This window comes from Selenobaculum gibii (assembly GCF_030273445.1).
In the GTDB taxonomy this organism is placed as follows: Bacteria; Bacillota; Negativicutes; order ICN-92133; family ICN-92133; genus Selenobaculum; species Selenobaculum gibii.
Genome location: NZ_CP120678.1, coordinates 2,616,000 through 2,673,670 on the forward strand (window position 1 = coordinate 2,616,000; position 57,671 = coordinate 2,673,670).

The window sequence follows — 57,671 nt, forward strand, 5'->3', positions numbered from 1 at the left end:
ACGCTTTTCTACAGATTCTAAATCGGCTAGGCATAATTCGGTATTGATAATTTCAATATCACGAATTGGATCAATCCCGCCCTCTACGTGTGTAATATTTTCATCTTTAAAACAACGAACCACTTGTGCCACTGCATCTACTTGGCGAATGTGCGACAGGAATTTATTTCCTAAGCCTTCTCCTTGTGCAGCACCTTTTACTAGACCTGCAATATCAACGAAACGAATAGATGCCGGTACAATTTTTCTCGCTTGATTCATATCACTTAACACTTGTAGACGAGGATCCGGTACATCGACAACGCCCACATTCGGCTCAATCGTACAGAACGGATAATTTGCCGCTTCTGCGCCTGCTTTTGTAATTGCATTAAATAATGTACTTTTACCAACGTTCGGCAATCCAACAATGCCGACTTCTAAGTTACTCATAAATCTTTATTCCACCTTACTTTATCTATTTCCCATTTTTGTTATTTCCAAAAAAACAAATCATTTCTATTGTAGATTATCCACCAATGAAAAGCAATACCTCGATTAACCAATCCTCTTGATCATCCAGCCAGGCAATACTTTTAGTAAATAGGCAATAAACCGCCATCTCGAACTCACATAAACTTGCTTTTCTTTATTTTTTATTGCCCTGTAAATCTGCTTTGCCGCAGCTTGTGGAGAAATTCGCCAAAATTCACTCGCCTGTCCCATATTGGTATCGACAAATCCAGGCTGTATATTCGTTATGATGATTTTCGCCTGACGACGAAAAACAATTGCCCGAAGTGATTCAAGATAATTTATAATAAATGCTTTTGATGCCGAATAAGCTGGTGCTCCCCCCAGCCCTCGTATCCCTGCAATAGAAGAAACGCCTGCCAAATGACCTTTGCCTTGCGACAAAAAATACTGCATAGCTACATTGCACATCGTCGTAAATCCCATAACATTCGTTTTTAACGTATTTAACTCAAGGTCTAAGTCAAGGCTCCAATTTACCTTGCCTACACCCGCATTGAGAATAATAATATCCACCTCTTGCATTTCCCCGATTAACTCTTCTAGCCCTTTACTGGCTAACTCTGTATTACGAATATCCATTGCCTTTACATAAACCTTCGTTGGCAATTCATTTTTTAGCTCGTCTAAGATTTCTTCTCTACGTCCTGTAATTCCGACTTCAAATCCTTGATTCGCATAAACCTCTGCTAACGCTTTGCCAATGCCGGAAGTCGCTCCGATAATAATCACCTTTGCCAAAACGCAAGCCTCCTTTAACTAAAACTACGATTCGCTTTTTTTACTTACGATATTTTTCACTGCCTTTTCAAACTTTATTCGCGGAATCATCACCCATCGTCCACAACCTTGACACTTGATTCCAAAGTCCATACCCGTGCGGGTAATTTCCCACAAATCACTACCACATGGATGTGTTTTTTTCATCTTTACGATATCGCCCATTTCATATTTCACTCTTTCCATTTTGTCCTCCTTAAAGTTTATAAATAAAGTCACGTTTATATAGAAGATCACATACTATACTGTAGCAATTACAGTTGGGGTGATTTTATATGGCAACGCCTATTCTCGATGTCATTATTGCCGACGTAAATGCGCTTGTACCAAATTTAGCGTCTCTAGCGAGTACATATAGACTGCTCGTTGGCTCAGCCGAAGAAATTGGCCGTATTCCTGGCGTACCAATTGAAGTATACGAACGCGCCATTATTCGCTTTGACCAAGCTGGTACACTGATTGACATCATTCAAGCATTATTATGTTGCAAGATTAAATTCTTGGCTGAATTCCTCAGCACGACATGTGCACCAATTGATGTCTTTAGCTTAGCGCAAAACCCTATTGAAGACAACACTATTGAACAAATTGTTGAAGTCGAAGTATTACGTCGTGTTTTAAAATGCTTCTGTAAGGAAAATTCTTGTTTCGACACTACGGAACCTTTAAATCCAGATTGCGCATTTGCATGTCCAAATCCTATTGAAAATCCATCCGACTTAACAGATGTCGAATAACAAAAAGTACTGCAAATGAGCAACAGCTAAAATGCCTGTTGCTCATTTGCAGTTATTTTCTTTCTTGGAGAATTCCTGCATCATATAAGGATTGAATACATGCAAATGTTATTTCCGGCTTAATTTCTTGATCAATAAGTAACGTTGCTATCTCACGACTTGTATACATCGCTTCATCAATCAACTCACCAACCAATTGATATACTGGCTGATTTAATTCAATATCATCTAAAAATGTCCATTTATATTTTGCCATACTTTCTAAACAAAAACCGCTTTTTTGCTTAGAATAACGATAATAAGGCTTAAAAGTAATAATTTTCGTCCGATCAACTTCTACTGGCATATAGATTTTAATCATTTGCCGGATTTTTTCTTCAAAATCTACAGCATCGCTAAATTCAGTTTCAGCTAAAACAATATTTCCTTCTGGATGTTGATAGTCTATATTACAAGGAGTCGTTAATCGTATTCTCTTTTCTGGCATATTAACGACAAATCCAGAACACTCAATCGCAGATTTCACCATCAATGAATCCATTTTTACATATTCAGCTTTTTTCGTCTGATCATCATAGATTACAATATCCTTTAATTTTTTTGCTTGAGGAAAATCTAAGACTAAATCAACATATAATAACTCCTCTGGACTAAAAGCATCCATTAAGCGATGAAAATCTGCTAAACTGTGTACAAAAAATTGATGCATCGTCGGCAACATCGCTGCATTTTTCAGAAATAGTTTTGTTTGTTCAACGTCTTGCAATGCTAAAGAAGTCGCAACTTGTGGAATATATTGATAAATCTTCTGATAGATATCTGCAAACGCTTTATACTCTATATTATCCAAAGGATCAGTTGCAAAATAACAATGATTTACCGTTTTCCCGAATAAATTATATGTACTATGTAAAATACTTTGCCATAGAGCAATATTTTCTTGATTTAGTTGAAAAATACGCGTTAGAGGCTTATTTTCTGAACGAAAACGAAAAGAATCGGTCACCGTTCGTCCTGTCGTCAATTCAAAAGCAATTGGGTGATGAATAATTGAACGGCTTCGATTCCCAAATTCACCTTTGCAGCGATTTATTTGCCGATTTCGCCACGCTTCAAATGCCTTATTTTTTACCCTACCTAATTCATTTTGCACAATCATACGCAAATTGCGACGTTCGATTAAATAAGCTCTATACCTCCGCATTATCATTGGCAAGCTCATATCATCCAACAAATAAAACTCCGGAGTAAATAGATATTGCAATTCATCCGCATTAAACGGTACACGATATTGATTTAGTAAAGCCTGTGGTTTTTCACCGTATGTATTACGAAATTTTTCATCTGCCAAATACCGCTCTAAAAACCTTTTAACATATGCAACCTGGTGGATATGCACAGCATCGTGAAGCCTAGCCGATATCAATTCGGCGATCGCATTTGATTTTACCTTTCCCTTTCTATCCATAAGTTAAATTTCACCTCCATTTACAAAATCCTAAATTTCACTTAATCTATAAGCAGATATATAATCACGATTTACAAATTGCGTCATTTCAGCTAAAAAAACAGAAATGATGCTCTCCCGCGTGCATCAAATAAACAATAGTTTAGCCGAATAATCTTGCTGTACTTTTCTCTTTTATCTTGACAAAATCCTGCATAATAAATGAGATAATTATAAAGTAGACTGATTCAGATGGAGTTTTTACTTCATCTGAATCCTAACCGCCCTTATACAGAGGCTAATCTGCTCGCTTGTCCCCCTGTGGAGTTGGAGTCCTAGCACAGATTAGCCTTCGGATAAACTCTTCAAATGTATCTATAAAAACAAAGAGGGTGAGGATGAATAATGAAAGTATCGCTCCTACAAATGCAAATAAAGCTCGGTGATTTCACCTCAAATCAGGCCACTATACATCGCTTAATAGAAAAGAGTATGGAAAATAAGCCTGATATCATCGCATTACCGGAAATGTGGAATGTAGGTTTTTTCCCCCGTCCTTTAAATGAATATGCTGACCCAAACGGAGAGAAATGTCAATCTTTTTTAAGCAATTTAGCCAAACAATATAATGTAAATATCGTCGGTGGATCAATTGCTAGAATTACTGACAAGCAATTGTACAATACGAATTATACCTTTGACCGTTCTGGTAACTTAGTGGCTTCTTATGATAAAATCCATCTTTTTTCTCCCGCAAAGGAAGATAAACTTTTTACCGCTGGAAATAAATACGTTGTCTTTGAACTAGATGGTATAAGATGCGCCGTTATCATTTGTTACGATCTTCGCTTTTGTGAATTAGTCCGCTCACTTACAGTGCAAAATGTAGATTTACTTTTCATTCCCGCAGCTTGGCCTATCGAGCGAAAAATGCATTGGGAAATTTTAAGTCAAGCGCGCGCTATTGAAAATCAATGCTTTGTTGCTGCAATTAACGGCTCAGGAAGATTTCATAAATTTCATCTCTGCGGCAATTCTATGCTCATTAATCCGTGGGGAAAAATCCTTGAAAAAGCAACGGAGGCAGAGTCAATAATTGTCGCCGAGTTAAATTTGCAATTATTACAAGAAATCCGTTCTAGCATTAATGTTTTTCATGACCGTCGTCCTGACCTTTATTTTAAATAAAAATGCATTCCCATATTTTATATAGAAGGTGATTTAAATGATTACAGGCATTAGTCATATTACTTTTATCGTAAAAAATCTCGACCGGACTGCTAATCTTTTTAAAAAAGTTTTTGATGCAAAAGAAATCTATACCAGCGAAGAAAAAAAACATTCGCTATATAAAGAAAAATTTTTTCTTATCGGGAATCAATGGATTGCAATTATGGAAAGTGAGGCGATTGTTCACCGGACCTATCACCATATTGCTTTCAAAATAGAGGAACAAGACATAGATATCTACCTCAAAAAAATTAAAAATCTTAACTTGGAGTTAAAACCGCCTAGACAACGTATTTCAGGCGAAGGATATTCAATTTATTTTTATGATTATGACAATAATCTGTTTGAACTGCATACAGGAACATTGTCCCAAAGGTTAACATCATATGAACAGGCAGATAATGAAGTATAACTTCATTATCTGCCTGTTTACTCTATGTAATAATCCGCCCTAGACTCTCATCTTTCAGTGAGAGCTGAGATCAGGGTAGTCAAAATAACTGCGAATAGTAGTTAGATGGATCTAAAGCTCTGCCTGAAACAAAGCTTACAAGTTCTCCAAAGTTTTGATAAAAATAGGTAACTGCTAAACCGATATAACCGCCACCAATAATACCTACCGCTCTAGGTAATTCTTTTAAAGCAAACATTGTATTACTAAAATAAACAAATTTGCTTTCTTTTATCTTTGACCAATCTGCAGACTTCGTTGGGTATCCCCACTTCCCTTCTTTTGTTATTACTAAATACGCTTTTTTAAGCTTAGCCAACACTTTTCTAATGCGTACAAGATGTGTGCAGACATTCTCAGCAAACGATTCACTGGATTGACTCGTTTGCTTATGATTTAAAAAACCAATGCATGAACAGCAACTGTAAATTCACTCGTCATCTTCTTCAATTATTTCCCATTCTTTTATTTTTCTTGGTATGCATCAGACTCCGTTTCATATTGCCATGTATCGATGCCCCCAAAATCATATACATGCTTATACCCCATAGCAATTAGTTTTTCCGATGCTTCTCGACTACGATTTCCACTACGGCAATAAACTAAAACTGTATCCGATTTTTTTATCCCTTCAATTTCTTTATTTGTAATTGTTTCATTTGAAATAAGGATCGCGCCTGGAATATGCTTTATCTTATATTCTGCAGGGGTCCGCACATCCAAAATTATCACACTTCTATTTTCATCTATGATTTTTTTTGCTTCATCACCTGAAATTCGCACACAAGTCCCTCCCTCTTCATTATTTACGTTATTTTGCGTATTTGCATTAGCACAGCCTGCCAATATAAGCGCTAAGAATACAATCATTGAAATTAATAACAATATTTTATTCATCATCATTCTCCTTTATTTTCATACCGTAATTATATTTATTACAGTATGAAGTATCAAGAAAAAATTTGCTACAAAACCAAATTTTTTGACAGTCTTTTTCTACCTGTAGTATGATGTAATTAGGTAACAAAATTACATAACATCTAGGAGGCAAAAATGGACTTAGTTTATACAGGGAAAACAAAAAACGTTTACAAACTCGAAGATGGTAACTACTTATTAAAATTTAAAGACGACGTAACTGGTACAGATGGTGTATTTGATCCAGGTGCAAATACTGTAGGTTTATCTATCGAAGGCGCTGGTCGTGCAGGTTTAAGTTTAACAAAGTACTTTTTTGAAATTATAAATGCCAAAGGGATTCCAACACATTACCTCTCTGCGGATATTGAAAATGCAACGATGACAGTAAAACCAGCAACCGTCTTTGGTCAAGGATTAGAAGTTATCTGCCGTTATCGCGCAGTCGGTAGTTTTTTACGCCGTTATGGAAAGTACGCTCAAGATGGACAAGAATTAGATGCTTTTGTTGAAGTTACATTAAAAGACGACGATCGCGAAGATCCACCAATTACTAAAGATGCATTAGCTATGCTTAACATCTTAAGCGAATCCGAATATGAAATATTAAAAGATTTAACAAAGAAAATTGGCAATATTGTAAAAGAAACGCTTGCCGAAAAAGGCATCGAACTTTATGATATCAAATTTGAATTCGGGCGTGTTGGCGCAGACAATCATATCGCTTTAATTGATGAAATTTCCGGCGGGAATATGCGTGCATTTAAGAATGGCGAATATATCGAACCATTAGTATTAGAAAAATTAATCTTAGCTTAATATATCCGGCAAAAAAAGAGCTATTCATTGAAAATCACTTTCAATGAATAGCTCTTTTTCCATTTACTTTAACGATCTATTTGGCACATCTCCATAAGGTTCCGCATGAATAGTCACATCACACATCGTACCTAGAGATTGTTTAATTTTATTCTCCAATTGATCACAGATCTCATGTACCTCATGCAAGGGCATCTCGCGGTCAAGCAGAATATGCACATCTAAAATTCTATATGCACCTGACCTACGCGTTCTCAATTGATGAAATCCTCGAATCTCAGGCTGGGCTTGAAAAATATCAGATAATATCCTCTCATCCTCTGACGGCAGGCTCATATCAGTAAGTTCCTTTGCACTTGCAACCGTCATGTCATAACCAGCTTTAAAAATAATCGTTGCCACAATAATTGCGATAACAGGGTCAATCCATAACCAGCCCGTAACTTTTATCGCTACTAATCCAAAAAGAACTCCAATCGAAGTCCAAATATCCGCTTGCAAATGCAATCCATCTGCTTCTAAAGCTTGAGAATGTGTAAGTCTCGCTACATGCATCAATCGTTTAGAAACAAAATAGTTTACAACAATCGAGATTCCCATAATGATAATCCCATATTCGAGATATTCTGGCTCTGTTAAATGTTTCATTTTCTGTGCAGCCTCATAAACAATCCAAATTGCTGCAAAAACAATTAACAGCGCTTCTATTGCACTGGATAAATTTTCATATTTACCATGCCCATATGCATGCTCCTTATCTGGTGGCTCAACCGCCTTTTTGACCGCATAAAATGCTATGATAGCTGCAACTAAATCAATCCCCGAATGTGCTGCTTCTGAGATAAGGCTGACTGCACCAGTATATAAACCTACAATTAATTTCAAAATGACAAGCGTTGTATTTGAAATAATAGACAACCATGCCGTACGTCTTTTCAATGCATTGCTGCTTTCCTCTGTCATCGATAAACTCGCCTCCCAAATCCCTCTTCATGTATATAATGAACCCGTCAACGTAAAAGTGTCAAAACTTCGCTATACCAAAAAACCTGTGGAACTATAAAAGCCCCACAGGTTATTATTCCTGCTGCATAATGCCCAGTATACAATGTATACCTGATTATTTTTATATTAACATATGTATTTCAAATTATCTAGTCTATTAGGCGGAAATCATTCGAAAATTCTAGTTCCTTCTGCTGTAAGTTTCGTAATTTTTTCATCTATACGCTGTAAAAGTCCAAGCATAGATTGAGACAAGGTATCTGCCCGTGCATACAACGATTTCGCCTCATTAAGATTTTTTTCTTTAATTGCATCAATTAGTCGATCACCGAGAGAGTGGAATTGATCGTGTATTTCATCAATCTGCTTCCATTCGTCCGCCAATATTGGGATCTCAATTTCAATCGCATGATAAAAATGCCCAAATGCACATTTATGTGAATCCGTTTGTATTGGTGCCAGTTTCATTTCATCAACCATCGTTTTCACTTTAGCTAACCATCCAATATGTGCTTGCCGCGCTTTTTTAATAACCTCTTGCAATTCTTGATTTGTAATCGCATGACGACCTTCGCGTAATCCTTTAAACAGGTTTTCTGTTATCCCAGATAATTGAGCATCAATCTGTCTAATATTTTCTGCATAATCCGCACTTTCCACTGCATCATTATGGAACAAACGCGTCATTTCGCTAAAGCGTTCCGCATCCACACTTGAAGTTTCCATTGCTTTATTGATTTCGTCTGCTGCTGAGCGTATTCCTTGCATAGATTCATTGACATCCCTTACACTGACGATTACACCATTTAGCATATCAATATTCTCGCCAACAGTTTCTGATACCATATCAATCTTGTCACTCATATGATTTGTTGATTCTAGCGTTCTGTCCATGCTTATTTTACCGGCACGTGCTGCCATATGAATATTTTCCACAAAGCTTCTCATTCCATCCAAATTGTGTTTCGTATCATCAGACAATTTACGAATTTCTTCCGCAACTACAGAGAAACCTTTTCCTTGTTCACCTACACGAGCCGCTTCAATCGCCGCATTCAAAGCCAATAAATTTGTTTGGTTGGCAATCTCCTGGACGCTGTCAACAATCTTACCTACCTCAGCACTCAAATTAACTAACTGCTCAATTTTTTCATTCATCATTCCCGTATCTTTGACTACAGCCTCTTTTAAATCGCCCACTTCCACCAATAAATTTTTACTGTTATTATTCTTATCTGCCAATACTTTGGATCCGTCAGCTACCTTATCTAATGTAGTAGCAGTTGAATCAATGGTTTCATTTACCTGATTCATCGTCGCTGTAGTCTCTTCAACAATTGCAAGATTATTTTCGCTCAGAGAAGCTAGTTCCTCAGCAAACTCCATCAATTGTTTCGACATAAAACTCATTTCCACATCAAAACTGCTTGTCAAGCTTGCAATATTTAGTATTTCCTTTGCCGCATCTGCCATTCTTTTTTCATTGGCTACCAATCGATCAAATTGTGCAATCACCTTATTATGCATTGTATGATTCGTTGTCGGACTTTTGACTGATTCACCTTTAATCGATCGATCAACGTAATCCAAAATACAGCCCATTTCCTGACAAGACGATGTCTGTTGTTTCTTAAAAAACATAAAATCCATCCCTTCTATTAAAAATTAAGCTATCTATTTATATTTAATATCATTTATCCTATTATTTATCTCATTATATATTGATTCATGATAAATATCTATATTTATCAACCATCATTAACAAATATATTTGACAAAATCATATCAGATTTTAATTTTTTCTTCATCAATAAACTGATATAACCGATAGCCACCACTTAAATTATAGACTTCAAAACCGTGTTGCATCAATATCCTCGCTGCAAGATAACCTCGAAGCCCAATTGCACATGCCACATATACCGGCTTTGAACTATCTAATAGGGGCAAGGATTCGCGCAATTCATCGAGCGGAATATTTATAAAACCAGAAATATTCCCATTATTATATTCTTCAATAGTTCGAACATCTAATAAGGTAACATCTTTACGTTTTTGCAAATCCGCAATATCATGCCAATGAAAAATATGCATTTTATCCGTCAAAATATTTTCAATCACAAATCCAGCCACATTTACAGCATCTTTCGCTGAACCAAACGGTGGTGCATAGCATAACTCTAATCTTGTTAAATCATAAGCCGTCATTTGCGCACGAATTGCCGTTGCAAAAATATCACAACGTTTATCTACACCACCATAACCCACAATCTGAACCCCTAAGATTTTCCCCGTACTTTTTTCATAAATAGTCTTAAGCGACATATCCATTGCATTTGGATAATACCTTGCATGATTTTCTGAATGTGTAAATGATTTTTCGTAATTTAGCTGTAATCTTTTGGCTGTTTTTTCATTAATACCTGTAGTTGCAACAGTTAAATCAAAAACTTTTAGAATCGAGGATCCTTGTGTTCCCTGATAAGAACGATCGAATCCACAAATTACATCGGCAACAATCCTCCCCTGTTTATTCGCCGGCCCTGCAAGTGGAACGAATGTTGGCTGTTTTGTAACAAAATCAATAACTTCTATCGCATCTCCAATTGCAAAAATATCAGGAATAGATGTCTGCATTTTTCCATTGACAACAATTGCACCACGCTCATTTAATTCAATCCCTGCTTTTCTCGCAATATCACTCTCAGGTCGAACCCCAATTGCCATAATCACCATATCGGTTTTTATCACACCATTCTTTAAATCAACAACAACATGATTCTCCGCTTCATGAATCGCCTGTAAAGCGTTTCCTAAATAAAGTTTTATTCCCTTACTGCGCAAATGAGCATGAACTTCACACGCCATATCATAATCAAGCGGTGCCAGAACCTGATTTCCCGCTTCAATTAATGCAACTTGGACACCTGCTTTATGAAGGTTTTCAACCATTTCTAGCCCAATAAATCCTCCACCTATCACAACTGCATGCGCTGGTTTTTTTTGCTCAATATACGTTTTCATCTTCAAGGTATCAGGTATATTCCGTAACGTAAAAATCTTTTTTGAATCAAGCCCCGCTATCTTAGGCTTTATCGGTTCTGCTCCCATAGATAAAACCAATTGATCATAACTTTCTTGATAGACTTCATCTGTTTGGAGATTGCGAACAGTAATCATTTTATCTTCTTGATGAATTTCTATTACTTCATGGTAATTTCGAACATCTATATTAAATCTATTTCTAAAGCGCTGTGGCGTTTGCACCAAAAGCGATGACCTGTTTTTTATTTCCCCGCCAATATAATACGGCAGTCCACAATTTGCAAACGAAATATGCTCGCCTCGCTCGAATAAAATAATCTCGGCCTGCTCATTTAAACGACGTAATCGTGCAGCAGTTGAAGCTCCTCCAGCCACCCCACCAATAATCAATACTTTCTGCTTTTTATTCATAATAAGCACTCCCTTTATCACAAAGTTAAGAAGATTTTCTCACTTATCCTTTAAAAATTTATCCCTAAATTACGCTTATTATATATTAAAACACTTTTTTTATCGGTGATAAAGTCACACTTATTAAGTTTATTTTTTACGGCAGCCCTTATTGCAAAAATCTCCTTCACATAATTGATAATCACCGCCTTGAATAATTAGTCGCCTACCATTCACCAATGTATCTGCCAACTTTTTTCTAGCCGCGCTATAAATTCCTTGAATTGTAGTTCTTGCTACATTCATCCTTTGTGCACAATCTTCTTGGCTTAATCCTTCTAAGTCAATGAGACGTACCGCCTCATACTCATCTACGGTCATAACAATATCCATATTCGATGCACTATTTAAAGGTCCAAAACAATCGTTTTGTGGCATCCTACAAACCCGTCTCCATTTACGCGGTCTTGGCATTAAGATTCCCCCTAGTATAATAAAAGTAAAACCAGAGCGTCCTCTGGTTTTATTTTTATTATACTATTTTTCTTGATGATTAGTAGAGATATTAGACATATTTTCTTTCCTACTAAAGCCATGGCAATAGCCTTGTCTAAATTTATCTTTTCCTTGTCCATTGTTCTGCCCTTTTAAACAACAGCCTCTTCCATTTGGACCTGTACCATCTCTTCTTGGCATATCATTCATCTCCTTAAGTTATTGACATATGTCGCTTTCATTTATATAATAACACATTATAGACATATGTCAATAACTACTTAAGGCCTATTTCTTCTCCGTCTGATTTATTATATTTTTTAACACTTCATTTAATCCAGCATTTACAGGGCTATCTTCGGCAAGACTTTGCCCCGAATCACCACTTACAACAACATTGGGGTCAATTGGCAAACTGCCTAAAAATTCTATATCAAAGTCTGCTGCCGTTTTCTTCCCACCTTCCGATTGAAAAATATTATGCAGCGTATGACACGTTGGACAAACAAATCCGCTCATATTTTCTACTAAACCCAAAATAGGTAATTTTACGCGTCTACAAAAGTTAATGGATTTTCTTACATCTGCCAAAGAAATCTCTTGTGGAGTTGTCACGAGCAGTGCCTTACATTCATCCACCGTTTGTGCAACAGTAAGCGGTTCATCCCCTGTTCCTGGTGGCGTATCAATAATTAAGTAATCCAGTTCTCCCCATTCAGTATCCGATAAAAATTGTCTTACTACTCCAATTTTAGCGGGGCCACGCCATATAATTGGATCATCTGGTTGATTTAATAAACATTGCATAGACAATACTTTTAAATTTTCCGAGTAAGGATAAGGCACCATTCTATCTTCATTAAATTCAATTACAGCATCTCTTATCCCTAAAATACCTGCAATACTAGGTCCATGAATATCAACATCAAGCAAGCCAACTTTATAACCCATTTTGCTTAGTCCAATTGCAATATTCGCTGAAACCGTACTTTTCCCGACACCGCCTTTACCACTCATCACAGCAATTTTATGCTTTATATTTTTCATCAAATCTTGAATTTTCTTACTTTGCTCTTCATATTGTTTATTTTGCCCCATTCCACATGCCATAAAATTCATCTCCTAAATATATTCGTTTCTTATTTGCAATTAGCAATAAGAATCACTAGCTCCACTATCGTCATTATGAAAAGAACTGTACTTTCAATGAAGTACGTCCACATTTACATACTGAGTTTTCCATAACCGCTTTTTTCCCTGTTCTATATCGTAGAATAGGCATAGCTTCATGACTTAATGTCGTAACGACAAGCTCCCCACTTTCACCGTACGGCAATGCCATCCCATCTTGATTTATCACCTCAACATAAAAATAATCATCATGAATATGTATCCCCTCTTGATAAACACATTCATTGCCAATAAACAAGCCTAGCTTTTCCGCTACATTATACAAACGATATACAGGGATATTAAACTGCTTTTCTAAATCGCTTTTTTCTTGATCATTACAATGGGAAGCATTGCATAAAATACTCTGCAAAAAACACTTTTGACGATTTTCATTTAAATATGCACCAAATTTTTTACTTCTTTCACTCGATGTGTAAAGCGTTGTGACCCCGAAATCACGCAGCACAGCCATCATATTAACCAAATCTTTATCATGATTTATCAATACTGTAATCCCAATACGTTCAGCTGCCTGATGCATAAGATTCAGTTCATCCAATCCAATGCCGTGAGAATCTATCAAGAGCGTGGAACACATGGTGATATCACAGGCTACTAAGCTGCGACAAATCATTTCAATTCTTCGCATTCTATCATTGAGCGTAAAACCTGCAGCAATTTTTTCTTCTAGCGAATAGTCAAAAAAGGCAACACCGCTCACAGGCATTGTAAGCAGACCAAAAGGATAACAATGCTTGATATCTTCATCTGTCGTAAACGGCATTTTTTCTAAATTGTCAAAAACAGCTTTAGCTTCCACATCGATTTTTAGCTTATCCATTTTTTCACGATAAAACTCACTCTTTTCATACACTCGTTGAAAAAGGGTTCGCAATTTTTCTTCTTGCAAACGTTTTTTCTGTTCTTGATTCATTGCTTCAGTTGCAATATCTAATATCAAATCTATCGCTCCTATTTTATTTATATTATTATGTAAAATTCAGCTATTCGCAAATTACTTCGCCCTCGCAATGTGGACACTTTTTCATGTGCTGGCAAACCTCTTTTTTTATCACTATCTCCCAAGTATATCCACACTTATTACAATATAGTCGCTTTCCCATCTCAGCTATTTGGAAATTCCCGCCCTCAATCCGAATCGCCGCCCCCTGCCATAATGCTAAGGCAATAATCTGGCGTGCTTTATTCAAAATTCTATTAAAGGTAGGTCTTGATACATTCATTTTTTCCGCAGCCGTCGCTTGATCTAGTAATTCTATATCAATCAAGCGAATCGATTCCATTTGCTCAATCGTCAACGACAATTCTTTTATCTCATTTAGCGGAATACCAGCTGGTTTATAGTAGATAACCTTCGGAATCTTTTCTACCATTCGCTCCTTTTGCGGTCTTGCCACATAAGCCCTCCCTTATAGATGTAATATTAGTTATGAAATATATTTCATAACTAATATTACATCTATAAATTATTTTTGGCAAGAAAAATAAAAAGCATGATTGCTTCCCTATATTTATAGAAGCAATCATGCTTAACTCTATCACGATTAAGAAATTTTTGCGAGATGAATAAGCTCATAGCCCTTTTCTGCAAGCTTTGCTTTAATCTCATCTACATTATCAATATCAGCACGTACAACCAATTCAAATTTTCCTTTTTTCCCAGTCTGTGTACTTACTAAACTCGTAATGTTAATCCCCATATTGGCAAATACCGCTGAAACGTTTTGTACAACACCAACTTTATCATCACCTTGAATCGTTAGTCTTGTGTTTGCCTTTGTAAGCCCCATAATATCAACAACTGCTTTGAATACATCGGTTTCTGTAATAATGCCAACAATAGCACCCGTACTGCTAATTACCGGCATTCCACCAATTTTATTATTACACATCATAAGAGCTGCTTCTTCAATTGGCGCATTTGCTTGAATCGTATATACCTTTTTACTCATGATTTCTTTCACTTTAATCTTCGCCAACAACGAGTTTACCTCATATTTTGACAAAGTAGTCGCTGGGGATGGTGCGACCTGCATAATATCGCGATCACTAATAAAACCAACAACATTGCCGTCTTTGACCACAGGCAAGCGGCGAAAACGATTCTTATTCATAATCAATGCAGCTTCATCCACCATAAGATCAGGAGAAACCGTAACAGGGTTTTTTGTCATAATATCGCTTACAAACACAATAAAACACTCCTCTCACTCGCACATTCTTATACTTTAATTATATACCTGAAACCTTTTTTTGCCTAATAAATTTTAGTAAAAATAAGCTTTGATTCCATTAACCCCCAAGGTATGCTTTGCGTACGTCTTCACTTGCCGCCAATTCTTTTGCATCACCAGATAACGTAATTCTGCCCGTTTCTAAAACATAAGCTTTATTGGCGATAGAAAGTGCCATATTTGCATTCTGCTCAACGAGAAGTACTGTCGTTCCTGTACGGTTAATTTCTTGTACGATTGTAAAAATTTCTTTTACGAGTAAAGGTGCAAGCCCCATAGATGGCTCATCTAAAAGGAGCAAACGAGGGCGGCTCATTAACGCTCTACCCATAGCAAGCATTTGTTGTTCACCGCCACTCAATGTACCAGCCAATTGTGATTTACGTTCTAAAAGACGTGGAAAACGTTCAAATACAGAATTCATATCTTCTGCAATACCTGACTTATCACTTCTGATATATGCACCTAATTCTAGGTTCTCCATTACTGTCATGTTCGCAAATACACGACGACCTTCTGGAACTTGAGATATCCCCGTTTTTACGATAGCTTGCGCTGGTATCCCTGCAATATCTTTACCTTCAAAAGTAATCTTGCCTGTTTTCGGTTTTAATAATCCTGAAATCGTACGAAGTGTTGTACTCTTTCCTGCACCATTCGCCCCGATTAAAGTGACAATCTCACCTTCATTTACTTCAATGCTGATATCTTTAATCGCATGAATCGCGCCATAAAATACATTAATATTTTCTATCTTTAGCATTAGGACACAACCTCCTCACCAAGGTAAGCCTCAATAACCTTAGGGTTATTTTTAATTTCGTCAGGAGTGCCATGTGCGATAATGCTACCATATTCAAGCACATAAATACGTTCACATACACCCATAACAAGACTCATATCATGTTCAATCAATAAAATAGTTAAACCAAATTCATCTCGAATCCAATGAATCATTTCCATTAATTGCTGTGTTTCCTGTGGGTTCATCCCAGCGGCAGGCTCGTCTAAAAGTAACAATTTAGGTTTAGCTGCAAGAGCTCTAGCAATTTCTAAACGGCGTTGTTCACCATATGGCAAGTTTTTTGCAATTTCATCCTTTTTATGTTCCAATTTAAAGATTTTTAAAAATTCAATTGCTTTTTCTTCAATTTCTTGTTCTTCTTTAAAGTATCTACCTACGCGAAATACAGCTTCCGCCACCGAATATTTTACATGAGAATGATAAGCAATTTTTACATTATCAAGTACGCTTAATTCCGAGAACAAGCGAATATTCTGAAAGGTACGAGCTATCCCTTTTTGCGTGATTTGGAATGGTTTAAGACCAATAACACTCTCGCCATCAAATTCAATTACACCTGTCGTCGGTTGATATACACCAGTCAAAAGGTTAAATGCCGTCGTTTTACCCGCGCCATTTGGGCCAATTAGACCTATCAATTCACCTTTTTCAATATGCATTTCAAAGTTAGATACAGCTTTTAGACCGCCAAATACTTTAGACAGTTTTTCTGCTTTTAATAAGTTCATTACTTATTTCCTCCTTTGAAACGTTTAAATATTCCTATGTTTGTTAATTCTACATTGCCGAATAATCCTTGAGGACGATAAATCATTAAGAGAATTAACACTAATGAATACACAATCATACGCCATTCTGGCCAACTTGCAAGTGCCGCAGAAACGAAAGTTAAAATAACCGCACCAGCAACAGAACCTGTAATAGAACCAAGCCCCCCCATAACTACCATTGTTAAATAGTTAAAGGACATCATGAATGTAAATGATGCAGGATGGGCAATATAAAAGTAATGCGCAAATAATGCTCCAGCAACTCCCGCAAAAGCAGCGCCAATCGTAAATGCCAATACTTTATACTTCGTCGTATCAATTCCCATAGCTTCCGCTGCTATTTCATTTTCACGAATAGAAATACATGCTCTACCATGTGAGGAATTGACTAAATTCTTAATAAAAAACAACGTAAATAAACAAACGAAGAACGCCCAAGCGAAGTTGGTATAGCGTGGGATTCCCATGAATCCAGATGCACCGCCAACATAAGGAATGTTTAGAATCGTAATACGGATAATTTCACCTAATCCAAGCGTAGCAATCGCTAAGTAGTCACCATTTAAGCGAAGCGTTGGCAACCCGATGAGTAAACCAAGTAATCCCGATGCCAGTGCACCAACAACAATTGCTAAAAGAAATGGCAATTGAAATTTCACCGTAATAATCGCACTTACATAAGCACCAACTGCCATAAAACCCGCATGTCCAAGTGAAAACTGCCCTGTATATCCATTAATAAGATTAAGGCTAGCCGCCATAATAATATTAATTGCAATTAATATTAAGTTAAGCTCCCAAAACGAACCAATAAAATTTGCTTGAAGTAAACCTTCGACAATCGCGTAAACAAGTACGCAAAGACCAATAATTTTCAAATCTTTCTTTGTTACTGCCTTCATCTGTGCCACCTACACTTTCTCACGCGTGTTTTTGCCAAATAATCCTGAAGGCTTAAATAACAGGATAATAATTAAGATGGCAAACGCCGCTGCATCACGAAATGTGGAAGAAATAAACCCACTTACTAAGGCTTCAATAACACCAAGTATTACACCGCCTGCCATAGCTCCTGGTATAATTCCGATACCGCCAAGAACTGCCGCAACAAAGGCTTTAAGACCAGGCATGATGCCCATTAATGGATCGATAGAGTTATAATATACGCCTACTAAAACACCAGCGGCAGCAGCTAACGCTGAGCCAATACCAAATGTAGCAGAAATAATTCTGTCAACATCGATACCCATTAAACGAGCCGCATCAGTATCAAACGATACTGCACGCATAGCTTTACCAATTTTCGTTTTTTGAACTACATAAGTCAATACAACCATTAAAATAACAGAAACAAGCATGATCACTAATTGCTGGCTGTTGATAACGAACGGGCCAAAGTGATATGTAACTGCCTCAAATACTGCTGGGAAAGTACGTGGCTGTGGGGTAAATAATAACATACTACCATATTCTAATAGTAGTGATACACCAATGGCAGTAATTAAAACTGCAATTTTTGGCGCATGACGAAGTGGACGATACGCCAATCTTTCAATAATCATACCAATAATGCCCGAGACGACCATTGCAACTAAAAGCGCTGGGATGAATGGCAGCTTAAACATTGCCGTAGCAAAAAAACCTGCATATGCACCGATCATATAAATATCACCATGGGCAAAGTTAATTAATTTGATAATTCCATAAACCATCGTATAGCCAAGCGCAATTAAAGCATAAATACTCCCTAGGGAAATACCATTAATTAACTGTTGAATCAATTGTTCCATAAAGGATGACATTTCCATACAATTTCCTCCATTTTAAAAATCCTCACGCGAAAAACTGTGATTTAGACTTAATGAAAACACCATAAAATCAAGAAAAGACCTTTAGCCACCGACATATCGGCTAAAAGGTCTCTAGATACCTTTTTCTACTGCTTTCATCTAGGTAAACTCCAGCTTGAGTCTTTGAAATATTTACATTATGACTTTTAATCTGACAAGTTTTTCTTTGCTGTTATCTATTATAGTAGCACAATTATAACGTGTCAATAACACATTTTTGAATATTTTCTTTCTCTAAGATACAAATGTAATTTTTATCTTACATCTCATTTTTATATTTTTATGAAAGTACTCTAGTCAAGGACATTTTTATGTATTTTGTACATATAAAAAATACACAGCAATGTACTCTGTATCATCGCTGTGTATTTTATTCTCTTAAGGATTTACTTTTTCTTTAAATGTTTGTTTTCCATCTTTAAATTCAATAACTACAGCACTCTTTACTGCATCATGCGTTTCATTTAATGTAATTATTCCAGAAACCGCTTGATATTCTTTTGTTTTTGCCAATTCATCTTTAATTTTTACGGTATCTTCACTACCAACACGTTTAATCGCTTCAATAATCATCATCGTTGCATCATAAGATAATGCAGCAAAGGAATCTGGAACTTGTCCATATTCAGCTTTATAAGAATCAACAAAAGTTCTAATTGCTGGGCTGTTATCCTCTGGAGAGTAATGACTTGCAAAGTATGTATTATTTAGCGCCCCATTTCCTGCAATTTCAGGTAACTTTGCACTATCCCAGCCATCACCACCAAGAACGGCACAATTAATACCAAGTTCACGCGCTTGTTTAATAATCATCCCAACTTCCTGATAATATCCAGGTACAAATAAAATATCCGGATTTGCAGCTTTAATTTTTGTTAAAGTTGCCTTAAAGTCTGTATCTTTTGCGAGATATGCTTCTTTAGAAACAATTTTACCGCCATTTTTTATAAAAGTTTCTTCGAAAAATTGTCCTAACCCTTTTGCATAATCACTAGAGTTATCAATATATAATGCAGCGTTTTTACCATTTAGAGATTTAGCCGCAAAATTTGCCATTACAGAACCTTGGAACGGATCAATAAACGCCGCTCTAAATAAATAGTCACGAGTCTTACCCGTTTCAGGATCCACTGTTACTTTTGGATTGGATGCAGTAGGGCTGATTGCCAATACTTTACCGTCCATATTTACTTGTGCACCTGCAATTACACTAGAAGATGCAATTGGAGCAATTACAGCCAATACTCTATCTTGTGTAATTAATTTTTGCATTGCATTTGCTGCCTCTGCCGCTTCTGATTTATTATCCGCTACAACTAAACTAATTTGTTTGCCAAGCACGCCACCTTTTGCATTGACTTCTTTAATTGCCAATTTGGCGCCATTTGTTGCCGACTGACCAAACGTAGCATTCGTTCCTGTCATTTCTAAGTTCGCACCAATCTTAATTGTATCGCTGTTTGATGCCCCACCGCCACAACCTGCAACTGCCAAAGCAAGTACACTTGCTGTTAAAGCTGCACAAACTGCTTTTTTCACTTTTCCAAAAAACATGAAACTCCTCCTCTTTGTCGCCTACAAAATACGCCTAGCCTGTACAAATGTATCGTGTGGCGTTTCAATTGTTTTAATTGTAGAAGTCTAAAGATAAATTGTCAATACTTCTATTAACGCACAAACGCACCATTTGTCCCCTTGCAGTGGACGTTTCATAATCTAATTTACGAAATTCCTAGAAAACAGTCCACTCTGTAAACTTAAAAAAATTATTAATTTACTTTTTATAGAGAAAAAAAGTGGCAGAAAAATTCTGCCACTTTGCATTTAATCCAATCAATTATTTGTTTGGATTAATCTTTTCTTTAAATACTTTTTCACCATTTTTCATTTCAAGAACAACCGCACTCTTTATTGGATCATGCGTTGCACTCATTGTAATAATCCCTGTACCAACCTGTAAATCTTTTGTTTCTTCTAAAGCTACACGAATTTTTTCCGGATCATCGCTGCCGGCACGTTTAATTGCATCAATTAACATCATGCCGCCATCGTAGCCAAGAGCGGCGAATACGCTTGGTTCTTGACCATATTCAGCTTTATATGCTTCAATAAAGCTTTTTACGCTTGCATCATTATCCTGCACGGAGTAATGAGAGCTGAAATATGTATTGTTTAGTGGGTCAGCACCAGCAATTTCAGTAAGTTTGGAATCATCCCAACCATCTGTACCAATTAATGGAATGTTAATACCAAGTTCACGTGCTTGCTTAACGATCTTGCCAACTTCTTCATAATAAGCTGGGATAAAAATAACATCAGGATTTCCTGCTTTTAATTTCGTTAATGTAGATTTAAAGTCTTGATCTTTTTGTAAGAAAGCTTCTTGTGCTACAACTTTGCCACCTTGCGCTTCGAAAATCTTTGTAAATACTTCCGCCAAACTCTTAGAATAGTCAGAACTTGCATCTACATAGATTGCCGCCGTTTTTGCATTTAATGTTTTCGTCGCGAAGTTCGCCATTACTTCCCCTTGTAACGGATCAATAAAGCAACTGCGGAAAGCATAAGGTTTTACTTTCCCATTTTCAACTGTAATTTTAGGATTTGTCCCCATTGGTGCAATTAATGGAATTTTATTATCTTCCGCAATTTGCAAAGTCGCCAATACATTTGAAGTTGTAGCTGGCCCAACAACTACTTTTACTTTATCATTAGAAATCAATTTTGTTGTTGCATTTGCTGCTTCAGAAGCTTCTGATTTATTATCCGCAACTACAAGATTAATTTGTTTACCAAGTACACCACCCTTTTCATTGGCTTGCTTAATTGCTAGCTTAAGCCCATTAAGACCTTGCGAACCATAGTTAGCAACTCCACCTGTCAATTCAAAGTTTGCTCCAATTTTAATTTCACTGCTATTGGATGCTTGATTACCACCACATCCAGTAAATATTGCGCCCATCATCGTTACACCTAAAGCTAAACTTGTGAGTGCCATGAGCTTTTTTCCCAATTTCATTATAAATCCCTCCCATTATAAATCCCTAGTATACAGACTCTTACGTTCCGGTCTGTATGACCATGTGACTATTATAGTTTACACGATTTACAATAGTCAAGTATTATTTTTATATTTTTGTATATTGTAAATGTACATTTGTTTTTATTTAGTGCAAGAAAAAAGGCCTACGAATATTATTCCGTAGACCCTTAGCTTTATTAAAAATGTAACTTAGTTATCTAAAATCAAACTACACCATGGGCAATCATAGCATCCGCCACTTTTTTGAAACCAGCAATGTTAGAACCAACAACTAGATTTCCCTTGAATCCATATTCTTCCGCAGCTTTTGTGGAGTTTTCATAGATATTTTTCATAATATCTTTTAATTTATTATCAACTTCTTCAAATGTCCAGCTATAACGCATAGAATTTTGCGACATTTCAAGCGCAGACACTGCTACACCGCCAGCATTTGCAGCTTTTGCAGGAGCAAATAAAACGTCTTTTTCTAAAAAATAATCAATTGCATCTAGTGTTGATGGCATATTTGCACCTTCGCCAACAGCAAATACACCATTTTCCACAAGTACTTTTGCAGATTCTAAATCAATTTCGCCTTGTGTTGCACAAGGAAGCGCAACATCGCACTTAATCGTCCAAATACCCTTACAACCTTCATGATACTCCGCATTTGGACGAGCTTTTATATATTCAGAAATTCTAGCACGTTTAACTTCTTTAATTTCTTTTACAACATCAAGATCAATACCATCTTTATCGTAGATATATCCATTAGAATCAGAGCAAGCCACCACTTTAGCACCAAATTCCTGCGCCTTTTCGATTGCATAAGTAGCAACATTTCCAGACCCAGAAATCACTACTGTTTTACCTGCTAAAGATTCATTTGCATCTGCAAGCATATGTCGAACAAAGTATAACAACCCGTATCCAGTTGCCTCTTTACGTGCCAAGCTTCCCCAGTACCCTAAACCCTTACCAGTTAAAACACCAGCTTCATAAGCGTTTCTGATGCGTTTATATTGTCCAAATAAATAGCCAATCTCTCTGCCGCCAACGCCTATATCCCCTGCTGGTACATCTGTATCTTGACCAATATGACGAGATAATTCCGTCATAAAACTTTGGCAAAAACGCATAATTTCGTTATCAGATTTTCCTTTTGGATCAAAGTTAGAACCGCCTTTACCACCACCGATTGGCAGTCCTGTTAGAGAATTTTTAAAGATTTGTTCAAATCCTAAGAATTTAATAATGCTTAAATTCACACTTGGATGTAAGCGCAATCCACCTTTGTATGGACCAATTGCACTGTTAAATTGTACACGATAGCCTTTATTCACTTGAACTTTGCCTTGATCATCCACCCAAGGAACTCTGAACATAATCACGCGTTCGGGTTCAACAATGCGCTCTAAAATAGCTTGTTCTTGATATTCTGGATGCTTTTCTACCACAGGTGCGATAGAAGTCAATACCTCTTTAACCGTTGCATGAAACTCTTCCTCACCTGGATTATCAGCAATTACCTTATCAATAATCTTTTGTACATACATCATGTTTTTCCTTACCCCCAATTAAAGATTCAATACCCTACATTTATATATTATTACTTTCCACAGTAAAAATTGTCAATATATACATCGATTGTGCATTGTATACATGATTTTTGCCTTTATTTTGCATATTTATGCTAGAAAATTATTTTAAATTTTTAGTATTAGAAATACGTTTAAATTTGTTCACATATTGAATGTAAAAACTTAGAAGGAGGTGAGGCAAATGGCAGTAAATAAAGGTAATGGAGCAACAAAGTTAATTCTCAAAGTTCAAACTGGAACAAATAAACTCGGTAATCTCGTTTATACGTCAAGAACTTTCAGTAAATTCAATCCATCAATCGCTGATAACGATTTATTCTTAATCGGTGAAGCGATGGCAAGTTTACAAAAGTATCCGCTTACATCTATCAATCGCCAAGACAGTTTTGCATTAGCTTCGGAATAAGCATGGCATTAAATGAAATATAGAAAGGAGGAATGATCTATGGCAAAAACATTAGAGATGGTTTTCAAAACTGAAGCTGATAAAGAGCTGAGCATCAGTTTAGCCGAACCTAGGGACAACTTAACACGTAGTGAAGTTGAAAGCGTAATGAATCAATTGATTGCGAAAAACGCAATTGCTTCTACGAATGGAAAGCTAGCTGCAGTCGCTGATGTAAAGATCCGTACAACAGATAAAACATCTTTGTTATAGTAGCCAAAATAAGCCGATAAAAATCAATGATTTTTATCGGCTTATTTTTTATTTCTGGGCTAAAAAATTCATCCGTTTCTTTATTTTTAAAGCAAACTCATGCGCTTCCAGTAAATTGGTTGCATCGGGATGAACAGCAGCCTTCTGCCAGCGTTTCTGCGATTCGATGCTCGGTGCATGTGGATGATTGGCTGGTAATTTTGCTAAGCGGTCTAATAAGTTAGGATCAATCTTTCCCTGACTGGAAAAAGCCCCAACGATTTTGCAATTTGAGCCAAGGTATCGCGCAGCATTTGCTAAAGAAATCATCGCATGTTCTCCCATTGCCTCTGCCCCTAATGTTTGAAATAATACAATGGATTTCCCTTGTAGTTTAGCCAAAAATTCTCGTGCTTTTTTATTTGGCATTCCATATTCAACGCTATAGCCAAGAAAAATTACATCATAAATTTTCCACTCAATTTCATCATCAATACTCTTTAAATCCCCTAAATCGGCAATTGCAGAGTACATACTTTCTGCAATCTGCTTTGTATTTCCCGTTTTACTAGAGTAAACAATCAAATATTTGTTCATCTCACGACTCCACCTTATCGCAAATTCATCATTTCTGACATCATTGACATCTGCTTATTTTGGTTGTTTTCCGCTCCATAAATTGCATATTGCAAACCACATAAAATAGATCTTGCGATCCATCTCATCCAATATTTTCCGTGGGTTGTCAACATGATATCATTATTTTTACTTATACAGAGTCCTTGATTTTCCCATAATTTCATATAAGGTAAAAGTCCAGGCTTTAGTTCAATCGCATAACTTTTCTCTAGACCATCTAGATCTAAATAGCCACAGTCTAATTGTCCGCTTATCTTTGCAAATAGCGAAGAAAAGTGATCGCGTTGAAATACCATCGCAAAAGGCTTTTCCTGCTTCTCTACCTTTTTCTTGTATGCATTTAAATCGCGTACTTGAATATATTCCAACTCTCCAATACTGCCTCCGGCTCCAGCACCAAAAGCAAAAATATCACTGCCATTTTTGGCAAGTTTATTATAAAGGCTCTTATCTTTTTCGCCGCATGTAAAATGGCAACAACTCAGCTGCTGCCAAGCATTTTCCTTCAAATAGCCTACTCCTCGTTCATATAATTCCATTCGCTCATCTGCCGCTGGGCACGGTGGATATGCTCCAGTTTTAAGCTTTTCTTCCAGTATGGAATGAGGAAAACGTTGCAATTTATATAAATCTACCCCTGTAACATTGCATTGCAGTAAGAATTCCAAATCCTTTTGCCAATCTTCCATAGTTTGTCCCGGCAATCCATAGATAAGATCAACGATGACATTTACCCCTGTTTGGGCAAGCGATTTTAGCTTTTCTACAATAACTTTTTGTTCAGCCGACCGTCCTAATTTACGTCGTAAATCCGTAGAAAACGTTTGAACGCCAAAGCTAAAACGATTTACACCATACTTTAAACAAATCGCTAATTTAGCCTCATTAAAGTCAGTGATATTACTCTCAAATGTAAATTCACAGCCAGATTCCAGTAAAAAAACTTTTCTTATTTTACTTAATAACCGTTCTAACTGATCTTCATTTAATGCACTAGGGCTACCTCCACCGATAAAAACTGCTGAAATCATCTGACTTTGATAGTACTCAAAATCTTCTATTATTGATAACTCTTGACATAGCAAATCAACATATTCCTCTTGCATTACTAAATCACTTGGATAGCCACAAAAATTACAGTAACTACAGCGTTGCTTACAAAATGGGATATGTATATATACCGCGCTTTTATTTTTTTTTGCTACCATCGTCGCCTGTTCACGAAAGCGAATTTGCTGTTTAGGCGGCATAATTGGTAGCAGATGACGCGGCGAGTATTGAAGTGTGCAATCATTAAATAACTCACTCATCTTTCGTGTTGCTTTTAGCCCGAATAATTCTTTATGATTTTCCAGTTGCATAAACTCAGCTAATCCATTCGTCAAATTCATCATGATATCTCTTTCCCCCAAATCCATCTTTCTTATCGCGATTCATTTTTCGGATATAATTGTTCTACCATATAGCGGACTGCTTCTGGATATCGCAACCCGGGATTGAGTAAAAATAAGTCCTCTGGTAAAAAGAAAACTTGTTTATTTTTTACTGCCCGCAACTCTAACCATGCCGGATTATTTTCCATTTCTGACTTAATCCGTTCAAGTGCGCCTCCGTTAGCTCCCATTGAAGTAATAAATAATACTTCAGGATCTTTTTCTACGAGTGCTTCCATGCTATATACAATTTTATCTGGGGATGCCATACCATTCATCTTTGCGATTGGCATATCCCCAGACTTAATTGCCAAATCTAAATGAAGTAATGCAGCCACACTTCCGGCGATGCTATCCTCCGTTTCTACGGAAATATCATTCATTGTCGTATGTAAAATCACTGTTTTCTTGCTAACTAATGGAACATTTGCTATAGCATCTTGGACACCGTTATCTAATTTTTTTGCCAAGTCTTGCCCCAAATCTGCATGACCGGAAACCAGCCCTAATAATTCACAATTTCGTTTTACGTCTTGATAAGTTTTCAGATTAAGTACAATCACCGGAATATGGTTTGCCTCCAATATTGGTAGCAAATTCTCATGCATTCCTTTATAAGCAATGACTAAATCAGGCTGTAAGCTCACTACAGCTTCACTGTTAATTCGATAAACAAAACCAACTTCTGCACTATCTTTATATCGCTTGGGAATCTGAGCTATCTGTGAGGTTGCCCGTCCGATAACTTTCCCCTGTACCTGATCCAAAATTTCTAGAAAGGATGGTGATAACACCACAATTCGTTCCGGTGTATTTGCCAATAACACTTCGCGATGATTATCATCGATGATTGTCAAGTTCTGGCTATGATTTTCCCCTAAAGTCAAAGATTCTTTATTCCCACATCCAGAAAACAATACACTAGCCGCAATAAATAAAATTGCACTAACCACTATTAATCCTTTATTCATACAACACTCACTTTCAGTCCTAACCAAACTAGAATTTGCAGTCGATTCCAACACGATACATTCTTCCATATACATCTTTATTATAATCATGATAATTGCCGAGATTATCTATGCCTAAGTATAGCCTTGCCCTCGCATCTAAATCTTTTTGTGCTAAGAAATTAACTACTGTAAATGTGCTATTTTCCATTTCTTTATCCCCCGTTGTAATATTGCCATCTTTGCTCGCCCAATAATCAATATTACTTACTACATCCAAGTTAAACTGCCAGTTCGTATCCTTCGGATGATAAAACAATCCTAAATTAAGCTGATGTCTAGGACGATCTTCTAGTCTTTGACTGCTTCCTTGATCTTTTGCATCTAAATAAACATAGCCAAAGTTCAAATCTACTTCATCATTCAATTGATGCTGGATTGAAGCTTCTATTCCTTGCATTCTCGCTTCGGGAATGTTTTTATACGTCATTAATTTGTCTTTTGTCGGTATTATACTGGAAACTAAGTTTCCAGCACTATCCACATATTTACCAGTCCAAGTAGATGTAATTAATTCTTTAACATCATTTCTAAATAAACCAAAATGTCCTGTTGTCTTATCATTCCAATCTTTTTCTAATGCTAATTCATAGTTCCATGATTTTTCCGGCTTAATATTAGGATTTCCCTGGAAATACTGACCTGGCCCGCCCATCGCGCTGCCTGCAAACATTTCCCAAGCATGATAAAGTTCATTAATCGTCGGTGTCTTATAACCTTGTCCCACAACAACCTTTAACCTAGTATCATCAGCAATGTGATAAGTAGATGCTAAATTTCCTGTCCAAGCAGAGTCAAATAAATTACTATGATCAAATCGTATGGATGGTATAACTAGCCATTGGTCATTTGGACGAATTTCATCCTGAAAATACAAGGAAACATAGTCAATAGATGCTTCATCACTCGATTTTTTACTATTTAGATCGGTTTTTATTCTCGTTCCTTCCGATTTATCTTGTCTCCATTCAAAACCAACTGTAGCCAGATGCTTATCGCCCAGTTGCCAACTGTCTTTCCCTTCAAGGACATTAATTGTACGATTCACCCAATCGAAACTATTTAATGTATAAGGGATAGTAACAATATTATTGCGTCGTGTCTGTTTATAAATAAAATATTCCTTTTCATATTTCGACTGATATGCTCGAACCGACCAATTTTGTTTATCATCTTCACCTTCATAGTTCAGCGATAAATTCGTACGTTTATTTTCATTTTTATTAATTTTATCTGATTTTGGCATCATTGGATGATAGGATTGCCCCGCTTCTGAACGCTGTGTGTCTTCGTTCAGTCGTCCGAAATCAAAACTTAAGCGATTCCCATTTTCAGCCGTATAGGTCATGCCAAAATCAATATTTTGCTCTTTGCCAAAATAATTATTACTTGTTCCTTCATTATCTACATAGAATGGTTTACTATCATTATAACTTCCCGATATCTTCCAACTCATATTTCCTTTCTCATTAATATCTTGATAAAAAATACTAGTTGTTGGACCTGCACTGTCACCATGTTCATAAAGTGAATAATCATAATTAATTGAACCTTGCTTTTTCATTGGCTGTCGCATGATAATATTGACAACGCCGCCAATTGCATCGCTTCCGTACAACGATCCGGCAGAACCGCGAATAATTTCAACACGTTCCACATTATCCATATTGATTCGATCTATTTCATGCGCATTGGCTGAGTTATACGAAAGTTCTCCGCTCATCCGTTTGCCATCAACCATAATTAAAACATGTCTTGATTCTGAGCCACGAATTCTCACTTGTGATCTTCCCTGAAAATCCTTCCACAAGGTCACCCCTAGCGCATTTTGCAAAACATCCCGTAACGTTCTAGATTGTCGCTTTTCAATATCTTGACGTATGATTACTTGTACTGTGGTAGGAACTTCTTTTACTGTCTGATCAGTCCTTGTCGCAGTTACAACAACACCATCTAGATAAAATTCATCCAATACTTCTTCATTTGCCCAAGCAATCTCTGTACCGATTGATAATTGCGTGCCCAATATCATTCCACAAACAATCGCCATCCCGATTGCTTTCTTTTTTTGGCTATAATGTTTCATCCCCGATTTATCCTCCTAAAAATTTCTTAACTACACAATCCATCTTACTAAAAAAAATCTGCCTCTTCGAAAAGGCAGATTTCAATTATCAGCAAATAAAAACATAAAAACCCAGCACGAAGCTGGGTAAAATAGCAATATAAATGCTGTTATTTTATCCCCTCCCTATCACTCGTAGGTTGTATGGACTGAATGGATGGTCACATTGACTTTGAATTGTTCTATCCAACAGTTAACGCAGCATCTAATCTCCATATTCGGTGATTGATAAACAGGCAGTTCTCCTGGCTTTAAATCATCGCTCATCCAAACCTTCCCAAAGTTTTCACCCCAGTGGCATATCTTGGACTAACTCCTTATTACAGTGGCGGGACCGCGCCGGCATTGAACCGAACTTCCCTATTAAGCCCTCACGGGCACCTGTTCCCTTCAATATTTAGTTTTCACATCATTTCAATAAATTGCAAGAAATATTTTCCATGATAATACTTTATCATCATAACACTGCCCCTAAAGCATGTCAATAAATTACCTAATTTAATATTATATATATATTTCTGTAAAATTATAAATTATTGAAAAAGTTCTTTTTCAGTAAATAGAGACCTTAAGCATTCTTAAATCAACCTTTTATTTAAGTCTCACTTTTATCAAAGGGTCTATCGCTCCAAATGATTATGGCGACGCTTTTTTACAAGTTACATCATCCGCTCAAAATAGCACTAAAAACATTTAATCTTTTTCACATAATTACTCTAACTTTATCGCCCTAACCCAAATAAGCCGACAAAATCAATGATTTTGTCGGCTTATTTTATTTTTATTTTCTTTTTTAATTCTTATTGTAGGTTCTGTACATGTTGATTTTCTCTGCATTTGCCTTCATTGTCCAGATACCGCATGGGCAAACGCCCGCGCAAATACCACAGCCAATACAACGCTCTGCATCGGAAACATATTCAAATGTACCGTCTGCTTTAACGACTTTACTAATTGCCTTTTCCGGACAGGATTCAAGACACATACTACAATCGCGGCAAGTACCACAGCTAATACAGCGATTGAAATCTTGATTTGCCGCTGGCAATTCGCAGCTATGACATTTTTCAAAGTAAGCTTTACTTATTTGTCCTGCTGGAATAACTTCCTTCTTCACTGCCTGTGCATATGCTTCTCCATTTACGTAAGCATCTGCTGCCATTGCAGCCTTCGCACCAGCCCCAATTGCATCCGTTAAACGACCAGGTTTCACTACGTCACCAGCCGCAAATACACCAGCCATAACACTCGTATCTGCACCTGGCACTAACCAATCGCGAAATTTGTTTAACCCTTCAGGTAAATAATCTAGGATTGGTGTTTCCCCAACCGTTACAATGACCATGTCGCCTTCAATGAATCTGCCATCCTCAGCGATAATTCCTTTATCTGTGATTTCTTTCGTCATTACAGGCCAAATGATATCGCCACCAAGAGATTCAAAATGTTCGATTTCCTTTTTAAAGGCTGCTGGCTTTTGCACATCAATACAAGTTACCTTTTCCGCTCCCATTTCATACGCATCAAGTGCAGCATCCATCCCGGAGTTCCCTGCACCGATAACAAGCACATGTTTACCTACTTTCGGATTTTCACCACGGTTCACTGCTTTTTGGAAGTCTAACCCTTTTACGACTTTTTCTTTTCCAGGCCATGGGAATACACGAGGATTATGTCCACCAGTGGTAACGACAACGGCATCACTAGCTGTTTTAATCTCATTAAATTTATCACTGTCCACTTTGCAGTTATTGACAAAGGTTACACCCATATCTTGAATGCGTTTTAATTCCGCTTCTAAAATTTCATGCGCTAACCGACTGCGTGGAATTACTTGCTCAAGCTTACCGCCCATTGCGGAAAATTCATCATATACCGTAACATCATGGCCCTTTTTCGCCAACTGCCAAGCTGCGCTTAATCCTGCTACACCGCCGCCGATAACAGATATCTTCTTTCCAGTGCGCACGGATGGTTTCTCTACTTTTATGTGGATAGACTCTCTGCCAAGTGCACCAATTTGAATCGCTTGGTCAATGGATGCACGGCTACAGCCTTCCATACATGGATTTGGGCAGACACTGCCACATACTGATCCAGAGAACGGTGTATATTCAAGTACTAATTTATATGCTTCTTCCACCTTGCCCTGACGAAGTAAATTGTAACGTTGTTGCGTCGGAATTCCAGATGGACAGTTAAATTCACACGGCGCCGCATATTTTGCATTGTCCCAAGCTGGAACGCGCTGACGATAGATTCCTGTCACAACCGTAGAATTTACAATGAAGTCATCCATGCATACATCACTAAAAATGCCACCTTTTACCCATTCGGTCGTCCGATATTCATTTATGCTCTCCAGTGCTTTTGGTTTTTTTTCATCAAAAGCAAGTGGAAGAAGTTTTTTCCATTCCTTCCATTTTGTTAATTCCGCTCGAAGTTCAGGCTTTTCTATTGCTCCCAGAAAATCATCCATCTTACTTTCTAGATAAGCAATATCCTCTGCATCCAAAGCTGTGATTTTTACTTCCTGAGACATTCCTTTTGCTTCGCCTCTAAAATAAAGCACACCGCCAACCATACCTATACAAGAACGATCACCAAGTACAGACTCAAACTGCTCACTGTCATACCCACAAACAACAGCTTTACCGCCACCCATAAATTCAAATGAAAAACTGCCGACATTTTTCAGCACCCATAATTCTGGTGCATCATAAAGTGGATCATGTTTCATGAGTGATCCAGAACGCGTCCCGGCGCGACCGCCGATATAAATCGTCCCGCCTGCCGCACAGTGTCCAGCCGTATCACCAGCATCACCTTTTACAACAATTCTACCGCCGGCATTCAGCCAACCGACATCGGCAGATGCCGAGCCTTCTACAATAACTTCTGTATGATCAAGACACATGGACCCAACGCGTTGACCTGCGTTTGTCACACGGAATGTTAACTTTTTCCCCTCCGGATGCCATAACGGACCGCCAATATCATGTTGGCCGGAAGCCGCCACAGCAAATTCTGTTTCTCCGTTTGCTAAAGCCTCACTGATTGCCAAGAGCAAATCTTGCGTCGACATACGATTGTGATTTTCTAATGTATTAATTTTAAACACTTAGCTTCCCTCCTAACATACATATTGTATTCCCAATTTATCTGCAACCGCTTTATCTGTTGTCACTAATGCATCGGAGCGGCCTACAGGAAGCGAGCTATTGCCGATTGGTGCCATCAATTTACGCATTTCACTATCAAGTGCAAGTACATAATCAACGATGTTTTGTGCACCTTTATCAATATCAAGCCGCTTTACAAGCCGTGGGTCTTGCGTACAGATACCCGTTGGGCATTTTCCTGTTGAACAAGCATTACATCTGCCCTGTTCGTTTCCTACGCACCCTAACAATTGAATTAAAATTTTGCCGACAAAAACACCATTTGCACCAAGGCAGATCATTTTAAACGCATCAGCTGCCGCGTTGCCTGTCATCCCGATACCTCCACCTGCCCAAAGCGGAATTTGTCCTTGCAGACCTTGTTTCACTGCTGCTAAATAGCATTCACGCAATTTAGATACGACTGGATGGCCTGTATGATCAAGCGATACTTCATTTGCGGCCCCTGTACCACCTTGAATCCCGTCAAGGAAGAACCCACCACAAATTTTATATGGATCGCGCAATAAGTTGTTATAAACGGAAACAGACGTTGCCGAAGCTGCACATTTAATCGCTACCGGAACTCTAAAGCCAAAGGCAGCATTTAAAGATAAATGCATTTTCTGTACGGATTCTTCAATAGAATATAACCCTTGGTGATTTGGCGGCGAACTTAATGTTGCTTTTGGTACCCCACGAATTGCCTGTACGTGCTCTGCTACTTTTGCCGCCGGAAGAAGTCCTCCATCCCCCGGTTTTGCGCCCTGACCGATTTTAATCAAAATTCCGGCTGGATCTACCTTCATTCTAGGCATTGCTTGAATAATTCTGTTCCAGCCAAAATGACCGGATGCGATTTGCAGAATCATATACTTTAACCGTTCAGATTCTAACAATTTAACCGGCATACCGCCTTCACCGGAACACATGCGTATCGGAAGATGATGTTTTTCATTTAAATAAGCAGTAGCTAAAGATACTGCTTCCCAAGCCCGCGTTGAAAGTGCACCAATGGACATATCACTAAAAATCAAGGGATAAATCCAGTTAACCGGCGGCGTTTTTTTATTCATTTTTAATTCACCGCCCGTTAAAGACAATGGCAATTCTTTTGGATTTAAAACGCGTCCAAACGGCGCTAGGATATCAAACGTGTGTCGTTCAGAGTCAAGTGCCGGGTCTGTCATTTGGCTGATGCGACCGACAATCACGCTATCTAAAGTACGCTGTGCATTCAAGTTTGTACGTCCGCCACGTTTAATCGGACCATGATCACGCGCTAATAAATTCACGCGATGATCAGGGTTTCTTACCGGACGAATTGCATTGTTCGGGCATACTTTTTCGCACATTCCACAACCAACACAAGCATTAGCAATGGAAGCTTTTTGTTTAATTACCGGTACAGCTTTATGCTCTTTTACCGGCTCCGGTTGACATACATTGGATACCGTCACACTGCGGCGCGCCATCGTTGCTTCAATTGCATTCATCGTACAGGCAGAAATACAGCTTCCGCACATCGTACAACGTTCAGCATGATATTCTATCTTCCATTTTAAATCATTTTTTCCTACATCTTGCGTTCTTACTGTTTCCATCTCTGCACCTCCAAGTCATTATTAATCACAACGACTTCGCGTTCATTCGGATAAATATCCTTCGTCGTATCACGATTTGGCAAAATTACATTGAGTCCGCAAACCTCAGATGAAATTGCAATTGTATTTTCATCGCCGCCAACAACAACTGGACGAAGTTTTTTAGAATCGCAACAAGTAATCATATTGCCATCTGGAAGTACTGCAATAATTGTATTTGGCCCGTTGATTTCCAAATGTCCAAGCGATTGGCGAATTGCTTCTAAAACTTCTCTATCTTCCCTTTGCTCTATTTCATTAAATGGCAAAGGTGTAATCACGTGTTTAAAATATTTAATTGGCCATTTTAATTGACGCAGAACATAATGAAGCGTATAGATAAAGTTTTGCGAATCGGACTCAAAACCAATATAGCCACGATGCAAAGATTTTTGATACTCTTTATTTTTCGTATAAAAAGTGTTTTCTCCATTTGCACAAAGCGTATAGCCTTGAATAAAGAACGGATGTGCAGCATAACGAACAATATCGTAGTTTGTATTTTGGCGACATTGTGTAACAATACTTTTTGCCATCAAATCCCCACTATCATCCCAGAGGCGGAAATACGTAGCAATATCTCTTGGGTCACCAATTTCTTTAAGTGTTAATACATCCGGCCAAAAGGAATATACATACCCTTCATCTTCGTCTTCTAAAATTTTTCTTAGTGCCAATCGTGTATCTAATAATAATTCGTCACGCGCCTCTTTCGATTTATCGCGATATTTTTCAGGATAATCATAGTTACGAAAAATATAATAAGGCATTGCTTTAATATCTAGTCCCGGTTGCTTGTTTCCTTTAGGAATCCATTCTGCAACCTGCACAAAGTTATGACTATCCATATAATCTTCAACGAGTTGTGCCCCGCGTTGCGTACATGCAAGGGATAATAGAGGCTTATCTTTATAATTTTCAAAAACTCCATATAAGTCTTGCATAACCATCGCAAAACCAGAGTTATCATGACCTTCCTGTTGAGGCAGCATTAAATGTAATGCTTTCGATGGATGAACTGGGAATTTACTTTTTATTGAACCAATTCTGCACATATTCTCTCCTCCATATCTTAACTAAACATTTTTCTTCTTAAGAGTTACCACACAAGTATTAAAAAAAGCCTTGCTGAGCACCATCATTTATTTGGTAACTTTCGCATGGCTTCATCAATAAGCGATATCAATCACAATTATTTAAAAACGACAATATTATTTATGCTTTGTTCGAGAAAAAAAGACGATAAAATCGCCATTATCCTCTACAAAGTTCATCGACGAACTTTCCATTTGTAAGGTACTTTTGTTCTCTGCATGAGAACCCTAAATGTAATGCTCTTTTATTATAAGAACGTAAACTTATACTGTCAATATGTATATTAAAAAAAATTTTTTCATTAAAATAGGGATTTCATGAACTTTCAAGCGAATTATTTATCATATTTTTGAATAATTATTCATTTCGTTAATTTTGTATTTATATTGTAAATATTTGTTTTTTGTTAATCAAACCCTATTTCTAAAGCCTTTTACCTTATTTTTATTTTTCTAATTTTAAAATCTTAATTTTTTTGTATTGAATTGTTTTTCGGTATACAAGATACAGTAAACTAAATACTTTTTCTTCTATATCATTATGTACTTTGTATTTTTTTCACTAAACTATCATAAGGTTATTTTTACCTATGAAAGTTAGTATAAATTTATTGCTTTTAAGGAAATAATGATACAGTCAGCGGATAAATTATTTGCTGCAAATATATAAATAGGAGTAGATTATGCAAAATCTTATGACAGAGCTATCCCCAACTGCTTCACCAAAATTATCCGTACATACCCCAACTGCAATATACGAATTTGCTCAACGAATTACACCTTTTTTAAAAGAAGCCTATACCAGCAATCGGGATATCGTTTTTGTTTGTATTGGGACAGATCGCTCTACCGGCGATGCACTTGGACCGCTCACTGGAAGCAAACTAAAACAACTAAATTTGAAAACCCCTGTGTATGGAACATTAGATGAACCCGTACATGCAACCAATTTAGCCGAATATAGTAAAATTATTTATGAATCAAATCAAAACCCTTTTCTCATTGCAGTTGATGCATGCCTTGGTCAATTAAACAATGTCGGCTATCTTTCTATTGGTAAAGGCGCTGTAAAACCTGGTGCCGCTGTAAAAAAAGACTTACCACCGATTGGTGATGCTTACATTACCGGCATAGTCAATGTCGGTGGATTCATGGAACATCTTGTATTGCAAAGTACACGTTTAAATTTAGTAATGAAAATGTCAGATACTATCGCTCGTTCCATTTCTTTTGCGCTTCATCGATTTGCTTGATAAAAAAATGACGCTATTAGATGACATTAAGCATCTAAATAGCGTCATTTCATTTTGAGATAAAGTGAACTTGCTTCAGGTGGAGTTTTTCCTCATTGCCCTTATTCATAGAATTAGCATTTGGTGGTCTTTGAGTATAACACTCACTTATAAAAGCTAGGGTCTCTCTACAAACCAAAATCTTTGCCTTCCTGTGAATCGCTTATTTCGCTAGCTGAGTAAGTCAGTCATCAACTAAATTGACAGCTTTATATTTTTTGCGCGTTGCATCGTAAAAGAAAGCTAAAATGATGATAACTAAAGAGTACAGAATCTGATAACCTAACGAAAAATATATAAACATACAAAATATAGTTGAAGTAATTGCTAAAAACCGTTTTATTCCGCTTAGTAAAATTACTCCTGAAATTGAAGCAAGTAAATAAAGTGCTACAAAAATTCCATTTGCATATAAAATTAAACTTTCCAGTTTGATTCCGACTGAATATTTCAAAACAATTGTTGCAAGGACACATAAGTAGCAAGGAATCAATGCATTTAACGGAATGCCCCGATTCGTTACTTTTGAAAAAAAAGAAGAAATAATTCCACTTTCCCCCATACTGTAAATCATCCGTGAAAAGCTTAAAATATAAAGATTTACCGTTGTAAAACAACTAAAAAATCCTATAATGCCAATAAAAATAACACTAGAATTTCCCAATAAATACTTTAATAAGAACACCATATAATTCGCATCTATTTGCTCAGTTCCATATGCCTTATATTTTAGAACTATCAAACTAATTAAGACACATAATCCACCAACTATAGCCATGCTGATAAAAATTGTTTTAGGAAAGTCTTTTTTTATGTCTTTAAATTCGGAAGAAAGATGTACGATAGCTTCTAAACCTACAAAACACCAAAATACAATAGTAATCGCTCTACTAATATTTAGCATAGTATCAGCATTTGCTGTTATATTAAAATTAACAAAATCAAAAAATAACTCCGATTGTTTTCCTAATGCCAAAACGATTATTCCAAGTAAAATTCCAACGATTATTATCGATATTATACTTTGAATACTTCCAGCGAATTTTAATCCCATTAAATTCATAAGAAACATTGCTACAACCATTCCAACGCAAATAAAAAAGACCTCCATATCATTTGCTTGTACCACTGCACCTATATAATTTGCCCCTGTGATAATCACAACAGGAGGACCAATCGGCATAACGGCTAAATACAGCCATGAAGTAAAATTTTCAAAGCAATCTCCCAAAGCTTGTTTCACAAAAAAAGCAGTTCCGCCCGCATGTGGATAGAAACTTCCCAAATTACTAAAAGTAAAGGCTATTGGAATCATAAATAAAATGGTAACTACCCAAGCTATAATTGAATAAACCCCTGCGATTGTGGCCGCAACCGCAGGTATAATAAAAATGCTTGATCCAAGTAACGTAGATACTAATATTCCTATTCCTTGGTACAAATTTAAAGTCTTTTTTAAATTAGACATGCCAATTCCTTTCTTATTTCTTCTCGGTCAACATAATTTCTGCATTTACATAACCCATGCAAAGCAATTCCGTCACAATAAGGTTTAGATTTTCTCCAAATATCAACTAAACTATTTTCACGAATATTTCCATACCCTTCTCCAGACATATTAAAGCAATCATATACCCTTCCCTCTACGTCAACATTTAAATTTGTTCCTATTTTTATACAATCTAACCCTAACTCTCCAATAATAACACCTTTCCCCTTTCTATTGAGAATTTTCAAACCCCAAGTGTATCCATTTTCCCTATCAAATTCGTTAATTCTTTTTACTGCATCCCTCACAACAGGGTAATCAACTAAATAATCTTCATATGCTGACTCAGTCGCCTTGCCTTGATAATAAATTGTATCTACAATAGGAAACATATTGTGATTTCTACAATAAACCCAGAAATCATATAGTTCATGTACATTATCATGAAGTATTGATGTCTCTAATGCAAGCATTGTTTCATGATTATTATTTAGTCTTGTATATCCAATATCTATTAAATTTTTAAGCCCCATTTGCATCTTTTCATATGCACCTTTAAGATTACCAATATACTTTTCTTGAGTTTCTTTTTTAAAGCTATTAAGCTTCCCTATTATAGCAACCTCATTTTTATATAACTTTTCAGCAATTTGATGAGTAATTAAACTTAAATTCGAAAAAACTATTACATTCAAATTTTGCTCTTTAATAAAGCTGACAATCTCCCAAAAATTTTTTGCCATCAGAGGCTCTCCTGCACCAGCGATTAATACCGTTTTTACTCCCAGTTGCTTTCCATCTCTAATGATCTGCTTCGTTTCTTCAGTATTTAATTCATTAGTGAAAGTTCTTGTCTGCGTTAAACAAAAAGGGCATTTAAAATTACATACATTTTCTAAAAATATATGTAAAGTTAAAAGCTTCCCTTCTTTCATTGCACTGTATACCTCATCTTTAGTAAATTTATTTCCCTTTAACCCAATCATAAATCATTCTCCTCATAATAAATTTGTAAACTTGTAAACCAGATTACATTTTATTACTATTATGCATATATTTTTACTTTCCTTCCTTTTATGTATACTTTTTTATTTTTTTACAAAATTAACATATGAATTGTGTTTTTAAAATATATAAATTATGTTTTTGCAAAATATTGTATTTTCTTTAAAGCAGGCAGATTAATTTTCCCTAAATATTTTAAAATAATGCTCATTTTAATAGAAATTTATTATATCTTTCTAAAGTAAAAAATAAATGTTGCTATTTGATTTTCATCAAAATAGCAACATTTATTTTAGCTCTCTTTATTGAACGAAATTTATACTTTTCTTTATATATCATAGACTACAAAAAATATGCCATTGTTCACACGCCTCTTATTTTGCAAACAAAAAAATATAAATTTATAGATAACTATTATCAGATTCCACACAAGCTTCCATATTTAATACTATTAAATCTATAATTTTTCCCACGATATTCTTATCTATGGTTGATTGAAAAAAATTCACTGACAATGTCAATGTGTCATTATAAGTACTGATTGTTAGCATAAATCCAGGGAATAGCCTCCGATGCCAAGCATATAATAATCTTCTATTTCAATACCGCCTAGATAAATTTCATCACTAGACAAAACCCCGATATTAGACAACTACGGATTACATAACCCAGAGCTATCTTTTTCTTTAGCAAACTACACAAACTGATTTTCAACTTTTTTAAAATCAATATTTCTCAGTGTTTCAAAGTATAATACCGAGTCAATAATAAATGAATTTTACACTAAAATAATTTCCACGCCATGCCCACGTAAATGTTCAAGTAATTTAGGATCTGCCTCTTTATTCGTCACGATCATATCTAGCCTTGATAGCTCGGCAACGGTAACAAGTGAATTTATTTGTATTTTTGTATGGTCCATAGCTAAGACAACTTTTCGAGCCTGCCCCACCAAAGCACGTTTTGTTTCGGCATCTACAATACTAGCAGTTGTTACACCACTTTTACTATGCACTCCGGTTCCAGCCAAAAATAAAATATCTACTGTAAAACGCCGAATAAACTCGTTCGTTAATTCGCCAATAAATCCATTGATACTTTCAACATATTCCCCTGGCGCAATTAATAACTTTACCTCTTTAGCTGCACTTAAAATATTTGCAGCTGGCAAAGAGTCAGTTAAAACAACAATATTTTTTCGATCTATTAAATGCCCTGCAATTTCCTCCGTTGTCGACCCACAATCAATAAATATTGAAGATCCTTCTTTTACTAAACTTGCGCAATATTGACCAATGCGACTTTTCTCTGGCTGCAATTTTTTTTTGCGAAATCGTTGGTTATAAAAAAATGCCCCTCCACTATTTAAAACTGCGCTTCCATGCGTTAACGTAATCAAACCTTGTTGAGAAAAAATATTTAAGTCTCTCCGAATTGTCATCGTCGATACCTCTAACTTTTCAGCAAGCTCTTTAATTGTAAGCGAACGCATCGTTTCCAATAATTTCAATATTTCTTGGCGCCGTTCTATTGCCTTCATAACTCACCCCTCCAAATGTTATTTTCATGTTATTTTTTCATATTATATCATGTAAAAACCACATTTTATGTTATTTTTATTGGATTTTTTGTTATTTTTTTAACATTTCATCTTGTGAGAAGATGGTAAAAATTTTATGATACAGACATAGTAATACCGTACAATACCTTATGATAGGAGTGATAAAAATGAAATTTCTACTAATCTCAAACAGTACCCTTGCAGAGGAGATGTATGAAGCAATGAAAAATTTTTATACCAATCCCGAAATTGATTTTATTCATTTAGCCTCTTTATCAACGAATGACTTTATTAAAAAAATTAAAAATTATTTATTAAGCACCTCCGAAGAATTTTTAATTCTTTGTGATTTATATGGGAGCACGGCTTTTAATGAAACTGCTTATTTATTACAAGAATTAAAACTTTTGCACCGTAGTGTAATAATCACCGGCATGAGTCTGCCAATGACCTTTAAACTTTACGGTTTAAAGGACCAGTGGAACATATGCTCAATAAAATCACTTTACCAGACACCGGACTCTAAAAATCATGGAATTTTTATTTATGACAAAGAAGTCGCTATCTAAAGTAACATAGAATTAATTCGAAAAACTAACTGCTCACTTGTTCCCTATGAATATAACCCTCACTTTTTAAATTTCCACCTTTATTTTATCAACAAATTTGCTCTTAAATAAAGCAGGCTGACAGTAGTATTGAGATACCGTCAGCCTGCTTTATTTGATTGCTAGAAAAAATTTAATTAGTATAGAATGTTCTAAATATACCTTTTTATTTTCTATCTATGCTCTTTTCTATTGAAACTTTCCAAATTTAGCGTTATGATTAATTCGATGAATTAATTATCCAAAAATAATTACTATTAATTAAGTCCAGGAGGTTTTTATGACTAAACATGAATTCGCTAATTTAAGAATTCCTATCGAAGCCGACAATCCAGCTATCATTCGTAATAATGATTTATGTATTAAATGCGGACAATGTCTACAAGTATGTAAAAATGAAATTGCTGTAGGACGTTTATACGACTTAACGAGTACAAATGATATGGCTATCTGCATCCATTGCGGTCAATGTGCAAATATTTGTCCTGTAAATGCAATTACAGAACGAAAAGAATTTGATTTTGTACGCAAAGAAATTCAAGATCCTGATAAAATTGTTATCTTTAGTACCTCACCTTCTGTCCGTGTCGGATTAGGCGAAGAATTCAATCTACCCGCTGGCAGTTTTGTCGAAGGAAAAATGGTTACAGCTTTACGCCTGCTCGGTGCTGATTTTGTATTAGACACCAATTTTTCTGCCGATTTAACTATTATGGAGGAAGCTAGCGAACTCGTTGAACGCATCACCAAAAAGAATAAGCCACTCCCTCAATTTACAAGTTGCTGCCCTGCATGGGTAAAATTTGCTGAAACCTTTTACCCTCAAATTCTTCCCCATATTTCCTCAGCCAAAAGTCCAATTGGAATGCAAGGCCCGACAATTAAAACCTTTTTTGCTCAGCTAAATCATTTAGACAGCAAAAAAATTGTAAATGTTGCAGTAACCCCTTGTACTGCCAAAAAATTTGAAATACGCCGTTCAGAAATGATTGCATCTGCAAATTACTTAAATGAACCGGAGCTTCATGATATGGATTATGTCATTACAACGCGTGAACTAGCACAATGGCTAAGAGAAGAAGGTATTGATTTCAATGCTTTAATGGATTCTGACTATGATGAATTTATGGGGGTAGCGTCTGGTTCCGGTGTAATTTTCGGTAATACCGGCGGCGTAATGGAAGCAGCTGCGCGGACGGCCTATTATTTAATTACAGGTGAAAATCCACCTAGCGATTTTATGACACTTCAGTCCGTTCGAGGTATGGATGGTATTCGCGAAGCAACCGTTACTATTGATCATATCCCATTAAAACTCGCAATTGTCCATGGAACAGAAAATGTTCGACAGCTGATTGAGGCTTGGCAAGCTGGGGAGAAACAATATGATTTTGTTGAGGTAATGACATGTCGCGGCGGTTGTATCGGTGGCGGCGGACAGCCAAAAGCAAATCCCATAACAGATGAAATCCGCAATGCGAGAATTAAGTCTTTATATCATAAAGACCATCATATGACACTACGCTTTAGTCATGAAAATCCAGAGATAAAAAAAACTTACACTGACTTTTATCATGCCCCACTTAGTGAACTAGCAGAAAAACTACTACATACAACTTACCTGGATCGCAGCAATGACTTAGGCCCATTAGGAATAATAAAAGCTAAAACTTCCGTAGAAGCTAAGCCAGCTAATTTAGCAACGAGCACTAAACAGTATCGTTGTACCATCTGTGGCTATATCCATGAGGGTGAAATTCCCGATGATTTCACCTGTCCTTTATGTGGCGTGCCAAAAGATTTATTCGAAGAAGTAAAACATTGATTATAGTTGAAATAAAAAAGGCAATATCAAATTGAATTGATATTGCCTTTTTTATTTATTTACTATACTATTCTTCTTCATTTGTAATAGGTCTAGGCTCCATATTACTTTGACCTCTAAATACCGCACCTTCAGCTATACTAAGTACGCTTGCATTTACATCACCATATAGCTTACCGTTTGGCATAATTTCAAGTTTACTTTCAGCACTAATGTTTCCAGTTACTTCACCAGAAATAAGAACACTGCGCCCACTAATATTACCAATTACTCGACCAGCATCGCCAACTACAATTTCGCCTGTAATAGAAATCTCGCCTTCGACCATCCCATCCACACGCATATTTCCTGACCCATGAATAGACCCTTTGATTTGAGTATTTTTCCCGATAACTGTCTCTATATCACTCGAAAAACTATTATCATTATTTTTGCCTAGTTTAAACATATATTCACGCAGCCTTTCACTTCGATTATCCGATGCCTTAACACAGTTAAAATATCTGCATGCTTTTATGGAATTCATACTGATTAACTAAGAACGCTTATTTAAATTTATAAAAAGCGATCCGGATTTACCGCCTTGCCATTTACACGGACTTCGTAATGAACATGCGGTCCTGTGCTAAAGCCAGTACTACCCATATACGCAATAAGCTGACCTTTTTTTACAACCTGCCCCACGCTCACTGCATTACGAGAATTATGCGCATACCTAGTTACAATTCCATTTCCATGATCAAGGTCAACCATATAGCCATATCCGCCAGAATTCCAACCACTATCAACAACAACACCATCCGCAGCAGCTACGATTGGTGTACCAATATCATTCGCAATATCTATACCAGGATGAAAGTCACTGCCGTTCCATCTTAGTCCATAGCGCGAACTAACATCACCGCTAGCAGGCCATATAGATGGAGTTATTGCCATTTGTGCTTTCTTATCCTTAATTTTCCCTTTTAAGTCTTCCAAACTTTGTTGACGAATTTTTGCACTACCAATTAAATCATCTAATGTTTCATTTACATTTTCAATATTTGGAGTAATTGACGGGCCACCTTGTCCTTCATGCACCGCCCCAAGTCTAGTCACTCCAGAACGTGATACTTCATTACTTTCAATTGATGTCAATTGGCGTATTTCTACTTCCAATTCATTTAATTTTTCCATATCCTCTTGTAATTCAGCTGTCTTCTTTGAAAGCTGCAATAATTGTGCTTGCTGAAGACCATTGACTTCACGTAATTGCGTTAACTCTGCCTTATCCTTTTCAACAAGGCTTGCATTGTACGTGGAGTACCCAAGAGCTCCCACAAACAAAGTCACCCCTAAACAAATAGCAGCCGCACCATATTTTATTGTACGAATCGGTAGCCGGATACTTCGTACAGTTTCACCTTGGTGCGGAATAATTTTTAGAGTATATTCTCTGTTGTCGGGTTTGTGTACTTTTTTATGCATAAAAGTCCTCCCCAACTTATTGTATTTATTCATGATTAATCACATTCGCCATAAATTCTAAAAATCCTGCCAAAACTTCTATTTTTTCATTGCTTCAGAAAGTGCTTGTTTTTCTTCTTCCGTTAGTACATATGTAGATTCGCCATTTTTAATTGGTTTTGCATAGCAACGTGATTCATCACGTCCAAATATACTTGAAAATACGACACCATCATTATGGTAATCTAAAAAAGCGACTGCAAAACTTAAATCACTGCCAATTTCCTCAAATGGACTAAAGCGGACTACACCAACTTTTTGCACAGCTTTCTGATTCATTGCATCCACTCTTTTATATTCAGCTTCTAATGCTTCTACCTTTTGCACTGTATCACGCACTTCATCAATATGTCCCATAAGTAATCGTTCAATATTGCAACCATCCATACCCATCATTAATTTTCGATAACGCTTATTCATTTTTGTTAATTTAATATTGATATTAATAAAAACAATTAAAGCAATAAAAATTAAGACCGTCATAATAAGTAACACATAATGGACATTATTAAGGATAAATGCCGAAACGCCTTCTAAATTCAAATCCATATTCATTTTTCAAACTCCTAACCTACAATTAAATTAAATCCATCATAACAAATAAAATAACAATTGGTATGCTTGGCAATAAGTTAGCAACCCGAATCAATTTTAATTCCAACATATTTAAGCTAATGCCAATAATTAAAATTCCTCCAACTGCTGTAAGCTCTGTAATTGCTGATTGTGAAATAGCTTCGCCAGAGACACTTGCACAAATTGTAATCATGCCCTGATAAAAAAGTACTGGAATAGCTGCGAAAGCGACACCAATTCCCATAGCTGCTGCAAATACAATGGCAATAATTCCATCAAGCATTGACTTTGCATATAAAATGCTAGAATCGCCGTTAATTCCCTCTTGAATAGAACCGACAATTGCCATCGCGCCTATACAAAAAACAAGCGTTGCCGTTACAAAGCCTCTTCCAACATCACCGTATCTATCCCCAAGTCTATGGGTAAGTGCAGCGCCAAAATGATCTAAAGCTTGTTGAATTTTTAAACACTCACCACATACTGCCCCAATGGCAATGCTTAAAATGACAAGAATCATATTTTCACTACTAAGTGCCATTTTTAGCCCAATAATCCCCACAGCTATTCCCAATGATTGCATAACGGTCTCTTTATAACGTTCAGGTATTCCTCGTTTAATGAATAGTCCTATTCCTGAGCCAATAACAATTGCCAAAAAATTAGTAAGACTTCCATTCATATAAATTGCCTTTACTGAATATCTCAGTTCTCTTTCTTTATTTTTTTAAGTAACGCATTTGCTTCTGGGAAAGGAGCTAATGTTCTATACAAAATTCCATTTAAATAAGCAATTAGAATTCCATAGTTAATCACAGGAATTTTTTCTTCACCTGCATTACTCAAACGATATAATACCTCACGACGATTCAACATGCAAGCTCCACAGTGAATAATTAATTTATACTTTGTCAAATCTTTAGGAAAACCACCACCAGAAGCCCATTCATAATCTAAACTTCCACCGACTTTTTCATTTAGCCAACGAGGTATTTTTACCGTACCAATATCATCGGATTGACGATGATGCGTACACCCTTCAGCAATTAACACCTTATCACCTGGTACAAGACTTCCAATTGCTTTAACACCTTTCAGATAAGAATTTAAATCGCCTTTATATCTAGCAAATAACATTGAAAAAGATGTTAGATGAATATCTAAGGGAGTAATCGCTGCAACTTTAGCAAAAGCTTGTGAGTCAGTAATAACCATAAATGGCTTTTGTTTCAATCTATTTAGAAATTCTTCTAACTCTGTTTCCTTTACTATGGAGCACATTCCTTCATAATCAAGAATATCTCGTATAACTTGAACCTGAGGCAGGATTAAACGTCCTTTAGGTGCAGCATTGTCAATTGGTACTACAAGGACAATATGATCTTTCGCATTGATTAAGTCTCCAACAATCGCTTTTTCTTCCCAATCTTGTGGAGCATTTTTTATCATCAATCCTTTTAATAATTCTATTCCATGGCCAGTAACCGTACTTACACCGACTACATCAATTTGAAGAGTTTCTTCAGATTGTTGTACAAGCTTTTCACTTGTTTTTAAGTGATCAATCTTATTAATTACCCCAACGACTGGTATTTTTCTTTTTTTAACTTCATTAACAATTTCTCTATCGAAGGTACTGACTCCACCTGTCCCATCAATAACAATGATAGCTAAATCTGTCTTATTCAAAACTTCTAGTGTTTTTTCAATCCTTAACTTTCCTAATGTTCCTTCGTCATCTAAACCAGCAGTATCAATAATCATCACTGGTCCAAGCGGTAATATTTCCATTGCTTTATATACTGGATCAGTCGTCGTTCCAGCAATATCCGATACTAAAGCAACAGATTGTTTTGTTAACGCGTTAATCAAACTGGATTTTCCTGCATTTCGTTTACCAAAAATCGCAATATGAATCCGATTTGCTTTAGGTACGGTCTGCATAAAATTCACCTCTTTTAAATCTTACCCAATGGCCTCTACCAAAAAAATTATGCAAAATATACATTCTTATGCTAACCTTTTATCTGACGCCGCATCTGCTTTTTAGCGAAAAACACAATTTATACAAAATTGTATTTTTCTATTTTCTCTCCTTTTTTATAGAAGTAAAGGTCTCATGATCTCCAAAATTATAAGTTCTTATGTATTAAAAGTGAAAAAGTTTACTGAAACAACCTTATTTATAATTTGACAAATGTTTCACGTGAAACATTTATTTCGCTATAATCATACAGATAACTTTTCGATAGAGTTTACTACCTTTGATTTCGTTGTTTCTGTTAAAGTTTCAATAATTCTATCTAAATCGTCCGTTGAATAAAATTCAATTTCAATTTTGCTTTTACCTTTGCCAGGTTTTATTTTTACTTGTGTACCCAAAAGCATTTTCAGTTTATCTTCTGCTTCCATGACAAATAATTCTTTTTTAGGAGTTATTTGTTCTTTATCTTCCTTTATTTCTTCACTTTGAGAAGTCGCTAATAATTTGCGCACAAAATCCTCTACTGCTCTTGCAGATAATTCTTCAGAAATAATATACTCTGCAGTATCTAATTGAAGTTTTTCATCTTCAATACTAATTAATGGTCTAACTTGCCCCATACTTAATGTTCCACGTGAAACATATTGTTGAATTTTGCTTGGAAGATTTAATAATCGGATAAAATTTGCAATATGTGAGCGACTTCGTCCTACCTTTTGTGCTAGTTCTTCTTGAGTTAACCCAAACTCAGTTAAAAGCTTGCTATAAGCAAGTGCCTCTTCTATCGCTGTTAAATCTTCACGTTGTAAATTTTCAATTAAAGCAATCGCCGTTATTTCTGTATCAGTATATTCACGGATAATTGCTGGGATTGTGTCTAAACCTGCTAATTTGGAAGCCCTTAATCGACGTTCACCAGCGATTAATTCATATTCTTTATTTAGCCTTCTCACTAGGATTGGCTGTAATACTCCAAATTGTTTAATTGATTCCATTAAATCTTCTAACGCATCATCATTAAATTCTACCCTAGGTTGAAATTTATTGGCTACAATTTCATCTACATTTAAAATACGAATTTTTTCGCCTGCTTCCTTTTCCATTTTTTCATAATCTGTTTCAGTCGTTCTAAGTAATGCATCTAAACCTCTACCTAAGCCACGTGTTTGTTTATTCATCACCAATCACCTCTTTGGCCAATTCTAAATACATTTCTGATCCTTTTGACTTTGGATCATATAAAATAATCGGTTGCCCATGACTCGGAGCTTCACTTAATCGTACATTTCTCGGAATCATCGTTCGATATACTTTATGACTAAAGTGATTTTTTACCTCATCTACAACTTGAATAGATAAATTTGTTCTTGAATCGAACATAGTGAGAACCACACCTTCTAATTCAAGAATTGGATTTAAGTTTTTTTGCACCAAAGCAACCGTATTCATTAATTGTGATAATCCCTCTAAAGCATAAAACTCACATTGAATTGGCACAAGCACAGAACTAGCTGCCGTTAACGAATTAATTGTTAATAACCCTAAAGATGGTGGACAATCAATAATCACATAATCATAATCATATTTTATTTTATCAATCATCCGTTTCAATTTTGTTTCTCTAGACATCACAGATACCAATTCGATTTCCGCCCCTGCAAGTTGAATGGTCGCTGGAATAATTTTTAAATTTTCTATATCCGTGCGCATAATTACATTTTCTACAGGTACATCATTTACTAAAATATCATACATGGATTTTTTTATTTTAGATTTATCTATCCCAAACCCACTCGTTGCATTTCCTTGTGGATCAATATCTACTAATAAAACTTTTTTTTCTAGCGATGATAAACATGCACTTAAATTTACTGAAGTAGTAGTTTTGCCGACGCCACCTTTTTGATTTGCAATTGCAATTACTTTTACCACTTGATTCACCTCTTTTTCTTTTAAACTATTTCATTCCACAAGTTCATTCATATTCCTGCAATTTATTAACAGATATCATTACATTATTTCTTGAAAACTTTAGATTGTTTACAAACTTACAAAATATATAGTAAAATATCTTCTTTTTATGTTAAAATAATTACATTCAACAATAAAGTAGATCCAAGCAGATGAATATTTTAGTTCATCTGAATTTTAACTGTCTTCAGGCGCTTAGTTATTCATCTATGTTCCATGGCTATAACTCGCGCGTGTAGAAGTTGAGAGTATCTAAAGCCATGAATTAAAATTTTTGATTTTGTATGAATTGATTATTTCGTCAGAGGGTCAGATTAATCATTGGATAAATGAATATAAGAATGCTAATTACCCAGTCTATTTGGTATATATATTTTATTTTTCACTTCATAGAAATTAAAGTTTTGTTAACGATACTTATTTAATGGAAAGAAAATGTTCTAGAAGACTATTAAAGTGAGGTGCTCATTTTGCCAATCTACAATGCTGCTTTAACCTCTATTGATGAAATGGAAACAAAACGTTATGCGGGATTAAATAAGACTACATTTGACGAACAACTCATAAAAAAAGCCTGTGTAGAAGCACAATTATTATCTGTTCCAAAAGGCGTTTGGCAAATCTATGATTATAATTCTTGTACACATGAGATTAAAACAGAGAAATCATTTCAAATCGAAGGAAATTCTATTCAAAAACATTTAGCTGATTGTGATAAAGTCATTGTTCTTGCGGCTACAATTGGCGAAGAAATTGAACATAAAATTACTAATTATTTTAAATTAGGAGAGTATTCATTTTCCTTATTATTAGATGCAGCAGCCACAACAGCAGTTGAAATGACGGCTGACCAAATGGAAAAAGCAATGCTAACGATTGTTGCTCCCCAAGGCTACCATATGAAAACACGATTTAGTCCTGGATATGGAGATTGGGATATAAAATTCCAACCACAAATGCTTCGTTTAGCAGAAGCAAAAGCTATTGATATTTCATTAACAGATAGCTATATGTTAATGCCGCGTAAATCTATTACTGCAATTATTGGATTGACCTCTAAAACAGAGAAAGCGATACAACGATTAAAAACTGATTGCGAACAATGCAATAAAGTAGATTGTTTAGCACGAAAGGAGTCTTTATTTATATGATTCATATTTTTGACGGCGCTATGGGGACAATGCTCCAGTCTGCCGGATTACAACCTGGGGAATGTCCAGAATTATTAAATATTAAAAAACCTGAAATCGTAACCAATGTTCATAAAGAATATATCTCACATGGTTCAACAATCATTGAAACAAATAGCTTTGGAGCAAATCGAATTAAATTATCCCACTATAAATTATCCGATCAAGTCGTTGCGCTAAATACTGCTGCTGTTAAAGCTGCCAAAGCTGCAGCCGGCAATACAGTAAAAATTGCTGGCTCTGTAGGGTCTACGGGAAAATTTATTGAGCCACTTGGTGAACTTAGCTTTGATGAGGCTTATGACGTATTTTTTGAACAAATTTCAGCATTATCTACTGCTGGAGTCGATATGATTCTAATTGAAACAATTATTGATATTCAGGAAATGCGCGCTGCCTTACTCGCAGCCAAAGCTGCAACAGATAAACCTGTCATCTGCCAGCTGTCTTTTAGCGAAGATGGTCGTACAGTAACGGGGACAGATCCTCAGACAGCGGCAATTACGCTAGAAGCCATGGGTGCTGATATTATTGGTGTAAATTGCTCGCTTGGGCCTGCGCAATTGCTCCCTATTCTTAAAATTTTGGCTGAAAATTGTGATTGCCCAATCAGTATTCAGCCGAATGCGGGTATGCCACATTTAGTAAATGGCAAAACAGTTTTCCCTATGAGCGCAGAAGAATTTGGAGTATGGATTCCAAAACTGGTGGAAGCAGGCGCAACCTATATTGGTGGTTGTTGCGGTACAACGCCAAAGCATATTGCCGCAATTAAACAAGCAGTTCAAAATTTAAAGCCAGCAGTTAGACTAAAACGAAAATCTACACTTGCTTTAACCAGTCGCAGCAAAACTGTTTTTATTGATAAAGATTTTCCAACAGTTCTTTTAGGTGAAAGAATTAATCCAACAGGAAGAAAGAAACTCGCCGCTGACATAAAAGAAGGAAACTTTATGTCAGTGAAAAAAGAAGCACTGGAGCAAGTACAAGCAGGTGCCGATGTTCTTGATGTCAATATGGGCGTTGGTGGGATTGACCAAGCAGCAGCAATGCAAAAAGCAATCACAGAAATTTCACAACTTGTACCCGTGCCACTTGCAATAGATACGAGTGATACGAAAGCATTAGAAGCAGGTTTAAAAGCTTATCCTGGACGTGCATTAATTAATTCAGTAAGCGCTGAACCTGAACGGTTAGCGGAATTCTTGCCACTCGCTAAAAAATATGGTGCTGCCATTCTCTGTCTCCCACTTTCCGAGAAAGGCGTTCCAAAAACAGCAGCCCAGCGCATTGAAGTGATGAAAACAATTATTGCTCATGCAAAAAAGGCTGGTTTAAAAGATCATGATTTTCTTCTGGATGCTTTAGTTATGACAGTTGCCGCAGATGAAGATGCGTGTAAAGAAACGCTCCATACACTTCAACTCTACCGTAAATATTTTGGCTATCCTTCCACAATGGGGTTAAGTAATATATCCTATGGATTACCAAATAGGCCATTAATAAACAGTACCTTCTTTGCGATGAGTTTAGCTTCGGGACTAGATGCCCCAATTATGAATCCTTATGATCAAGCGATGAAAGAGGTACTACTCTCCTCACTTGCTCTTTTAGGGCATGATAAAAACGGACGTAATTATAGCTGCCTTACAGCTAATATCAATGCCCCAAAAACAGTAGCAAGCGCACCAATAAGTGAAATGGATTCCTTAACAGCACTTCGTATTGCTGTCATCAACGGCGAAAAAGAAGCCGTTACTACTCTAGTAGAACAAGCCTTAAATGAAGGGCATTCCTCAGTAAAAATTACTGAGGAATGTCTTACTGCAGCGATGAACGAAGTAGGTAAAGGATTTGGCTGCGGCAAACTCTTCTTACCCCAAGTTCTTTTATCCGCTGAAGCAATGCGCGCTGCCTTTATTAAAATTAAAGAATTGTTGCCCGAACAAGAAATTACAAATAATGGAACTGTAGTTCTCGCAACAGTAAAAGGTGACATTCATGATTTAGGAAAAAATATTGTTGGGGCTCTAATGGAAAACAACGGATTTAAAGTTGTTGATTTAGGTAAAGATATTGATGCCCAAATGATTGTTGAAACAGCAATTAAAGAAGATGCAGACATTGTAGGACTCTGCGCATTAATGACAACAACAATGACACAGATTGATCATGTCATTACCCAACTAAAAGAAGCGGGAAGTACAGCAAAAGTTATGGTTGGCGGTGCAGTACTTACGCAAGAGTATGCAGATGCCTGCGGCGCTGATTGCTATGCAAAAGATGGTGTCATTGCCGTAAATTTAGCAAAAGAAATTGTAAAAAAATAAAGATTTGAACAAATCAAATAACCCTAATCTCAGAATAGAAACTCTGAAATTAGGGTTATTTATTATTTATTGCATTATAGTTTTAAAATATAATTTATAGTATCATGATAAAAAGAAAAAATATATAATGAAAGATAATTTACATTTATCAAACAAATTAGAAAATGAAAAGGAACTTTTATGACTACCAATATCAGCAAACAATCTATCGTTAAAATGAGTTGGCCAATTTTTGTTGAAGTCTTCTTGCAAATGCTCGTCAGTAATGTTGACCAATTTATGATCAGCCAATATTCACAGGATTCTGTAGGAGCCATTGGCAATGGAGTCCAAGTAATGAATATCATTATTATATTACTAACGGTCATGAGTACAGCAACAACAATTTTAATTGCACAATATCTAGGTGCTAAAAATCAAGAGAAAATCTCCGAAACCTGTGCTGTCTCTTTATTGATTAATGGAGTATTTAGTCTTATTGCAAGTATACTATTATTACTATTTAATCAAGAATTATTTGTCTGGATGCAGGTACCTACAGAAATTTTAGCCGATACCTGTACCTATCTGCGTATCGTCGCCTATGGAATCTTATTTCAAGGATTATATTTCTCCTTTGTAGCCTGTTTTAGAGGATATTCTTTGATGAAAACAACGATGGGCGTTTCTATCGTTATGAATTTATTCAATATCTTAGGCAATTGGATACTTATTTATGGCTTCTGGATAATCCCTCCTATGGGCGTAGCTGGAGTGGCAATCTCAACTAACATCAGTAAAATTTTAGGGCTTATCATCATTTTTATTTTATTTAAAAAATATCTTGGCATCAAAATATCAAAACAACATCTATTTCCTCTCCCGTGGAATTTAATTAAACGAATGCTCTCTATTAGTATTCCAACCGGTGGTGAAGCATTATCCTATCAGTTATCTCAAACTACAATTATGAAAATGGTGAATGTCTTTGGTTTAGTGGTCATTACCACCAAAGTTTACGTTTATATTATCGTTATGTTTGCCTATATGTACTCTCTAGCAATTTCAGCAGCAATGCAAATCGTTGTTGGGTATTTAGTTGGTGCAGATAAATTTAATGAAGTAACGCAGAAAGTATGGTACACCGTCCGCATTGCCCTAATCGCTGGTACCGGCATTACCTCTATCTTTTATCTTTGTAGCGATACGATTTTTAGTATATTTACAAACGATCCCGAAGTTCTCGCACTTGGTAAAACGATTTTATTTATTGAAATTTTTCTTGAGACAGGACGTGCGGTTAACATTGTATTAGTACGTGCATTACAGGCTTCTGGAGATATCAAAACCCCTGTCAGTGTTGGCATTATTTGCATGTGGACAATTGCCGTTGGCTGTGCTTATTTTTTCGGCATCGTTATGGAAATGGGATTAGCAGGTATCTGGATTGGGATGATGCTAGATGAATGCCTTCGTGCAATCATCTTTATCTACCGTTGGAAAAGCGGTGCATGGCGTACAAAAAAACTAGTATAATAAAAAACTTTAAACAGGATAAAAAGATGCCAAGCCCATGAAGGCTTGGCATCTTTTTACTTAGCATACTTTACAATGGCTTGATACATCTCATATTCTTTCGTCATGGGGATGACATCTTGCCATCCATCTTCAATATAATTTTTATGCAATAATACCGAACGATTGCCAGAAGTATCATATTGAACTTGACTAACTAATTGCATCTGTGCTTTATCCAAACGTAAATAATAATGATTCATCACACATTCTGATGGGTAAAAAGTAATCTGATTTCCACTAGCTTCTTGCTTTACCCATACATCAACTATTTTTTCCTTTTCTCTATATGGATGTCCAATTTTCTTAACTTGTCTACTGTCGATAATATAATCATAGTCATAATCACTATAAACAACTATAGGCATAGCAAGCTCTGAATTCTCATTGCCAACTCGCTCTTCTGATTCTGTATTTATCGGATCACTTGGTTCAAGAAAATTATAATGTGCCTCTAACTCATCAGCATGTCCTACTGAAAAAAAACACGTAAACAAAATAATTAAAATACTAAAAACTCTTTTCACATCTTATTCCCCCATCAGTCTTTACGTTTGGGAATCATCATTTTCACTGTAATATATTCCTCTGCATCTTCTTGATCTACTTTAATATTTAATCCAGATTTTTTCATTTCTTTAACAACGCTATTAATTGTGTTCATAAATATTCTTACATCTCGAATTACGCGTACTACATTTTGTTTTTGAGTTTTCTTTTCTATATTATTTTTATCTTCAGATTCCATCTCTTTGATGAGAATTTCACTTTCGCGCACATTTAATCCACGTTCAACAATAATTTGCAAAGCTTCTGTTTGTTTGTTTTCCTCGGTGAGTTTAAGTAATGCTCTGGCGTGACGTTCCGTTAATTGCGCATCACAAATCACTTGTCTAACTTCTGCACTTAATTTCAAAATTCTCAATTTATTTGCAATCGTCGATTGACTTTTTCCCATGCGCTTCGCTAAAACTTCCTGCGTAAAGCCAAAATTTATTAATAATTGCTGAAACCCTTCTGCCTCTTCCAAAAAATGGAGGTCCTCACGCTGCAAATTTTCAATCATGGCCAATTCAGCCATTTCTTTATCTGTTAATTGTTTGATGATTGCCGGTACTTCTTCCAATCCAGCAAGTTTTGAGGCCCTAAGACGCCGTTCTCCAGCAACCAATTCATATTTATTATCCACTTGTCTAACTAATAATGGTTGGATTACACCAAATTCTTTTATCGATGCCGATAAATCATGTAATGCTTCTTCATTAAAAGTTTTACGTGGTTGAAATGGATTGGTCACAATATTGTGAACATTTAATTGTTTCACATCACGCGTATTACTAACTGGTTCCAATTGAGCCGCACTACTTGCAACCTCTTCTTTCTCTCCTGCTGAAATTTCGCTTATACTGCTTTCGCTAATACTCTCTGTTATATTTTCCTTGGGGTTCTCTTTTTCCCCAGCTCCGATACCAAAAAATCTGGCGAAACTTTTCATCAATCCACCGCCTACTTACTTAATAGCTCTATTATTCGTCACTACTTCTTAAATCCCTCTATTTTCTTGGTAATTTATAGGGGATTCTTTTCTGGGGTACCCGCTTTGCGAGGATAAACCTTGGGAGTAGTTTTTATTTTTTTAATATATACTACAGCACGACGATCTTCTAATTCAGGTAGTTTTATCGGAATAACCTTTTCTATTTCTCCGCCTAGAGTTTGAATTGCACATTTAGCTTCTTCAATCTCTTCCAAGTATTGTGCACCTTTTAGCGCAACAAAATAACCCCCGACTTTTACAAAAGGCAAGCAGTATTCACTTAATACACTCAACCGTGCAACAGCTCTTGAGACTGCTATATCGTAGCACTCACGATACCTTTTCTGTCTTGCACCTTCCTCTGCTCTACTATGAATAACTTCTATATTTTCTAAATGCAAATTTTCTACAACTGTAGCTAAAAATTTTACCCGTTTATTTAATGAATCCAGTAATGTCACATTTAAATCTTTTTGCCAAATTTTCAGAGGTAAACCAGGAAACCCAGCACCCGTACCTACATCAATCAGCTTAACCCCTGTCTTAAATATATCCTTATCCCAGCAACTAATTGAATCAATCATATGCTTGATTGCAACTGCATTAGGTTCTGTAATCGCAGTAAGATTCATTTTCTCATTCCACTCGACAAGTAAATGATAATATATATTATATTCTTCGATTTGCTCAGCTGAAATAGGTAATTTATACTCTTTTGCCGCTTTCATCAAATAATCGCTAAACATTATTTACTATCCTCTTTCCGCCGCATCTGTTCAATATATACAATCAAAATAGAAATATCTGCTGGTGATACACCAGAAATTCGACTTGCTTGTCCAATGGAGCGTGGTTTTACTTCTGCTAATTTTTGTCTAGCTTCTCCCGGTAAACTTGGCACTTCTTCATAATCAATACCTTCGGGAATTAATTTTTCCTCTAATTTTTGAGCCCGTTCCACTTGCTCAAATTGCTTTTTGATATAACCTTCGTACTTCACCTGAATTTCAATCTGATTCCATACTTCTTCCGAAACTTCAGGCAACACTTCAAATTGACTGCGCAATAACTCATACGTCATTTCTGTCCGCCTTAATAAATCACATAAAGTCGTCCCTGTTCTAATATCAGTTGAACCAATAGCTGCAAGTTTTGCTTGCGTTTGAGGTGTAGGCGTAACCAGCGTATTTTTTAAGATTTCCATTGTTTTTTCAATACAATCACGCTTTTTAGAAAATCTTTCATAACGCTCTTGACTCACTAAACCAATTTGCCAGCCTTTTTCCGTAAGCCTTAAATCTGCATTATCCTGGCGTAAAATTAAACGGTATTCCGCTCTTGAAGTCATTATCCTATAAGGCTCGTTCGTCCCTTTTGTTACAAGATCATCAATTAAAACACCAATATAAGCATCAGAACGTGATAAAATAAGCGGCTCTTTTTCCTGTACGAGCAAAGCTGCGTTAATTCCTGCAATTAAACCTTGCGCTGCCGCTTCCTCATATCCCGAGGTTCCATTTGATTGTCCTGCGGAAAAGAAACCATGAATATGTTTCATTTCAAGTGTCGATTTTAATTGTAGCGGATCTACACAATCATATTCTATCGCATACCCCGGACGCATAATTTTTACATTTTCAAGACCTGGAATAGTTCTTAAAAATGCATACTGTACATCAATCGGCAAACTCGTCGACATCCCTTGTACATACATTTCCTGCGTATTCAATCCTTCAGGTTCAACGAATAATTGATGAGATTCCTTATCTGGGAAACGCACCAATTTAGTTTCAATTGCTGGACAATATCTAGGCCCCATGCCCTCTATCAATCCTGTATACATAGGGGCACGATGCAAGTTATCTAAAATAATCCTATGTGTTTTTTCATTTGTATACGTTAGCCAACACGGTACTTGCTCACGAGTCTTGATATCGCTCATAAAAGAAAAATTATACACTTTCTCATCGCCTGGTTGAATCTGCATTTTTGAGTAATCCAACGTTCTCGCATCCACGCGTGCTGGTGTTCCTGTCTTAAAACGCATTAATTTTACGCCGGCTTCTTGTAACGATTCAGATAATTTTATTGCGGCACGTTGTCCATTAGGCCCACCAGTATAAGTATTTTCACCAATAATAATTTTTCCACTTAAATAAGTTCCCGAAGCTAAAACTGCCGCTTTACAATGA

55 protein-coding genes and 1 riboswitch (2 of these 56 cut by a window edge) are annotated in these 57,671 nt (G+C 36.3%); of the genes, 12 read left to right on the plus strand and 43 right to left on the minus strand.

Going from position 1 to position 57,671, the window contains the following annotated elements:
- The 3 genes from ychF to P3F81_RS12570 form a co-directional block, all read right to left on the minus strand.
- A protein-coding gene (ychF, locus tag P3F81_RS12560) for a redox-regulated ATPase YchF (RefSeq protein WP_147669484.1) crosses the window boundary here: on the minus strand, window positions 1-432 show its 5' end (the start). 675 nt of this gene lie to the left of the window's left edge; the window shows 432 of its 1,107 coding nt (coding positions 1-432); its start codon is at window positions 430-432; its stop codon lies off the left edge, out of view.
- A 105-nt stretch (window positions 433-537) separates the two neighbouring features.
- A complete protein-coding gene (locus P3F81_RS12565) occupies window positions 538-1,245 on the minus strand; it encodes an SDR family NAD(P)-dependent oxidoreductase (protein ID WP_309320801.1) in 708 nt (235 codons plus the stop codon).
- A 33-nt stretch (window positions 1,246-1,278) separates the two neighbouring features.
- On the minus strand, window positions 1,279-1,479 hold the full coding sequence (locus P3F81_RS12570; protein WP_147669482.1) for a DUF951 domain-containing protein: 201 nt from the start codon (window positions 1,477-1,479) through the stop codon (window positions 1,279-1,281).
- A gap of 89 nt (window positions 1,480-1,568) precedes the next feature.
- Between P3F81_RS12570 and P3F81_RS12575 the strand changes: the two genes are divergently transcribed.
- Window positions 1,569-2,030 carry a hypothetical protein gene (locus P3F81_RS12575; protein WP_147669481.1) on the plus strand — a complete coding sequence of 154 codons (462 nt, stop codon included), beginning with the start codon at window positions 1,569-1,571 and terminating at the stop codon, window positions 2,028-2,030.
- 52 nt (window positions 2,031-2,082) lie between these two features.
- Here P3F81_RS12575 and P3F81_RS12580 read toward each other — a convergent pair whose 3' ends face one another.
- Window positions 2,083-3,498: a hypothetical protein gene (locus P3F81_RS12580; RefSeq protein ID WP_147669480.1), complete on the minus strand. Its 1,416-nt coding sequence runs from the start codon at window positions 3,496-3,498 to the stop codon at window positions 2,083-2,085.
- Between the two features lie 384 nt (window positions 3,499-3,882).
- On the opposite strand from P3F81_RS12580, the gene P3F81_RS12585 reads away from it, so the two are divergent.
- Together P3F81_RS12585 and fosX are read left to right on the plus strand one after the other, a co-directional pair.
- The gene (locus P3F81_RS12585) at window positions 3,883-4,665 is read left to right on the plus strand and encodes a carbon-nitrogen family hydrolase (RefSeq protein ID WP_147669479.1); all 783 of its coding nucleotides are present in this window, start codon (window positions 3,883-3,885) and stop codon (window positions 4,663-4,665) included.
- A gap of 37 nt (window positions 4,666-4,702) precedes the next feature.
- On the plus strand, window positions 4,703-5,119 hold the full coding sequence (gene fosX / locus P3F81_RS12590; protein ID WP_147669478.1) for a FosX/FosE/FosI family fosfomycin resistance hydrolase: 417 nt from the start codon (window positions 4,703-4,705) through the stop codon (window positions 5,117-5,119).
- A 79-nt stretch (window positions 5,120-5,198) separates the two neighbouring features.
- On the opposite strand, the gene P3F81_RS12595 is transcribed toward fosX, so the two are convergent.
- Entirely contained in the window at window positions 5,199-5,477 is a 279-nt protein-coding gene (locus tag P3F81_RS12595) for a hypothetical protein (protein ID WP_309320487.1), read from the minus strand.
- Window positions 5,478-5,623: 146 nt separating this feature from the next.
- The gene (locus tag P3F81_RS12600) at window positions 5,624-6,055 is read right to left on the minus strand and encodes a rhodanese-like domain-containing protein (protein ID WP_147669477.1); all 432 of its coding nucleotides are present in this window, start codon (window positions 6,053-6,055) and stop codon (window positions 5,624-5,626) included.
- Between the two features lie 156 nt (window positions 6,056-6,211).
- Between P3F81_RS12600 and P3F81_RS12605 the strand changes: the two genes are divergently transcribed.
- A complete protein-coding gene (locus P3F81_RS12605) occupies window positions 6,212-6,895 on the plus strand; it encodes a phosphoribosylaminoimidazolesuccinocarboxamide synthase (RefSeq protein WP_147669476.1) in 684 nt (227 codons plus the stop codon).
- Window positions 6,896-6,958: 63 nt separating this feature from the next.
- On the opposite strand, the gene P3F81_RS12610 is transcribed toward P3F81_RS12605, so the two are convergent.
- The 16 genes from P3F81_RS12610 to gdhA all read right to left on the minus strand — a co-directional run bounded on the left by P3F81_RS12610 (window position 6,959) and on the right by gdhA (window position 23,267).
- Complete coding sequence (locus tag P3F81_RS12610; RefSeq protein WP_147669474.1) at window positions 6,959-7,858, minus strand: cation diffusion facilitator family transporter; 900 nt, start codon at window positions 7,856-7,858, stop codon at window positions 6,959-6,961.
- Between the two features lie 210 nt (window positions 7,859-8,068).
- The gene (locus P3F81_RS12615) at window positions 8,069-9,541 is read right to left on the minus strand and encodes a methyl-accepting chemotaxis protein (RefSeq protein WP_309320488.1); all 1,473 of its coding nucleotides are present in this window, start codon (window positions 9,539-9,541) and stop codon (window positions 8,069-8,071) included.
- Between the two features lie 144 nt (window positions 9,542-9,685).
- Window positions 9,686-11,356, minus strand: coding sequence for an FAD-dependent oxidoreductase (locus P3F81_RS12620; protein ID WP_147669470.1), 1,671 nt, complete (start codon window positions 11,354-11,356; stop codon window positions 9,686-9,688).
- 129 nt (window positions 11,357-11,485) lie between these two features.
- Complete coding sequence (locus P3F81_RS12625; RefSeq protein WP_147669468.1) at window positions 11,486-11,809, minus strand: DUF134 domain-containing protein; 324 nt, start codon at window positions 11,807-11,809, stop codon at window positions 11,486-11,488.
- Between the two features lie 63 nt (window positions 11,810-11,872).
- The gene (locus tag P3F81_RS12630) at window positions 11,873-12,031 is read right to left on the minus strand and encodes a hypothetical protein (protein WP_309320489.1); all 159 of its coding nucleotides are present in this window, start codon (window positions 12,029-12,031) and stop codon (window positions 11,873-11,875) included.
- Window positions 12,032-12,118: 87 nt separating this feature from the next.
- Complete coding sequence (locus tag P3F81_RS12635; RefSeq protein ID WP_147669466.1) at window positions 12,119-12,940, minus strand: Mrp/NBP35 family ATP-binding protein; 822 nt, start codon at window positions 12,938-12,940, stop codon at window positions 12,119-12,121.
- A 73-nt stretch (window positions 12,941-13,013) separates the two neighbouring features.
- Window positions 13,014-13,964, minus strand: coding sequence for a phenylacetate--CoA ligase family protein (locus P3F81_RS12640; RefSeq protein ID WP_147669464.1), 951 nt, complete (start codon window positions 13,962-13,964; stop codon window positions 13,014-13,016).
- Between the two features lie 43 nt (window positions 13,965-14,007).
- Complete coding sequence (locus tag P3F81_RS12645; RefSeq protein WP_147669462.1) at window positions 14,008-14,421, minus strand: DUF134 domain-containing protein; 414 nt, start codon at window positions 14,419-14,421, stop codon at window positions 14,008-14,010.
- Window positions 14,422-14,568: 147 nt separating this feature from the next.
- A complete protein-coding gene (locus P3F81_RS12650) occupies window positions 14,569-15,216 on the minus strand; it encodes a CBS domain-containing protein (RefSeq protein ID WP_147669460.1) in 648 nt (215 codons plus the stop codon).
- 100 nt (window positions 15,217-15,316) lie between these two features.
- Window positions 15,317-16,021, minus strand: coding sequence for an ABC transporter ATP-binding protein (locus P3F81_RS12655; protein ID WP_147669458.1), 705 nt, complete (start codon window positions 16,019-16,021; stop codon window positions 15,317-15,319).
- Window positions 16,021-16,791 carry an ABC transporter ATP-binding protein gene (locus P3F81_RS12660; RefSeq protein ID WP_147669456.1) on the minus strand — a complete coding sequence of 257 codons (771 nt, stop codon included), beginning with the start codon at window positions 16,789-16,791 and terminating at the stop codon, window positions 16,021-16,023. Before P3F81_RS12660 ends, P3F81_RS12655 begins: the two co-directional genes overlap by 1 nt.
- Window positions 16,791-17,735, minus strand: a complete 945-nt coding sequence (locus P3F81_RS12665) for a branched-chain amino acid ABC transporter permease (RefSeq protein ID WP_147669454.1) — start codon at window positions 17,733-17,735, stop codon at window positions 16,791-16,793. The genes P3F81_RS12660 and P3F81_RS12665 overlap by 1 nt, the downstream gene beginning before the upstream one ends.
- A gap of 9 nt (window positions 17,736-17,744) precedes the next feature.
- Window positions 17,745-18,641 carry a branched-chain amino acid ABC transporter permease gene (locus P3F81_RS12670; RefSeq protein WP_147669452.1) on the minus strand — a complete coding sequence of 299 codons (897 nt, stop codon included), beginning with the start codon at window positions 18,639-18,641 and terminating at the stop codon, window positions 17,745-17,747.
- Window positions 18,642-19,061: 420 nt separating this feature from the next.
- On the minus strand, window positions 19,062-20,237 hold the full coding sequence (locus P3F81_RS12675) for an ABC transporter substrate-binding protein (RefSeq protein WP_147669450.1): 1,176 nt from the start codon (window positions 20,235-20,237) through the stop codon (window positions 19,062-19,064).
- Window positions 20,238-20,520: 283 nt separating this feature from the next.
- Window positions 20,521-21,702 carry an ABC transporter substrate-binding protein gene (locus P3F81_RS12680; RefSeq protein ID WP_147669448.1) on the minus strand — a complete coding sequence of 394 codons (1,182 nt, stop codon included), beginning with the start codon at window positions 21,700-21,702 and terminating at the stop codon, window positions 20,521-20,523.
- 227 nt (window positions 21,703-21,929) lie between these two features.
- Window positions 21,930-23,267: an NADP-specific glutamate dehydrogenase gene (gene gdhA / locus P3F81_RS12685; RefSeq protein ID WP_309320490.1), complete on the minus strand. Its 1,338-nt coding sequence runs from the start codon at window positions 23,265-23,267 to the stop codon at window positions 21,930-21,932.
- A gap of 223 nt (window positions 23,268-23,490) precedes the next feature.
- Here gdhA and P3F81_RS12690 point away from each other — a divergent pair, with 223 nt between their 5' ends.
- Together P3F81_RS12690 and P3F81_RS12695 are read left to right on the plus strand one after the other, a co-directional pair.
- On the plus strand, window positions 23,491-23,715 hold the full coding sequence (locus P3F81_RS12690) for a DUF1659 domain-containing protein (RefSeq protein WP_147669445.1): 225 nt from the start codon (window positions 23,491-23,493) through the stop codon (window positions 23,713-23,715).
- Between the two features lie 39 nt (window positions 23,716-23,754).
- On the plus strand, window positions 23,755-23,967 hold the full coding sequence (locus P3F81_RS12695) for a DUF2922 domain-containing protein (protein ID WP_147669443.1): 213 nt from the start codon (window positions 23,755-23,757) through the stop codon (window positions 23,965-23,967).
- Window positions 23,968-24,015: 48 nt separating this feature from the next.
- Here the strand turns inward: P3F81_RS12695 and P3F81_RS12700 are convergent, their stop codons facing one another.
- From P3F81_RS12700 to P3F81_RS12730, 7 genes are all read right to left on the minus strand, one after another.
- A complete protein-coding gene (locus P3F81_RS12700) occupies window positions 24,016-24,543 on the minus strand; it encodes a flavodoxin family protein (protein ID WP_147669441.1) in 528 nt (175 codons plus the stop codon).
- Window positions 24,544-24,557: 14 nt separating this feature from the next.
- Window positions 24,558-25,979, minus strand: coding sequence for a heme anaerobic degradation radical SAM methyltransferase ChuW/HutW (gene hutW, locus P3F81_RS12705; protein ID WP_309320491.1), 1,422 nt, complete (start codon window positions 25,977-25,979; stop codon window positions 24,558-24,560).
- Window positions 25,980-26,008: 29 nt separating this feature from the next.
- Window positions 26,009-27,043, minus strand: coding sequence for an ABC transporter substrate-binding protein (locus P3F81_RS12710; protein ID WP_309320492.1), 1,035 nt, complete (start codon window positions 27,041-27,043; stop codon window positions 26,009-26,011).
- Window positions 27,018-29,114, minus strand: a complete 2,097-nt coding sequence (locus P3F81_RS12715; protein ID WP_147669435.1) for a TonB-dependent receptor plug domain-containing protein — start codon at window positions 29,112-29,114, stop codon at window positions 27,018-27,020. The genes P3F81_RS12710 and P3F81_RS12715 overlap by 26 nt, the downstream gene beginning before the upstream one ends.
- Window positions 29,115-29,371: 257 nt before the next feature.
- Window positions 29,372-29,553: riboswitch (cobalamin riboswitch) on the minus strand.
- A 393-nt stretch (window positions 29,554-29,946) separates the two neighbouring features.
- Entirely contained in the window at window positions 29,947-32,274 is a 2,328-nt protein-coding gene (locus tag P3F81_RS12720; RefSeq protein WP_309320493.1) for an FAD-dependent oxidoreductase, read from the minus strand.
- Window positions 32,275-32,286: 12 nt separating this feature from the next.
- The gene (locus P3F81_RS12725; protein WP_147669431.1) at window positions 32,287-33,918 is read right to left on the minus strand and encodes a glutamate synthase-related protein; all 1,632 of its coding nucleotides are present in this window, start codon (window positions 33,916-33,918) and stop codon (window positions 32,287-32,289) included.
- Window positions 33,906-35,012 (minus strand): class II glutamine amidotransferase domain-containing protein, encoded by a 1,107-nt coding sequence (locus tag P3F81_RS12730; RefSeq protein WP_147669429.1) that lies wholly within the window; start codon window positions 35,010-35,012, stop codon window positions 33,906-33,908. Before P3F81_RS12730 ends, P3F81_RS12725 begins: the two co-directional genes overlap by 13 nt.
- A gap of 722 nt (window positions 35,013-35,734) precedes the next feature.
- Here P3F81_RS12730 and yyaC point away from each other — a divergent pair.
- Complete coding sequence (yyaC, locus tag P3F81_RS12735; RefSeq protein WP_309320494.1) at window positions 35,735-36,304, plus strand: spore protease YyaC; 570 nt, start codon at window positions 35,735-35,737, stop codon at window positions 36,302-36,304.
- A 223-nt stretch (window positions 36,305-36,527) separates the two neighbouring features.
- Here the strand turns inward: yyaC and yjeH are convergent, their stop codons facing one another.
- From yjeH to P3F81_RS12750, 3 genes are all read right to left on the minus strand, one after another.
- Window positions 36,528-37,811 carry an L-methionine/branched-chain amino acid transporter gene (gene yjeH / locus P3F81_RS12740; RefSeq protein WP_147669427.1) on the minus strand — a complete coding sequence of 428 codons (1,284 nt, stop codon included), beginning with the start codon at window positions 37,809-37,811 and terminating at the stop codon, window positions 36,528-36,530.
- Window positions 37,799-38,818: a radical SAM protein gene (locus P3F81_RS12745; protein ID WP_147669425.1), complete on the minus strand. Its 1,020-nt coding sequence runs from the start codon at window positions 38,816-38,818 to the stop codon at window positions 37,799-37,801. Before P3F81_RS12745 ends, yjeH begins: the two co-directional genes overlap by 13 nt.
- A 797-nt stretch (window positions 38,819-39,615) precedes the next feature.
- Window positions 39,616-40,377 (minus strand): DeoR/GlpR family DNA-binding transcription regulator, encoded by a 762-nt coding sequence (locus P3F81_RS12750; RefSeq protein ID WP_147669423.1) that lies wholly within the window; start codon window positions 40,375-40,377, stop codon window positions 39,616-39,618.
- A gap of 188 nt (window positions 40,378-40,565) precedes the next feature.
- Here P3F81_RS12750 and P3F81_RS12755 point away from each other — a divergent pair, with 188 nt between their 5' ends.
- Both P3F81_RS12755 and P3F81_RS12760 read left to right on the plus strand, forming a co-directional pair.
- The gene (locus tag P3F81_RS12755) at window positions 40,566-40,967 is read left to right on the plus strand and encodes a PTS sugar transporter subunit IIA (RefSeq protein ID WP_177504643.1); all 402 of its coding nucleotides are present in this window, start codon (window positions 40,566-40,568) and stop codon (window positions 40,965-40,967) included.
- A gap of 319 nt (window positions 40,968-41,286) precedes the next feature.
- Window positions 41,287-42,831 carry a [FeFe] hydrogenase, group A gene (locus P3F81_RS12760; RefSeq protein ID WP_147669419.1) on the plus strand — a complete coding sequence of 515 codons (1,545 nt, stop codon included), beginning with the start codon at window positions 41,287-41,289 and terminating at the stop codon, window positions 42,829-42,831.
- A gap of 67 nt (window positions 42,832-42,898) precedes the next feature.
- Here the strand turns inward: P3F81_RS12760 and P3F81_RS12765 are convergent, their stop codons facing one another.
- From P3F81_RS12765 to P3F81_RS12795, 7 genes are all read right to left on the minus strand, one after another.
- Window positions 42,899-43,279: a bactofilin family protein gene (locus P3F81_RS12765; RefSeq protein ID WP_147669417.1), complete on the minus strand. Its 381-nt coding sequence runs from the start codon at window positions 43,277-43,279 to the stop codon at window positions 42,899-42,901.
- Between the two features lie 107 nt (window positions 43,280-43,386).
- Window positions 43,387-44,298: a M23 family metallopeptidase gene (locus P3F81_RS12770; protein WP_147669415.1), complete on the minus strand. Its 912-nt coding sequence runs from the start codon at window positions 44,296-44,298 to the stop codon at window positions 43,387-43,389.
- A 78-nt stretch (window positions 44,299-44,376) separates the two neighbouring features.
- The gene (locus tag P3F81_RS12775; RefSeq protein WP_309320495.1) at window positions 44,377-44,892 is read right to left on the minus strand and encodes a DUF4446 family protein; all 516 of its coding nucleotides are present in this window, start codon (window positions 44,890-44,892) and stop codon (window positions 44,377-44,379) included.
- 22 nt (window positions 44,893-44,914) lie between these two features.
- On the minus strand, window positions 44,915-45,595 hold the full coding sequence (locus P3F81_RS12780) for a DUF554 domain-containing protein (RefSeq protein ID WP_147669413.1): 681 nt from the start codon (window positions 45,593-45,595) through the stop codon (window positions 44,915-44,917).
- A 23-nt stretch (window positions 45,596-45,618) separates the two neighbouring features.
- Window positions 45,619-46,857, minus strand: coding sequence for a [FeFe] hydrogenase H-cluster maturation GTPase HydF (gene hydF / locus P3F81_RS12785; RefSeq protein ID WP_147669411.1), 1,239 nt, complete (start codon window positions 46,855-46,857; stop codon window positions 45,619-45,621).
- 285 nt (window positions 46,858-47,142) lie between these two features.
- Window positions 47,143-48,000 carry a ParB/RepB/Spo0J family partition protein gene (locus P3F81_RS12790; RefSeq protein WP_434064773.1) on the minus strand — a complete coding sequence of 286 codons (858 nt, stop codon included), beginning with the start codon at window positions 47,998-48,000 and terminating at the stop codon, window positions 47,143-47,145.
- Window positions 48,001-48,067: 67 nt separating this feature from the next.
- Complete coding sequence (locus P3F81_RS12795) at window positions 48,068-48,838, minus strand: ParA family protein (RefSeq protein WP_147669407.1); 771 nt, start codon at window positions 48,836-48,838, stop codon at window positions 48,068-48,070.
- 500 nt (window positions 48,839-49,338) lie between these two features.
- On the opposite strand from P3F81_RS12795, the gene P3F81_RS12800 reads away from it, so the two are divergent.
- From P3F81_RS12800 to P3F81_RS12810, 3 genes are all read left to right on the plus strand, one after another.
- Window positions 49,339-50,019, plus strand: a complete 681-nt coding sequence (locus P3F81_RS12800) for a vitamin B12 dependent-methionine synthase activation domain-containing protein (RefSeq protein ID WP_147669405.1) — start codon at window positions 49,339-49,341, stop codon at window positions 50,017-50,019.
- Window positions 50,016-52,388, plus strand: a complete 2,373-nt coding sequence (locus P3F81_RS12805) for a homocysteine S-methyltransferase family protein (RefSeq protein WP_147669403.1) — start codon at window positions 50,016-50,018, stop codon at window positions 52,386-52,388. The genes P3F81_RS12800 and P3F81_RS12805 overlap by 4 nt, the downstream gene beginning before the upstream one ends.
- Before the next feature lie 180 nt (window positions 52,389-52,568).
- The gene (locus P3F81_RS12810) at window positions 52,569-53,903 is read left to right on the plus strand and encodes an MATE family efflux transporter (RefSeq protein WP_147669401.1); all 1,335 of its coding nucleotides are present in this window, start codon (window positions 52,569-52,571) and stop codon (window positions 53,901-53,903) included.
- 56 nt (window positions 53,904-53,959) lie between these two features.
- Here the strand turns inward: P3F81_RS12810 and P3F81_RS12815 are convergent, their stop codons facing one another.
- From P3F81_RS12815 to mnmG, 4 genes are all read right to left on the minus strand, one after another.
- A complete protein-coding gene (locus tag P3F81_RS12815) occupies window positions 53,960-54,469 on the minus strand; it encodes a hypothetical protein (protein ID WP_147669398.1) in 510 nt (169 codons plus the stop codon).
- 14 nt (window positions 54,470-54,483) lie between these two features.
- Entirely contained in the window at window positions 54,484-55,437 is a 954-nt protein-coding gene (gene noc / locus P3F81_RS12820; protein ID WP_147669396.1) for a nucleoid occlusion protein, read from the minus strand.
- Window positions 55,438-55,511: 74 nt separating this feature from the next.
- Window positions 55,512-56,228: a 16S rRNA (guanine(527)-N(7))-methyltransferase RsmG gene (gene rsmG / locus P3F81_RS12825; RefSeq protein ID WP_147669394.1), complete on the minus strand. Its 717-nt coding sequence runs from the start codon at window positions 56,226-56,228 to the stop codon at window positions 55,512-55,514.
- Window positions 56,225-57,671, minus strand: the 3' portion of a protein-coding gene (mnmG, locus tag P3F81_RS12830; protein WP_147669392.1) for a tRNA uridine-5-carboxymethylaminomethyl(34) synthesis enzyme MnmG. Its footprint extends 437 nt past the window's final position; the window shows 1,447 of its 1,884 coding nt (coding positions 438-1,884); its start codon lies off the right edge, out of view; the stop codon is at window positions 56,225-56,227. The genes rsmG and mnmG overlap by 4 nt, the downstream gene beginning before the upstream one ends.

Coding starts and splice junctions, on each gene's coding strand:
- P3F81_RS12600 (WP_147669477.1), bottom strand. CDS start 6,055: ATGAATAAAATATTGTTATTAATTTCAATGATTGTATTCTTAGCGCTT.
- P3F81_RS12730 (WP_147669429.1), bottom strand. CDS start 35,012: ATGTGCAGAATTGGTTCAATAAAAAGTAAATTCCCAGTTCATCCATCG.
- P3F81_RS12700 (WP_147669441.1), bottom strand. CDS start 24,543: ATGAACAAATATTTGATTGTTTACTCTAGTAAAACGGGAAATACAAAG.
- P3F81_RS12790 (WP_434064773.1), bottom strand. CDS start 48,000: ATGGAAAAGGAAGCAGGCGAAAAAATTCGTATTTTAAATGTAGATGAA.
- yjeH (WP_147669427.1), bottom strand. CDS start 37,811: ATGTCTAATTTAAAAAAGACTTTAAATTTGTACCAAGGAATAGGAATA.
- P3F81_RS12610 (WP_147669474.1), bottom strand. CDS start 7,858: ATGACAGAGGAAAGCAGCAATGCATTGAAAAGACGTACGGCATGGTTG.
- P3F81_RS12690 (WP_147669445.1), top strand. CDS start 23,491: ATGGCAGTAAATAAAGGTAATGGAGCAACAAAGTTAATTCTCAAAGTT.
- P3F81_RS12695 (WP_147669443.1), top strand. CDS start 23,755: ATGGCAAAAACATTAGAGATGGTTTTCAAAACTGAAGCTGATAAAGAG.
- hydF (WP_147669411.1), bottom strand. CDS start 46,857: ATGCAGACCGTACCTAAAGCAAATCGGATTCATATTGCGATTTTTGGT.
- P3F81_RS12670 (WP_147669452.1), bottom strand. CDS start 18,641: ATGGAAATGTCATCCTTTATGGAACAATTGATTCAACAGTTAATTAAT.
- gdhA (WP_309320490.1), bottom strand. CDS start 23,267: ATGATGTATGTACAAAAGATTATTGATAAGGTAATTGCTGATAATCCA.
- P3F81_RS12675 (WP_147669450.1), bottom strand. CDS start 20,237: ATGTTTTTTGGAAAAGTGAAAAAAGCAGTTTGTGCAGCTTTAACAGCA.
- P3F81_RS12780 (WP_147669413.1), bottom strand. CDS start 45,595: ATGAATGGAAGTCTTACTAATTTTTTGGCAATTGTTATTGGCTCAGGA.
- P3F81_RS12765 (WP_147669417.1), bottom strand. CDS start 43,279: ATGTTTAAACTAGGCAAAAATAATGATAATAGTTTTTCGAGTGATATA.
- P3F81_RS12605 (WP_147669476.1), top strand. CDS start 6,212: ATGGACTTAGTTTATACAGGGAAAACAAAAAACGTTTACAAACTCGAA.
- P3F81_RS12585 (WP_147669479.1), top strand. CDS start 3,883: ATGAAAGTATCGCTCCTACAAATGCAAATAAAGCTCGGTGATTTCACC.
- P3F81_RS12580 (WP_147669480.1), bottom strand. CDS start 3,498: ATGGATAGAAAGGGAAAGGTAAAATCAAATGCGATCGCCGAATTGATA.
- P3F81_RS12575 (WP_147669481.1), top strand. CDS start 1,569: ATGGCAACGCCTATTCTCGATGTCATTATTGCCGACGTAAATGCGCTT.
- P3F81_RS12570 (WP_147669482.1), bottom strand. CDS start 1,479: ATGGAAAGAGTGAAATATGAAATGGGCGATATCGTAAAGATGAAAAAA.
- hutW (WP_309320491.1), bottom strand. CDS start 25,979: ATGATGAATTTGACGAATGGATTAGCTGAGTTTATGCAACTGGAAAAT.
- P3F81_RS12635 (WP_147669466.1), bottom strand. CDS start 12,940: ATGGCATGTGGAATGGGGCAAAATAAACAATATGAAGAGCAAAGTAAG.
- fosX (WP_147669478.1), top strand. CDS start 4,703: ATGATTACAGGCATTAGTCATATTACTTTTATCGTAAAAAATCTCGAC.
- P3F81_RS12745 (WP_147669425.1), bottom strand. CDS start 38,818: ATGATTGGGTTAAAGGGAAATAAATTTACTAAAGATGAGGTATACAGT.
- noc (WP_147669396.1), bottom strand. CDS start 55,437: ATGAAAAGTTTCGCCAGATTTTTTGGTATCGGAGCTGGGGAAAAAGAG.
- P3F81_RS12660 (WP_147669456.1), bottom strand. CDS start 16,791: ATGAACTTATTAAAAGCAGAAAAACTGTCTAAAGTATTTGGCGGTCTA.
- P3F81_RS12630 (WP_309320489.1), bottom strand. CDS start 12,031: ATGCCAAGAAGAGATGGTACAGGTCCAAATGGAAGAGGCTGTTGTTTA.
- P3F81_RS12760 (WP_147669419.1), top strand. CDS start 41,287: ATGACTAAACATGAATTCGCTAATTTAAGAATTCCTATCGAAGCCGAC.
- P3F81_RS12715 (WP_147669435.1), bottom strand. CDS start 29,114: ATGAAACATTATAGCCAAAAAAAGAAAGCAATCGGGATGGCGATTGTT.
- P3F81_RS12805 (WP_147669403.1), top strand. CDS start 50,016: ATGATTCATATTTTTGACGGCGCTATGGGGACAATGCTCCAGTCTGCC.
- P3F81_RS12615 (WP_309320488.1), bottom strand. CDS start 9,541: ATGTTTTTTAAGAAACAACAGACATCGTCTTGTCAGGAAATGGGCTGT.
- P3F81_RS12770 (WP_147669415.1), bottom strand. CDS start 44,298: ATGCATAAAAAAGTACACAAACCCGACAACAGAGAATATACTCTAAAA.
- P3F81_RS12625 (WP_147669468.1), bottom strand. CDS start 11,809: ATGCCAAGACCGCGTAAATGGAGACGGGTTTGTAGGATGCCACAAAAC.
- P3F81_RS12775 (WP_309320495.1), bottom strand. CDS start 44,892: ATGAATATGGATTTGAATTTAGAAGGCGTTTCGGCATTTATCCTTAAT.
- P3F81_RS12620 (WP_147669470.1), bottom strand. CDS start 11,356: ATGAATAAAAAGCAGAAAGTATTGATTATTGGTGGGGTGGCTGGAGGA.
- P3F81_RS12750 (WP_147669423.1), bottom strand. CDS start 40,377: ATGAAGGCAATAGAACGGCGCCAAGAAATATTGAAATTATTGGAAACG.
- P3F81_RS12755 (WP_177504643.1), top strand. CDS start 40,566: ATGAAATTTCTACTAATCTCAAACAGTACCCTTGCAGAGGAGATGTAT.
- P3F81_RS12665 (WP_147669454.1), bottom strand. CDS start 17,735: ATGAAGGCAGTAACAAAGAAAGATTTGAAAATTATTGGTCTTTGCGTA.
- P3F81_RS12655 (WP_147669458.1), bottom strand. CDS start 16,021: ATGCTAAAGATAGAAAATATTAATGTATTTTATGGCGCGATTCATGCG.
- yyaC (WP_309320494.1), top strand. CDS start 35,735: ATGCAAAATCTTATGACAGAGCTATCCCCAACTGCTTCACCAAAATTA.
- P3F81_RS12810 (WP_147669401.1), top strand. CDS start 52,569: ATGACTACCAATATCAGCAAACAATCTATCGTTAAAATGAGTTGGCCA.
- P3F81_RS12680 (WP_147669448.1), bottom strand. CDS start 21,702: ATGAAATTGGGAAAAAAGCTCATGGCACTCACAAGTTTAGCTTTAGGT.
- P3F81_RS12725 (WP_147669431.1), bottom strand. CDS start 33,918: ATGGAAACAGTAAGAACGCAAGATGTAGGAAAAAATGATTTAAAATGG.